57 protein-coding genes and 3 pseudogenes (2 of these 60 cut by a window edge) are annotated in these 56,828 nt (G+C 70.3%); 39 read left to right on the top strand and 21 right to left on the bottom strand.

Annotated elements, in window-relative coordinates:
• From LX88_RS25800 to LX88_RS25785, 4 genes are all read right to left on the bottom strand, one after another.
• Positions 1-896: the 5' portion of a DUF4350 domain-containing protein gene (locus LX88_RS25800; protein WP_258950388.1), read on the bottom strand. It extends 136 nt beyond the left edge of the window; 896 of the gene's 1,032 nt are visible here — the first part of the coding sequence; its start codon is at positions 894-896; its stop codon lies beyond the left edge, outside the window.
• Positions 893-1,492: a DUF4129 domain-containing protein gene (locus tag LX88_RS25795; RefSeq protein ID WP_258950387.1), complete on the bottom strand. Its 600-nt coding sequence runs from the start codon at positions 1,490-1,492 to the stop codon at positions 893-895. The genes LX88_RS25800 and LX88_RS25795 overlap by 4 nt, the downstream gene beginning before the upstream one ends.
• The gene (locus LX88_RS25790; protein WP_258950386.1) at positions 1,479-2,471 is read right to left on the bottom strand and encodes a DUF7847 domain-containing protein; all 993 of its coding nucleotides are present in this window, start codon (positions 2,469-2,471) and stop codon (positions 1,479-1,481) included. The genes LX88_RS25795 and LX88_RS25790 overlap by 14 nt, the downstream gene beginning before the upstream one ends.
• 70 nt (positions 2,472-2,541) lie before the next feature.
• Positions 2,542-3,120, bottom strand: a complete 579-nt coding sequence (locus tag LX88_RS25785; RefSeq protein ID WP_258950385.1) for a uridine kinase family protein — start codon at positions 3,118-3,120, stop codon at positions 2,542-2,544.
• A 37-nt stretch (positions 3,121-3,157) separates the two neighbouring features.
• Between LX88_RS25785 and LX88_RS25780 the strand changes: the two genes are divergently transcribed.
• Together LX88_RS25780 and LX88_RS25775 are read left to right on the top strand one after the other, a co-directional pair.
• Entirely contained in the window at positions 3,158-4,507 is a 1,350-nt protein-coding gene (locus LX88_RS25780; protein WP_258950384.1) for a replication-associated recombination protein A, read from the top strand.
• Positions 4,508-4,535: 28 nt separating this feature from the next.
• Positions 4,536-5,171: a maleylpyruvate isomerase N-terminal domain-containing protein gene (locus LX88_RS25775; RefSeq protein ID WP_258950383.1), complete on the top strand. Its 636-nt coding sequence runs from the start codon at positions 4,536-4,538 to the stop codon at positions 5,169-5,171.
• A gap of 14 nt (positions 5,172-5,185) precedes the next feature.
• On the opposite strand, the gene LX88_RS25770 is transcribed toward LX88_RS25775, so the two are convergent.
• Complete coding sequence (locus LX88_RS25770; protein ID WP_258950382.1) at positions 5,186-5,764, bottom strand: GNAT family N-acetyltransferase; 579 nt, start codon at positions 5,762-5,764, stop codon at positions 5,186-5,188.
• A 385-nt stretch (positions 5,765-6,149) separates the two neighbouring features.
• On the opposite strand from LX88_RS25770, the gene LX88_RS25765 reads away from it, so the two are divergent.
• Genes LX88_RS25765 through LX88_RS25740 form a run of 6 tightly spaced genes read left to right on the top strand, consistent with a single transcriptional unit; the run spans position 6,150 to position 12,051 of the window.
• Positions 6,150-6,542: a DUF948 domain-containing protein gene (locus tag LX88_RS25765; protein ID WP_258950381.1), complete on the top strand. Its 393-nt coding sequence runs from the start codon at positions 6,150-6,152 to the stop codon at positions 6,540-6,542.
• Positions 6,539-6,808, top strand: a complete 270-nt coding sequence (locus LX88_RS25760) for a hypothetical protein (protein WP_030481782.1) — start codon at positions 6,539-6,541, stop codon at positions 6,806-6,808. Before LX88_RS25765 ends, LX88_RS25760 begins: the two co-directional genes overlap by 4 nt.
• 57 nt (positions 6,809-6,865) lie before the next feature.
• Positions 6,866-9,535 (top strand): alanine--tRNA ligase, encoded by a 2,670-nt coding sequence (gene alaS, locus LX88_RS25755; RefSeq protein ID WP_258950380.1) that lies wholly within the window; start codon positions 6,866-6,868, stop codon positions 9,533-9,535.
• Positions 9,522-10,010 carry a Holliday junction resolvase RuvX gene (gene ruvX / locus LX88_RS25750; RefSeq protein ID WP_258950379.1) on the top strand — a complete coding sequence of 163 codons (489 nt, stop codon included), beginning with the start codon at positions 9,522-9,524 and terminating at the stop codon, positions 10,008-10,010. The genes alaS and ruvX overlap by 14 nt, the downstream gene beginning before the upstream one ends.
• Positions 10,007-11,230, top strand: coding sequence for an endolytic transglycosylase MltG (gene mltG, locus LX88_RS25745; protein WP_258950378.1), 1,224 nt, complete (start codon positions 10,007-10,009; stop codon positions 11,228-11,230). Before ruvX ends, mltG begins: the two co-directional genes overlap by 4 nt.
• Positions 11,230-12,051, top strand: coding sequence for a shikimate dehydrogenase (locus LX88_RS25740; RefSeq protein ID WP_258950377.1), 822 nt, complete (start codon positions 11,230-11,232; stop codon positions 12,049-12,051). Before mltG ends, LX88_RS25740 begins: the two co-directional genes overlap by 1 nt.
• 245 nt (positions 12,052-12,296) lie before the next feature.
• Here the strand turns inward: LX88_RS25740 and LX88_RS25735 are convergent, their stop codons facing one another.
• The 3 genes from LX88_RS25735 to LX88_RS25725 are packed head-to-tail and all read right to left on the bottom strand — an operon-like array spanning position 12,297 to position 14,706.
• Positions 12,297-12,692, bottom strand: coding sequence for a hypothetical protein (locus LX88_RS25735; protein WP_258950376.1), 396 nt, complete (start codon positions 12,690-12,692; stop codon positions 12,297-12,299).
• Positions 12,689-14,035, bottom strand: a complete 1,347-nt coding sequence (locus LX88_RS25730) for an ATP-binding protein (RefSeq protein WP_258950375.1) — start codon at positions 14,033-14,035, stop codon at positions 12,689-12,691. Before LX88_RS25730 ends, LX88_RS25735 begins: the two co-directional genes overlap by 4 nt.
• Positions 14,032-14,706, bottom strand: coding sequence for a response regulator (locus LX88_RS25725; RefSeq protein WP_258950374.1), 675 nt, complete (start codon positions 14,704-14,706; stop codon positions 14,032-14,034). The genes LX88_RS25730 and LX88_RS25725 overlap by 4 nt, the downstream gene beginning before the upstream one ends.
• Positions 14,707-14,763: 57 nt before the next feature.
• Between LX88_RS25725 and LX88_RS25720 the strand changes: the two are divergent.
• Positions 14,764-15,300: pseudogene (locus tag LX88_RS25720) on the top strand (phosphatase PAP2 family protein); the annotation flags it as partial.
• A 198-nt stretch (positions 15,301-15,498) separates the two neighbouring features.
• On the opposite strand, the gene LX88_RS25715 reads toward LX88_RS25720, so the two are convergent.
• The 3 genes from LX88_RS25715 to LX88_RS25705 are packed head-to-tail and all read right to left on the bottom strand — an operon-like array spanning position 15,499 to position 17,833.
• Positions 15,499-15,765 (bottom strand): HPr family phosphocarrier protein, encoded by a 267-nt coding sequence (locus LX88_RS25715; protein ID WP_258950553.1) that lies wholly within the window; start codon positions 15,763-15,765, stop codon positions 15,499-15,501.
• A gap of 29 nt (positions 15,766-15,794) precedes the next feature.
• Entirely contained in the window at positions 15,795-17,081 is a 1,287-nt protein-coding gene (locus LX88_RS25710; protein ID WP_258950373.1) for a PTS transporter subunit EIIC, read from the bottom strand.
• Positions 17,078-17,833, bottom strand: coding sequence for a GntR family transcriptional regulator (locus tag LX88_RS25705; RefSeq protein ID WP_258950372.1), 756 nt, complete (start codon positions 17,831-17,833; stop codon positions 17,078-17,080). Before LX88_RS25705 ends, LX88_RS25710 begins: the two co-directional genes overlap by 4 nt.
• Before the next feature lie 111 nt (positions 17,834-17,944).
• Between LX88_RS25705 and LX88_RS25700 the strand changes: the two genes are divergently transcribed.
• The 7 genes from LX88_RS25700 to aroQ all read left to right on the top strand — a co-directional run bounded on the left by LX88_RS25700 (position 17,945) and on the right by aroQ (position 22,442).
• Positions 17,945-18,181 (top strand): PTS sugar transporter subunit IIB, encoded by a 237-nt coding sequence (locus LX88_RS25700; protein ID WP_090005969.1) that lies wholly within the window; start codon positions 17,945-17,947, stop codon positions 18,179-18,181.
• Positions 18,178-18,633, top strand: a complete 456-nt coding sequence (locus LX88_RS25695) for a PTS sugar transporter subunit IIA (RefSeq protein WP_258950371.1) — start codon at positions 18,178-18,180, stop codon at positions 18,631-18,633. Before LX88_RS25700 ends, LX88_RS25695 begins: the two co-directional genes overlap by 4 nt.
• A gap of 106 nt (positions 18,634-18,739) precedes the next feature.
• Positions 18,740-19,192 (top strand): prepilin peptidase, encoded by a 453-nt coding sequence (locus LX88_RS25690; RefSeq protein ID WP_258950370.1) that lies wholly within the window; start codon positions 18,740-18,742, stop codon positions 19,190-19,192.
• A gap of 13 nt (positions 19,193-19,205) precedes the next feature.
• A complete protein-coding gene (aroC, locus tag LX88_RS25685) occupies positions 19,206-20,405 on the top strand; it encodes a chorismate synthase (protein ID WP_258950369.1) in 1,200 nt (399 codons plus the stop codon).
• Positions 20,402-20,908: a shikimate kinase gene (locus LX88_RS25680; protein WP_258950368.1), complete on the top strand. Its 507-nt coding sequence runs from the start codon at positions 20,402-20,404 to the stop codon at positions 20,906-20,908. The genes aroC and LX88_RS25680 overlap by 4 nt, the downstream gene beginning before the upstream one ends.
• Positions 20,905-22,014, top strand: coding sequence for a 3-dehydroquinate synthase (gene aroB, locus LX88_RS25675; protein ID WP_258950367.1), 1,110 nt, complete (start codon positions 20,905-20,907; stop codon positions 22,012-22,014). Before LX88_RS25680 ends, aroB begins: the two co-directional genes overlap by 4 nt.
• Complete coding sequence (gene aroQ / locus LX88_RS25670) at positions 22,011-22,442, top strand: type II 3-dehydroquinate dehydratase (RefSeq protein ID WP_258950366.1); 432 nt, start codon at positions 22,011-22,013, stop codon at positions 22,440-22,442. The genes aroB and aroQ overlap by 4 nt, the downstream gene beginning before the upstream one ends.
• Here the strand turns inward: aroQ and LX88_RS25665 are convergent.
• Complete coding sequence (locus LX88_RS25665; protein WP_258950365.1) at positions 22,429-23,178, bottom strand: Long-chain-fatty-acid--CoA ligase; 750 nt, start codon at positions 23,176-23,178, stop codon at positions 22,429-22,431. The two genes, aroQ and LX88_RS25665, sit on opposite strands and share 14 nt — an antisense overlap.
• A gap of 98 nt (positions 23,179-23,276) precedes the next feature.
• Between LX88_RS25665 and LX88_RS25660 the strand changes: the two genes are divergently transcribed.
• Entirely contained in the window at positions 23,277-23,642 is a 366-nt protein-coding gene (locus LX88_RS25660) for a VOC family protein (protein ID WP_258950364.1), read from the top strand.
• A gap of 19 nt (positions 23,643-23,661) precedes the next feature.
• Positions 23,662-24,258 (top strand): hypothetical protein, encoded by a 597-nt coding sequence (locus LX88_RS25655; RefSeq protein WP_258950363.1) that lies wholly within the window; start codon positions 23,662-23,664, stop codon positions 24,256-24,258.
• On the opposite strand, the gene LX88_RS25650 is transcribed toward LX88_RS25655, so the two are convergent.
• Positions 24,242-24,652: a B-4DMT family transporter gene (locus LX88_RS25650; RefSeq protein WP_258950362.1), complete on the bottom strand. Its 411-nt coding sequence runs from the start codon at positions 24,650-24,652 to the stop codon at positions 24,242-24,244. The two genes, LX88_RS25655 and LX88_RS25650, sit on opposite strands and share 17 nt — an antisense overlap.
• A gap of 35 nt (positions 24,653-24,687) precedes the next feature.
• Between LX88_RS25650 and LX88_RS25645 the strand changes: the two genes are divergently transcribed.
• Genes LX88_RS25645 through nusB form a run of 3 tightly spaced genes read left to right on the top strand, consistent with a single transcriptional unit; the run spans position 24,688 to position 26,784 of the window.
• Positions 24,688-25,764, top strand: coding sequence for a M24 family metallopeptidase (locus LX88_RS25645; RefSeq protein WP_258950361.1), 1,077 nt, complete (start codon positions 24,688-24,690; stop codon positions 25,762-25,764).
• Positions 25,765-25,795: 31 nt separating this feature from the next.
• Positions 25,796-26,365: an elongation factor P gene (gene efp, locus LX88_RS25640; protein ID WP_258950360.1), complete on the top strand. Its 570-nt coding sequence runs from the start codon at positions 25,796-25,798 to the stop codon at positions 26,363-26,365.
• Positions 26,365-26,784, top strand: coding sequence for a transcription antitermination factor NusB (nusB, locus tag LX88_RS25635; protein ID WP_258950359.1), 420 nt, complete (start codon positions 26,365-26,367; stop codon positions 26,782-26,784). Before efp ends, nusB begins: the two co-directional genes overlap by 1 nt.
• A gap of 52 nt (positions 26,785-26,836) precedes the next feature.
• On the opposite strand, the gene LX88_RS25630 is transcribed toward nusB, so the two are convergent.
• Together LX88_RS25630 and LX88_RS25625 are read right to left on the bottom strand one after the other, a co-directional pair.
• Positions 26,837-27,466 carry an HD domain-containing protein gene (locus LX88_RS25630; RefSeq protein WP_258950358.1) on the bottom strand — a complete coding sequence of 210 codons (630 nt, stop codon included), beginning with the start codon at positions 27,464-27,466 and terminating at the stop codon, positions 26,837-26,839.
• Between the two features lie 12 nt (positions 27,467-27,478).
• Positions 27,479-28,180 carry an SDR family oxidoreductase gene (locus LX88_RS25625; RefSeq protein WP_258950357.1) on the bottom strand — a complete coding sequence of 234 codons (702 nt, stop codon included), beginning with the start codon at positions 28,178-28,180 and terminating at the stop codon, positions 27,479-27,481.
• 88 nt (positions 28,181-28,268) lie between these two features.
• On the opposite strand from LX88_RS25625, the gene LX88_RS25620 reads away from it, so the two are divergent.
• Positions 28,269-29,102, top strand: a complete 834-nt coding sequence (locus LX88_RS25620) for a sigma-70 family RNA polymerase sigma factor (protein ID WP_258950356.1) — start codon at positions 28,269-28,271, stop codon at positions 29,100-29,102.
• Here the strand turns inward: LX88_RS25620 and LX88_RS25615 are convergent.
• Together LX88_RS25615 and bldD are read right to left on the bottom strand one after the other, a co-directional pair.
• Positions 29,002-30,216, bottom strand: coding sequence for an MFS transporter (locus LX88_RS25615; protein ID WP_258950355.1), 1,215 nt, complete (start codon positions 30,214-30,216; stop codon positions 29,002-29,004). The two genes, LX88_RS25620 and LX88_RS25615, sit on opposite strands and share 101 nt — an antisense overlap.
• 102 nt (positions 30,217-30,318) lie before the next feature.
• Positions 30,319-30,807, bottom strand: coding sequence for a transcriptional regulator BldD (gene bldD / locus LX88_RS25610; protein WP_030471611.1), 489 nt, complete (start codon positions 30,805-30,807; stop codon positions 30,319-30,321).
• Between the two features lie 257 nt (positions 30,808-31,064).
• On the opposite strand from bldD, the gene pyrR reads away from it, so the two are divergent.
• From pyrR to metK, 12 genes are all read left to right on the top strand, one after another.
• Positions 31,065-31,637: a bifunctional pyr operon transcriptional regulator/uracil phosphoribosyltransferase PyrR gene (gene pyrR, locus LX88_RS25605; RefSeq protein ID WP_089912344.1), complete on the top strand. Its 573-nt coding sequence runs from the start codon at positions 31,065-31,067 to the stop codon at positions 31,635-31,637.
• Complete coding sequence (locus LX88_RS25600) at positions 31,634-32,566, top strand: aspartate carbamoyltransferase catalytic subunit (RefSeq protein WP_258950354.1); 933 nt, start codon at positions 31,634-31,636, stop codon at positions 32,564-32,566. The genes pyrR and LX88_RS25600 overlap by 4 nt, the downstream gene beginning before the upstream one ends.
• Complete coding sequence (locus tag LX88_RS25595) at positions 32,563-33,843, top strand: dihydroorotase (RefSeq protein ID WP_258950353.1); 1,281 nt, start codon at positions 32,563-32,565, stop codon at positions 33,841-33,843. The genes LX88_RS25600 and LX88_RS25595 overlap by 4 nt, the downstream gene beginning before the upstream one ends.
• Positions 33,840-34,328, top strand: a complete 489-nt coding sequence (locus tag LX88_RS25590) for a PH-like domain-containing protein (protein WP_258950352.1) — start codon at positions 33,840-33,842, stop codon at positions 34,326-34,328. Before LX88_RS25595 ends, LX88_RS25590 begins: the two co-directional genes overlap by 4 nt.
• The gene (gene carA / locus LX88_RS25585) at positions 34,325-35,437 is read left to right on the top strand and encodes a glutamine-hydrolyzing carbamoyl-phosphate synthase small subunit (RefSeq protein WP_258950351.1); all 1,113 of its coding nucleotides are present in this window, start codon (positions 34,325-34,327) and stop codon (positions 35,435-35,437) included. Before LX88_RS25590 ends, carA begins: the two co-directional genes overlap by 4 nt.
• Positions 35,437-38,739, top strand: coding sequence for a carbamoyl-phosphate synthase large subunit (gene carB, locus LX88_RS25580; protein WP_258950350.1), 3,303 nt, complete (start codon positions 35,437-35,439; stop codon positions 38,737-38,739). Before carA ends, carB begins: the two co-directional genes overlap by 1 nt.
• A complete protein-coding gene (pyrF, locus tag LX88_RS25575) occupies positions 38,736-39,548 on the top strand; it encodes an orotidine-5'-phosphate decarboxylase (protein WP_258950349.1) in 813 nt (270 codons plus the stop codon). The genes carB and pyrF overlap by 4 nt, the downstream gene beginning before the upstream one ends.
• Before the next feature lie 292 nt (positions 39,549-39,840).
• Positions 39,841-40,158 (top strand): integration host factor, actinobacterial type, encoded by a 318-nt coding sequence (gene mihF, locus LX88_RS25570; protein ID WP_030481817.1) that lies wholly within the window; start codon positions 39,841-39,843, stop codon positions 40,156-40,158.
• Positions 40,155-40,751 carry a guanylate kinase gene (gmk, locus tag LX88_RS25565; protein WP_258950348.1) on the top strand — a complete coding sequence of 199 codons (597 nt, stop codon included), beginning with the start codon at positions 40,155-40,157 and terminating at the stop codon, positions 40,749-40,751. The genes mihF and gmk overlap by 4 nt, the downstream gene beginning before the upstream one ends.
• Before the next feature lie 3 nt (positions 40,752-40,754).
• Positions 40,755-41,039, top strand: a complete 285-nt coding sequence (gene rpoZ / locus LX88_RS25560) for a DNA-directed RNA polymerase subunit omega (RefSeq protein ID WP_051771754.1) — start codon at positions 40,755-40,757, stop codon at positions 41,037-41,039.
• 307 nt (positions 41,040-41,346) lie between these two features.
• Complete coding sequence (coaBC, locus tag LX88_RS25555) at positions 41,347-42,600, top strand: bifunctional phosphopantothenoylcysteine decarboxylase/phosphopantothenate--cysteine ligase CoaBC (protein WP_258950347.1); 1,254 nt, start codon at positions 41,347-41,349, stop codon at positions 42,598-42,600.
• 39 nt (positions 42,601-42,639) lie between these two features.
• Entirely contained in the window at positions 42,640-43,842 is a 1,203-nt protein-coding gene (gene metK / locus LX88_RS25550) for a methionine adenosyltransferase (RefSeq protein WP_170176491.1), read from the top strand.
• Positions 43,843-43,896: 54 nt separating this feature from the next.
• Here the strand turns inward: metK and LX88_RS25545 are convergent, their stop codons facing one another.
• Positions 43,897-44,409, bottom strand: a complete 513-nt coding sequence (locus tag LX88_RS25545; protein WP_258950346.1) for an RICIN domain-containing protein — start codon at positions 44,407-44,409, stop codon at positions 43,897-43,899.
• A gap of 96 nt (positions 44,410-44,505) precedes the next feature.
• Here LX88_RS25545 and LX88_RS43865 point away from each other — a divergent pair.
• The 3 genes and pseudogenes from LX88_RS43865 to LX88_RS25530 form a co-directional block, all read left to right on the top strand.
• A pseudogene (locus LX88_RS43865) lies at positions 44,506-44,709 on the top strand (AfsR/SARP family transcriptional regulator); the annotation flags it as partial.
• Positions 44,710-44,878: 169 nt separating this feature from the next.
• Positions 44,879-47,605 carry an ATP-binding protein gene (locus LX88_RS25535; RefSeq protein WP_258950345.1) on the top strand — a complete coding sequence of 909 codons (2,727 nt, stop codon included), beginning with the start codon at positions 44,879-44,881 and terminating at the stop codon, positions 47,603-47,605.
• A 3-nt stretch (positions 47,606-47,608) separates the two neighbouring features.
• Entirely contained in the window at positions 47,609-50,518 is a 2,910-nt protein-coding gene (locus tag LX88_RS25530) for an AfsR/SARP family transcriptional regulator (RefSeq protein WP_258950344.1), read from the top strand.
• Here LX88_RS25530 and LX88_RS25525 read toward each other — a convergent pair.
• From LX88_RS25525 to LX88_RS25515, 3 genes are all read right to left on the bottom strand, one after another.
• Positions 50,505-50,990 (bottom strand): calcium-binding protein, encoded by a 486-nt coding sequence (locus LX88_RS25525; protein ID WP_258950343.1) that lies wholly within the window; start codon positions 50,988-50,990, stop codon positions 50,505-50,507. The genes LX88_RS25530 and LX88_RS25525 overlap by 14 nt on opposite strands.
• Before the next feature lie 63 nt (positions 50,991-51,053).
• Positions 51,054-53,579 (bottom strand): AfsR/SARP family transcriptional regulator, encoded by a 2,526-nt coding sequence (locus LX88_RS25520; protein ID WP_258950342.1) that lies wholly within the window; start codon positions 53,577-53,579, stop codon positions 51,054-51,056.
• A 48-nt stretch (positions 53,580-53,627) separates the two neighbouring features.
• Positions 53,628-54,371, bottom strand: coding sequence for a calcium-binding protein (locus LX88_RS25515; RefSeq protein WP_258950341.1), 744 nt, complete (start codon positions 54,369-54,371; stop codon positions 53,628-53,630).
• 135 nt (positions 54,372-54,506) lie between these two features.
• Here LX88_RS25515 and LX88_RS25510 point away from each other — a divergent pair.
• Together LX88_RS25510 and LX88_RS25500 are read left to right on the top strand one after the other, a co-directional pair.
• Positions 54,507-55,846: pseudogene (locus LX88_RS25510) on the top strand (S8 family peptidase).
• Between the two features lie 92 nt (positions 55,847-55,938).
• Positions 55,939-56,828 carry the beginning of a phosphocholine-specific phospholipase C gene (locus LX88_RS25500; RefSeq protein ID WP_258950338.1) on the top strand. 1,057 nt of this gene lie beyond the right edge of the window, so the window shows 890 of its 1,947 coding nt (coding positions 1-890); its start codon is at positions 55,939-55,941; the stop codon falls past the right edge of the window.

Here is a 56,828-nt window from a genome sequence, read left to right as displayed (position 1 = left end):
TCCTCGGACGGATCGTCGCCCGGCGGCACCCCCAGCAGCGGTGCCAGCCGGTCACGCGTCGCCTGCCGCAGCACGGAGGCGGCGTGCGACGCGGCGTGCGACCGGCGGTACAGCCGCGCCCTGCCCTCCACGGTCTCGGCGGCGCGCACCACGACCGGGAGCGGTTCGGGCACCACGCGGCCGAGCCTGCGCGCCCGCCACACCGCGAGCAGCACGACCGCGACACCGAGCTGCAGGGCGCCGTACTTCCAGCCGTCCGGGACCAGGTCGGTCAGCGACTTCTGCTGCGACCTGTCCGCCGCCGACGGCACGTACCAGACCAGCCGTTCGTGCTGGCCCAGCAACGACAACGCGAGTGCCGCGTTGCCCTCCTCGTCGATGTCGCGGTTGGTGAAGATCCCGCCGTAGCCGATCGTCGTGACGGTGCCGGTGCGGACCAGCGTCGAGTCGTAGCAACTCTGCTCACCCTCGTAGGTGAACCCGCCCGTGGTCGCCGCGCCGGCTCCGTCCGCCAGCGGGCAGCCGGGCTGGCGGGTCCCGACCTCGAGCCGGCGCAGCCCGGGAGAGGGCGCGAGGAGCACGGTCGAGGAGGCCCGGCCGCTCAGGTCCGCGAGCCGCCGCGGGTCGATCAGGTTCGGCTGCGTCACGAACAGCGTCGCACCGTCCACAGCGGACGCGTTGTCGGTGAGCTCGACGCGCACGCCGTTCTGCTCCAGCAGCCGGGCGACCGCGTGGCTGCCCTCCGGCCGGAACGACCGGGGGTCGAGCGCGCCGCCCTCACCGCTGCCGCGCAGCAGCGTGATCACGACCGCGGCGAAGAGAATGATCACGCCGATCAGCAGGGGACCGCGCGCGGCGGTCCAGATGCGGCCGGCGTCGGGGGAGACCGCCGTCATCCGCGCACCTTGCCGTCCACGGAGACCAGCTGCTGGTACCCCTCCACCGTCGCGGGCCTGCCGCCGTACCAGACGTCGTCGAACTGGATCGCCGCGCCGCGCAGGTCGCCGGCGAGCACCGGAAGTGCCTGGCCCGCCTCGAAAGCGACCTCGTCCACGGTGCGTCCGGCCCGTGCCTCGAGCACGCCGCGTTGTTCCAGCTCGCGCACCACCGCGCGGAAGCGTTCGCGCACGGCCTCGGCCAGGTCACCGGCCGCCGCGGCCTTCTCGGCGGCGGCCCGGTGCTCGGCCGCGGTCATGGCGGTCGAGCCGAACACGGTGCCGTCCGACCGCAGCGCACGGCCCGTGGGCCCGACACGCAGCCTGAAGATGATCACGATCAGCACCAGCACGGCCACGACGACCGTGACCGCGGTGATGCCGCTCATGCCGCCCGCCCCGGCGAACAGCTCGCCGAGGCGGGTCAGCACCCAGTCGATCGCGCGTTCCAGCGGGTTCGGGTCGTCGGAGACGTACGCCGGGTCGCCGAGCTCCCGGACGGCCGCCTCCCTCGCCTCGTCGCGGCCGAGATCTACCGGTACGTCAGAGACCGCCATGCCCCGCGGCCCGCTGGAGTTCGATGTCCATGCCCTCGGACCGCATCCGGCGGTCGACGTAGAGCAGCACGGTCACCGCGGAGCTGAACGGCAGCGTGATCGTCGAGGCGATGATCGCGCCGATGGTCGACAGGACCAGCGAGCCGACGCTCAGGGACGCCGTGGGGTCGGCCGAGAAGCCGGTCGTCGCCGCGCCCAGCAGGCCGAACGGGAGGCTGATGATCCAGCTGATCACCCAGCCGATCACGACGGTGAGCAGCAGGATGCCGAACGTCCGCCACCACGCGCCGTCCACGAGCTTCTTCGAGCGGCCGAACGCGGCGGTGACGCCGCAGCGCTCGAGCACGAGCGCGGGCGTGACCAGCGCGAACAGCACCCACAGCCAGACGCCGGGCACGACGCACAGGAGCAGGCCGACGGTGATCACGAGACCGGACAGCAGCGTCGCGCCGAGCAGCGGGAGCAGCCGGGGCTTGAACTCCTCCCACGCCTGCGCGAACGTGACCGGCTTGCCCAGCACGGCGTGACCCACGATGACGGTGATGAAGCCCGACAGGAACACGGTGCCGAGCAGCAGCAGGAAGACGCTGAGCGCCGTGCCGGTGAGGAAACCGCCGACGGCCCTGGTGAACTGGTCGACCGCCTGTTCCTGCGTCACGCTGTTCGGGTCGAGCGCCACGACGGCGGTGAGGTCGTCGAGGAACGGCAGCTGCACCAGCAGGCCGACGATCTGCGTGACCGCGGCGACCACGGCGGCCGCGCCGATGATCAGCTTCGGGTAGCGCCGCATCGTCGTGATGGCGCCGTCGACGATCTCGCCGACGGCCAGCGGGCGCAGCGGGATCACACCGGGCTTGATCGTCGGCTGGCCACCGGGCGGCGGCGGTGCGTTGTAGCCGTACTGCGGCTGCTGGCCAGGCTGCTGCGGCTGCTGGTTCTGTGGCTGGTCGGGTGACGACCAGCCGGGCGTTTCGGACATCTCGGCTACCCCCGGTCGTGGTGTGAGCGGAATCCTGCCAGACCAGGGCCGCCGCCACCCGGCAACCCGATCACGAAACGAGCTCGGTCCGCGCCTTGGCCGGGGTCGTGCGCCGCATGCCCGCGCTGACGCACCTCCTCACCACCTGAGGCTGCTCCCGCATGAGCCGCAGCCCGCGCCTGACCAGCGTCGGCACCGGTTTGCGGGCCTCGGCCACGTCCCGGGCGAACCGGCGCACGAACGTGACGGGAGGGCTCGGCGCGAGCACGATCGCGTCCCGGAGCACCCCCGCCTCCCGTGCGCCCTGGACCAGCAGGTCCGCGAACAGGCCTTCCGCGATGAACGCGGGCGCGCCGCCGAGCTCGATCGTCTGGGTGCCGACCGCGCGGTCCTCGCTGATCGAGTAGACCGGCGCCTCGACCCTGCCGGTCTCCGACAGCTCGATGATCGCCTGAAGCGCCTTGTCCGCGTTCCACGAGCCGATGTCGTCCCAGTCGGCCCTGCCGTGCTCGTCGCGGGGCAGCAGCGGGTCGTCGCCGTCGCGGTAGAAGTCGTCCAGGCGCAGGACAGGCCAGCCGAGGTGGGCGGCGAGTGTCGACTTGCCTGAGCCGGAGGGGCCGGCGAGCAGCACGGCACGAGGGATGGGCACGGAACGCGATCCTCGCATATGTCCTAGGCTCGAACGCATGAGCGAAGGTCTGTTCGACGAGGGCCTCTTCGGCGCGACCGACGAGGAGAAGGCCCAGCGCATCGCGGCCAACGCCCCGCTGGCCGTGCGGATGCGTCCGGCCACGCTGGACGAGGTCGTCGGCCAGGACCACCTGCTCGGGCCGGGCGCCCCGCTGCGCCGCCTGGTCGAGGGCGCCACGCCGGCGTCCGTGATGCTGTACGGCCCTCCCGGCACCGGCAAGACGACCCTCGCGACCCTGGTGTCGAAGGCGACCGGCCGCCGGTTCGTGGCTCTGAGCGCGCTGTCGGCCGGGGTCAAGGAAGTGCGGGCGGTCATCGACGAGGCCCGCCGCCGCCTGGTCCGCTCCGGCGAGTCGACCGTCCTGTTCATCGACGAGGTCCACCGGTTCTCCAAGACCCAGCAGGACGCCCTGCTGGGTGCGGTCGAGGACCGGATCGTGCTGCTGGTCGCGGCCACCACGGAGAACCCGTTCTTCTCGGTCGTGTCACCGCTGCTGTCGCGTTCACTCGTGCTGCAGCTCAGGTCGCTGACCGACGACGGTGTGCGCGCGGTGATCCAGCGGGCGGTGTCCGACCAGCGCGGCCTGGGCGGGTCCGTGGTGCTGGAGCCCGAGGCGGAGGACCACCTGATCCGCCTGGCCGGAGGTGACGCCCGCCGCTCGCTCACGGCGCTGGAGGCTGCCGCGGACTCGGCGCTGGCGTCGAACGAAGGCGTGATCACGCTGACGTTGCTGGAGTCCACGGTGGACAAGGCGGCGGTGCGCTACGACCGCGACGGTGATCAGCACTACGACGTGACGTCGGCCTTCATCAAGTCGATCCGGGGCTCGGACGTCGACGCGGCCCTGCACTACCTCGCGCGGATGATCGAGGCGGGGGAGGACCCGCGGTTCATCGCGCGGCGGCTGGTGATCCACGCCAGCGAGGACGTCGGCATGGCCGACCCGACGGCGTTGCAGACGTGCGTGGCGGCGGCTCAGGCCGTGCAGCTCATCGGTCTGCCCGAGTGCGCCCTGAACCTCGCGCAGGCCACGATCCACCTCGCCACCGCGCCGAAGTCGAACGCCGTGACCACCGCGATCTACGCCGCCATCGAGGACGTGCGCAAGGGAGCCATCGGTTCCGTGCCGGCACATCTGCGCGACGGGCACTACGCGGGCGCGGCGAAGCTGGGCAACGCGCAGGGCTACCGGTACCCGCACGACGTGCCCGAGGGCGTGCTGACGCAGCAGTACGCGCCGGACGACCTGGTGGGACGTGACTACTACGAGCCGACCGGGCGCGGCGGCGAACGAGCCCTGGCGGAACGGCTGCCGCGGCTGCGCAGGGTGATCAGGGGCGAGTGACCCGCCCCGGCGCGGTAGCTTCGGCGAAGTGACGATCAGAGAAGACTTCCTGACCACCGCCCGCATCGCCCTGGACCTCCTGCGCCACCCGCAGGTCGCGCAGCACTGGGACCAGCCGAGCGCGCTGCCGGAGTTCGGCGTCAGCGGCCTCGCCGGACACGTGGCCTACCAGGCGCTGCCACTGCCGTCGATGATCGGGACCCCACCCGGCGACGAGCCCGTCGTCCCGCTCATGGAGCACTACGCGCGGGCCAGGTGGACCGACCTCGACGTCGACTCGGAGTTCCACACCCGCATCCGCGCGGGCGGCGAGAAGCTCGCGGCGGAGGGGCACGGCGCCCTCTGCGACCGGTTCGAGCAGACCCTCGACGAACTCGCGAAGTCGTTGCCCGGTCAGGAGGACCGTGGCGTCCGCATGCCGCACTGGGGCCCGTGGGCGGTGCCGCTGGACGAGTACCTCGTCAGCAGGCTGATGGAGTTCGTCGTGCACTCCGACGACCTCGCGGTGAGCGTCGGGCTGGACACCCCCGAGTTCCCGCGCCACGTCAACGAGACGGTCATCGACCTGCTGACCCGGATGGCGCTCAACAAGCACCGCGCCATCGACGTGGTGCGTGCTTTGAGCCGCAAAGAGCGTGCGCCGCAGGACATCACCGCGTTCTAACGTTTGACTGCGTTCTAACGCTTGCAGATCATCAGCAGTGCGAGCTTGCCGGGCAGCATGATCTCGTCCGCGGCCACGAACCCGCCGGCCTCGAACGACCTGATGGCCCGCGTGTTGCGCACGTCCGGTTCGAGCACGATCCGCGTGCAGTGCGGGTCGGCCTCGAACAGCGCGTCGGTGAGCCTGGGGAGCAGTGACCGCACGAGCCCGCGGTCGGTCATCGCCAGCTCACCGACGGCGAGGTTCAGCCCGATGTCGTGCGGCCGCGCCCGGTAGCAGCCGGCGACGGCGTGCCTGGCCGCGCGGTAGACCTCGGCGTAGATCACCGGCCGGCCGTGCCAGCTGATCAGCACCGGCCGGACGTCGTCCCCCGCCAGCAGCTCCACCAGCCGGCGCTCCCACTGCGGCACCGTCCACGCCTGCCGCCGGAACGCCGCCACGTGCGGTGCCTGGTTCCAGCGGTGCACGAGGTGCAGGTCGTAGCCGTCCGAACGCGCGACGCGGGCGTCCCACGGCATCGGCAGGTCCGGGACGGGCGGGGCGTCCGCCATGAGCTGCAGCCGATAGGAGTCCAGGTGCGACACCGGCTTCACGAGGCCTCCTGCGCGGATCCACTTAGGGTTGCCTAACTTCTATCGGCAAGGCCGCCGCTGTCAAGCCCTGGGTGACGGGTATTTCACAGGCTGTGACGGCGCGCGTCAATGAGGTCTCGTGCGTTCTCCTCGCCGGGCTGGCGGGATGTCAGGTCTGTGGAGCCTGTGCAGGACGGCGGGTGGTACACCGTCCCTTGCTGGTAACCCAGGCGGCACACGACCGCCGAAACCGGCCGACACGCGGGCCACGGACAACTTCCGCGAGCAGATCGACGGCGCCACAGGCCGTTGAAGATCAACAAATGGTGCCGCCCAGTCGAGTGTCGGGCCCACCCGGTAATCTCACCCGCAACCAAGCCCGAACGCCTGTTCACCAGGAGGATCCGTGTCGCCAGGGTGGCTCGCCGCCGGTGCTTTCGTGCTGCTCGTGCTCATCGTGGGGGTCGTGGCGATCAAGGCCGCGCGCTTCTTCGACGAGGCCACGATCGCGATGCGCAAAGCGCACGAGAACACGGACCCGTTGTTCGTTGAAGCCAACACGACGCTCACGCACGTGAACACGCAGCTCGAACGCGTCGACGGCATCACGGCCAACGCGCGCGCCGTCACGGGCAACGTCTCGGCGCTCACCAGCCTGTTCACCGCCACTCTCGGCGGTCCGCTGGTCAAGGCCGCCGCGCTGTCCTACGGCGTGAGCAAGGCCGTCAAGGCGCGCCGCAAGGCCGCCGAACAGCCGAACAAGCACTCCAAGCGTCGTTCCAGGCGAGGTGCGAAGTGAGCCGCCTCTTCTGGTTCGGACTGGGTGCCGCGGCAGGCCTGTTCGCCGCGAAGAAGGCCTCCGAGGTCGCAAAGCAGGCGACTCCCGCCGGTGTCGGCGCTAACGTGGGTGAAGGCCTGCGCGAACTCGCCGGCGCCATCGGTTCCTTCGGGGCCGAGGTGCGCGCGGGGATGGCCGAACGGGAACAGGAGTTGCAGGACACCGTGGAACGTCAGACGGGATTCACGCCGGGGCGCCGAGCGCCCAGGGCGAACGGGAAGCACTAGCGCCGTTCGCCCCGTGACCATGCCCTGACAATCCCCAGCAACACTTAGGAACTTCCCGTGCAGACCCACGAGATCATCAAGCGTTTCCGCGAGCACTTCGAGAAGGCCGGGCACAAGTACATCCCCAGCGCCTCGCTGCTGCTCGACGACCCGAACCTGCTGTTCGTCAACGCCGGCATGGTGCCGTTCAAGCCTTACTTCCTCGGCGAGGCCCCGCCGCCCGCCCCGCGGATGACGAGCATCCAGAAGTGCGTGCGCACGCCCGACATCGACGAGGTCGGCAAGACCACCCGCCACCTCACGTTCTTCCAGATGGCCGGCAACTTCTCGCTCGGCGACTACTTCAAGGAAGACGCCATCCGGCTCGCCTGGGAGCTGATCACCAACTCCCAGGAGAACGGTGGCTACGGCTTCGACCCCGAGCGCATCTGGGTGACGGTCTACCTGGACGACGACGAGGCCATCGAGCTGTGGCAGAAGGTCGCCGGCATGCCGCTGGAGCGCATCCAGCGCCGCGGCGTCGAGGACAACTTCTGGTCGATGGGCGTTCCCGGCCCGTGCGGCCCGTGCTCGGAGATCTACTACGACCGCGGCCCCGAGTACGGCAAGGAGGGCGGCCCGGTAGTCGACGAGGACAGGTACCTGGAGATCTGGAACCTCGTCTTCATGCAGAACGTCCGCGGCGAGGGCGGTGCCAAGAAGGACTACCCGGTCCTCGGTGAGCTGCCGTCGAAGAACATCGACACCGGCATGGGCGTCGAGCGCGTCGCCTACCTGCTGCAGGGCGTCGACAACGTCTACGAGACCGACCTGGTCCGCGCCGTCATCAGCAAGGCCGAGGAGCTCTCCGGCCGCAAGTACGGCACCAACGAGGTCGACGACGTCCGCTTCCGCGTCATCGCCGACCACGCCCGCAGCGGTGTGCTCCTGGTCGGCGACGGCGTCACGCCCGGCAACGAGGCCCGCGGCTACGTGCTGCGCCGCCTGCTGCGCCGCATCGTGCGCAGCTCCCGCCTGCTGGGCGTGAACGAGCCGGTGCTGCAGCAGTTCGCCGAGGTCGTCCGCGACTCGATGGGCGAGGCCTACCCCGAGCTGGTCAGCGGGTTCGCCCGCATCCAGCAGGTGCTCAAGGCCGAGGAGGACACGTTCCTGCGCACCCTCGACGCCGGTTCGCGCATCTTCGAGGGCGCCGCCGCCGAGGTGAAGTCCGACGGCCGCGCCACGCTGCCCGGTGACAAGGCCTTCCAGCTGCACGACACGTACGGCTTTCCGATCGACCTCACGCTGGAGATGGCCTCCGAGGCCGGCCTGTCCGTGGACGAGGACGGCTTCCGCAAGCTGATGGCCGAGCAGCGCGCCCGTGCCAAGGCCGACGCCGCCGGCAAGAAGACCGGCCACGGCGACCAGTCGGTGTACCGCGAGCTGCTGGAGCAGGGCCCGACCGAGTTCACCGGCTACACCGAGCTCGCCTCCGAGGCCACGCTGCGAGGCATCGTGCACAACGGCGCTCGGGTGAAGTCGGCTCGCGAGGGCGACATCGTCGAGGTCGTCCTGGACCGCACGCCGCTCTACGCCGAGTCCGGTGGCCAGGAGTCCGACGCCGGCACCATCGTCACGGCCAACGCCGAGCTCGAGGTGCTCGACGTGCAGAAGGTCGCCCGCAAGCTGTGGGTGCACCAGGTGCGCGTCCGCTCCGGCGAGGTCTCCGAGGGCGAGCACGTCGAGGCCCGCGTCGACCCGGAGTGGCGCGTCGGTGCCCGCCAGGGCCACTCGGGCACGCACGTCGTGCACGCCGCGCTGCGGCACGTGCTCGGCCCGTCGGCCCTGCAGAGCGGTTCGTACAACAAGCCCGGCTACCTGCGGCTCGACTTCGCCTGGACCGGTGGCCTGTCCGCCGAGGCCAAGAGCGAGATCGAAGAGGTCTCGAACCTCGCCGTGCGCAAGGACCTGCCGGTCAGCATCGTCTACACCGACATGGCCGGTGCCCAGGAGATGGGTGCCGTCGCCCTGTTCGGCGAGACCTACGACGAGACCGTGCGCGTCATCGAGATCGGTGGCGAGTGGTCGCGCGAGCTGTGCGGTGGCACCCACGTCGAGCACTCGTCGCAGATCGGCCCGATCACCCTGCTGGGTGAGTCGTCGGTCGGTTCCGGCGTGCGCCGTCTCGAGGCCTACGTCGGCATCGAGGCCATGCGGTTCCTGGCCAAGGAACGCGCCATCGTGCAGAACCTCTCCGACATGCTCAAGGTCTCCTCCGACGGCCTGCCCGAGCGGATCGAGTCGCTGGTCGAGCGCCTGAAGACCGCCGAGAAGGAGCTGGAGAAGGTCCGCGCCGCCGAGCTGCTGGGCAACGCCGGCGCCCTCGCCGGCAAGGCCCTCGACATCCGCGGCCTGTCGCTGGTGGCCCTGGGCCTCGAGGGCGTGCCGGGCAACGACCTGCGCACGCTCGGTGGCGAGGTCCGCAACCGCCTGGGCAGCAGGCCCGGTGTGGTGGCCCTGTTCTCGGTCGACGGCGACAAGGTCAGCTTCGTGGTGGCCACCACGGCCGCCGCCCGCGACCTGGGCCTGGCCGCCGGCAAGCTCGTCCCGGTGTTCGGCCCGGCCATCGCCGCCCGCGGTGGCGGCAAGCCGGACCTGGCCCAGGGCGGCGGCACGAACCCGGCCGGCGTCACCGACGCCATCACGGCCCTGACCAACGAACTGGACAAGGTGCTTGAACAGCGCTGATGTTCCCGGTGTCGACGACCCGGGCCTCGGACGGAGGCTCGGCGTCGACGTCGGGTCGGTTCGCGTGGGGGTCTCCCTCAGCGATCCGGCACCGTTCCTGGCGACTCCGCTGGTCACCCTGCGACGCGACCAGAAGAACGGCTCGGACCTCACGGAACTCGTACGTCTCGTGGCCGAACATGACGTCGTAGAGGTCGTGGTCGGCTTGCCGAAGACGTTGGCGGGCAGGCACGGCCCCGCGGCAGAGGCGGCGACCGCGTACGCTGCGGCCTTGGCCGGGCGCATCGCACCGGTGCCGGTGCGGCTCACCGACGAACGCCTGACGACGGTCGTGGTGAGCAGGGTGCTGGCGCAGCGCGGTGTGAAGGGCAAGAAGCAGCGAGCCGTGGTCGACCAGGCTGCCGCTGTCGAGATCCTGCAATCTTGGCTGGACGCACGGGCACATTCGGTGCCCGCCCGAAAGGACGAGGCGTGAGCGGCGACGATCTCGGGTTGTTCACCGACCCCGAAGCGGATGAGCGAAGGCCGCTCAAGAGGCGCGATCGCGAGCGTGACAACGCCCGCGTCAAGGCGAAGAAGCGCAAGAAGACGGTCCTGTGGCTGGTCGTCGCGCTGATCCTCGCCGTGGGCATGGGCGGTGCCTACTACGGCTACAAGGAGCTGCGAGGCATCGGCTCGTTCGAGGACTACGCGGGCAGCGGCGAGGCCGACGCCATCGTCGAGGTCCAGGACGGCGACGTGGTCAGCAAGATCGCGTCGACCCTGTACGACAACGGCGTCATCGCCTCCGCGCGAGCCTTCACCGAGGCCAGCAAGACCGATGCCCGCGTGACGTCGATCCAGCCGGGCTTCTACCTGATGAAGACGAAGATGTCGGGCCAGAACGCGGTGGCCAAGATGATCGACCCGAAGACGCGGGTCCCGGCCGTCCAGATCGTCGGTGGCCTGAAGCTCACCGACATCCAGGCCAACGGCAAGACCGTCCCGGGCATCTACTCCCAGCTCGCCGCCGCGAGCTGCACGGACAAGGACGGCGCGAAGGTCTGCCTGACCGCCGACGAGATCAAGGCCGCCGCCGAGCAGACCGACCCGGTCGCCCTCGGTGTGCCGGACTGGGCGCTGGCGGACGTGAAGCGCGCCGAGCCCGCGTTCCGCCTCGAAGGCCTGATCATGCGCGGCGTCTACCAGGTCAAGCCCGGTGTCACCGCGGTCGAGCTGATCCGCAGCGTCATCGTGGCCTCGGCCCAGAAGCTGCAGGGCGCGGGCATTCCCGGCGGCACCATGAACACCGGCTTCCGTCCCTACGAGGTGCTCGTCATCGCCTCGTTGATCGAGAAGGAAGCCATCGAGAAGGACTTCGGCCAGGTCTCGCAGGTCATCTACAACCGGATCGCGCAACCGATGCCCCTGCAGTTCGACTCGACCATCAACTACCGCAACAACCAGCCGCACATCCGCACGTCCGACGAGGACCGCGACGCGAACCAGCCCTACAACACCTACAAGGTCCAGGGCCTGACGCCGACGCCGATCGGCTCGCCGTCGCAGCAGGCCATCGCCGCGGCGATCAAGCCCGCGGGCGGCGACATGATGTACTTCGTGAAGTGCCAGGCGGACGGCACGTCGTGCTTCTCGAAGACGTACGACGAGCACAAGGAGAAGGACCAGAAGGCTCAGCGGGAGGGCGTCTACTAGTGGTGCGCAAGGCGGCGGTGATCGGCTCGCCGATCGAGCACTCGCTTTCCCCGGTGCTGCACAACGCCGCGTACGCCGAGCTGGGCCTCGACTGGGAGTACACCCGGCTGGAGTGCTCCGAGGCCGGCGTCCCCGCTCTGGTCTCGTCACTGGGCCCGGAGTGGGCGGGTCTCTCCTGCACGATGCCGACCAAACGCGCCGCGCTGGCGTTCGCCTCGGTCGTGACCCCGCGCGCGACGGCGGTGGGCGCGGCGAACACGCTGGTGCGCCACGGTTCCGAGTGGCATGCCGACTGCACCGATGTGGACGGTGTCGTGGGAGCGTTGCGGGAGAAGGGTTTCTCCAGCGGCTCGCACGGCGTCGTCCTCGGTGCGGGCGGCACGGCCACAGCCGCGCTCGCCGGTTTCGCCGAGCTCGGCATCTCGTCGGTTTCCCTCGTGGTGCGCGATCCCGCACGCGCGGGAGAGGCCGTGGAGACGGCGTCGCGCGTCGGTGTTTCAGTCGAGGTGCTGCAGCTGTCCTCTGTGGATCTCGCCGTGCTGGCCGGTGCCGCGGACGTGGTCGTGTCGACGGTGCCCGCCGAGGCCACCGTCGAGCTGGCCGGCTCGCTGGCGCGGGCGCCGTACGTGCTGGACGTGATCTACCACCCGTGGCCCACACCGGTCGCGAAGGCCGTGGAGGCCTCCGGGAGCCGCCTGGTCACCGGGCTGGACATGCTGCTGCACCAGGCTTTCGGGCAGTTCGAGCAGTTCACCGGCAAGCCCGCGCCACAGGAGGCCATGCGCGCCGCGCTGGCCGCGGAACTCGCCTCGCGGTCGTAACTTTCGGCTTGATCTTGGACCGTCCGGTACCGGTGCGCGCCGGTCGTGTGGTTCCCTACGCCTGACTCGTTTGGCTGCGGACGATGTGCCACTCGGCCGGAGTCATCGCATGCCGGTGTTCCTCACCTTGGGAGGGCCGGTGGGTGGGGACGCACGGGTGTGTCTGCCGGGGGGCTCCGCTTGGGCGCGTGGGCCGACCGGTTCCGGCACCACGGCCGCCGGTGCGTCCCGCCCCTACCGAAGCGCTAGGGGCAGTACTGGTCGGGAACCGGTGCCACGCCGGCCACCTTCGCCCGGCTCGCCAGGGCCGTGCAGTGCACCTGGAAGACCGCCCACTTCGTCGTCGGTGGCGCGACGTCCTCCGGCATCACGATCACGTCCAGCACCGGGACCGCCTTGGACGACGTCGCGGGCAGTTCGGTCACCAGGCCCAGCTTCTTCTCCTCGTCGTTCGGGCCGGCCAGCAGCAGGTTCATCGCGGTCGTGATGTCGACGGCGCCGGTGTAGTCGCGGGTGCGGCGCACCAGGCCGTCGCGTTCGGCCGTGACGAGGTAGATGGTGAGCGTGTGCGACGAGACCGTCGGCGCCTCGGCCCCGGTGAGGATCGGGGTCGGGCGGATGCCGCAGGCCGTGAGGGTCACGAGGGCAAGCGCAAGGTGAAGACCGCGCCGCCCGAGGGCGCGTTGGCCGCCTCGATGGTGCCGCCGTGCAGGCGTGCGTTCTCCCATGCGATCGCCAATCCCAGTCCGCTGCCCTCGGAACGGGAGCGGGCCGTGTCTGCCTTGTAGAAGCGGTCGAAGATGTGGGGGAGGGCGTCCTCGGGGATGCCGGGGCCGTGGTCGGCCACCTCGATGACGCCCGGCCGCACCGTCACGCGCACCGGGACGCCGCCGTGCTTCAGCGCGTTGCCCACGAGGTTGGCGACGATGACGTCCAGGCGGCGGCGGTCGACCCGTGCCACCACGCCCTCGGGCAGCGACGCCTCGACGGACGTGGCCCAGCCGCGGGCGGCCAGGGTGTCGCGGACCGCGGTGCCGATGTCCCAGTCGTCCAGTTCGAGGAGGTTGCGGCCCTCGTCGAAGCGGGAGATCTCCATCAGGTCGTTGACCAGGCGGGTCAGCTTGCGGGTCTCGGCGGAGACCAGGCGGGCCGCGACGGCCGTGTCGGGAGGCAACGTGTCCGCGTCCTCGTCCAGCACGGCGGTCACGGCGTTCATCGCCGTCAACGGCGTGCGCAGTTCGTGCGACACGTCGGCGACGAAGCGGCGGGAGGTGGCCTGGGAGGCTTCCAGTTGTTCGGCGGCCTGGTTGAACGTGCGGGCCAGGTCGGCGAGTTCGTCGGAGCCGCGCACCTCGACGCGGGTGTCCAGGCGGCCGGCTCCGAGCTCGCGGGCGGCGGCGCCGAGGCGGCGGACGGGACGCAGGACCCCGCGCGCGGTGAACAGCGCGACGCCCAGGGCCAGGGGGAGCACGAGGCTGACCCCCACCCAGGCGGCCGTCGAGAAGCTGTCGATGGCGGTCTGCGGGCCCCTCAGGTACAGCAGCGCCCACACCTCCACACCCGTGGGCGCGCCGTCCGTGCGGAGCAGCGGGATGCCCACGACGACGTACGGCTCGGCCAGGTCCGTGCGGCGCTGCCAGAGCGTCGTCCCGCTCGTCTTGAGCATCTCGCGCATCTCGGCGGGGATGAACGACGGATCGGGGCCGCTGGAGGAGCGCAGGCCCCCGTAGACCACGACCGCCGAGCCGCGCAGGTACGAGCCGAAGCCGTCCAGGTCCTCCTGCGCCGGCGGCACGGTGAGCCGGTGCGCGTAGTCGCGGACGTCCTGCACGAGCGGGTTCATGAAGCCGTCCTGCGCGTCCTCCAGCAGCAACGTGCGGGCGGTCGCGTAGGAGGCACCCGCGGCTCCCACCGCGCCGAGCACCGTCAGCAGCAGGAACGCGGCCATCAGCCTGGGGCGCAGGCCGCGCAGCAACGACCTCATCGGGGGCCGAAGCGGTAACCGAAGCCGCGCACCGTGTGGACGTATCCGGGGTCGGAGGGCACGTCCTCGATCTTCGCGCGCAACCGCTGCACGCACGCGTCGACCAGCCGCGAGTCGCCGAGGTAGTCGTGCTCCCAGACGGCCTCGAGGATCTGCTGGCGGGTCAGCACGCGGCCGGGGGTGCGGGACAGTTCGAGCAGCAGCTTCAGCTCGGTCGGGGTCAGCGCGACCTTCACGTCGTCCTTGAGCACCTGCAGTCCTGCCCGATCGATCACCAGCGAGCCGTGCCGTTCGATCGACGACGGCTCGGCGACGGTCCGCCGCAGCACGGCGCGGATGCGCGCCTCCAGCACCCGCGGTTCCACGGGCTTGACCACGTAGTCGTCCGCGCCCGCCTCCAGGCCCGCGACCACGTCGAAGTCGTCGCCGCGCGCCGTGAGCATGATGATCGGCACCTCGGCGTGCGTGCGCATCCGCCGGCACGTCTCGAAGCCGTCGATGCCCGGCAGCATGATGTCGAGGACCACGATGTCGGGACGGGACTCGCGCAGCTTCTCGACGCCTTCCTCACCCGTTTCCGCTGCTCGGACGTCGTGTCCCTGGCGGCGCAACGCCAGCCCGAGTCCTTCACGCACCGAAGGGTCGTCCTCGACCAGCAACACCATCGCCACGAGATCCATTATCTGCGGGAGACGGCACCGGCGCCCGATCTGTAGCGGAACCATGACATGGCGTGGACGTTCCCGTGGACCGGCTCGCGGAGTGTCGGACCCATGGCCGGAAGCTTGCTGGGATTCCTCTTCACGTACTTCGCGCTGGTGTGGACGTCGTTCGGGCAGAAGGCGGAGAACGCCGCGTTGCCCGAACTGTCACTGCAACGCTCGTGGGCGTCCAACGTGGACACGGCGATCATCCTCGCCGCCGTCCTCGTGATCCTCTTCGCCCGCAAGAAGTCGCTCACGCCGTTGTTGCTGCTCGGCGGTTCGGTGCTGGGAGCGCAGGTCCTGAAGCTCTACGTGCTGGTGCGGCCGCCGCTCGACGACGACGCCGTGCTGGTGCACAACAGCTTCCCGAGTGGACACACGACGGCCGCGGTGGCGTCGGTGATCGCGGTGGCGATGGCGGTGCCCCAGCGGTTCGCGCTGGTCGTGGCGGTGCCGGGGGCGATCGGCGCGGGGGCGGTCGCGGCGGAGACGGTGTCGCTCGGCTGGCACCGGTTCAGCGACACGCTCGGCGCGGCGCTGCTGGTCTCGACGCTCGCGTTCCTGTTGCTGCGCAAGTGGACCGCGGGACTGGTCGTGCCGCCCGCATTGGCCGCCGGCGGTGTCTGGATGATCGTGAGCCACCCGCAGGCCACGCCGCCGACCTTGGCCGGCGTCGTGACCGCGGGTGTGGTGCTGCACTTCGGGTGGGTCGTGAGTGGTCTAGGCCGTCGGGGCGATCGAGACCACTCACGACCGGGATCACTCGTCGTGATCGGTGGCGATCAGCTCGGCGATGGCGTCCAGAGCGGCGTCCGCTCCGTCCCCCTCGGCGCTGAGCACCACCTCGTCACCGTGCATGGCGCCCAGGGTCATCAGACCCAGAACACTCGCCGCGTCAACGGCTTCGCCGCCGTCCTTGGCGATGCTGACCGCCACCGGCTGGTCGGCGGCGGCCTTCGCCAGCAGTGCGGCAGGCCGGGCGTGCAGTCCGACCTTGCTGGCCACGGTGACCCGTCGCTCGGCCATGATGGTTCCTCCCGGTAGAGCTGGTTCGCTTACTGCTGTTCGTCGGTGGTGCGCTTCTGCTTCTCGCGCACCGCCGTGTCGCCACTGCCGCCGACGATGCTCTCGTCGGCCTCAGGGGACTCGTCGTCCTCGCGGCCCGGCGTCTTCAGGTTCCACTTGTTGATGACGAAGCGGAACAGGAAGTAGTAGATCGCACCGTAGATCAGGCCCAGAATGATCAGCATCCACGGCTTCTGGGAGATGTTCCAGTTCAGGATGAAGTCGATCGCACCTGCCGAGAACGAGAAGCCCGAGTGGACGTCGAGCGCGTTCGAGATCGCGAGCGACGTACCGGTCAGGAACGCGTGGATCAGGTACAGCGGCCACGCCACGAACATGAACGCGAACTCCAGCGGCTCCGTCACACCGGTGATGAACGCGGTGAGAGCGGCGGAGCCCATGATGCCGCCGATGAGCTTGCGCTGGTTCGGCCGTGCGGTGTGCACGATCGCGAGGGCGGCGGCCGGGAGGGCGAACATCAGGATCGGGAAGAAGCCGGTCTGGAACGTGCCGGCCGTCGGGTCGCCCGCGAGGAAGCGCGGGATATCACCGGTCTTCTCGTTGTACTCGCCGAACTGGAACCACACGACGTTGTTGACGATGTGGTGCAGACCCAGCGGGATCAGCAGGCGGTTGACGACACCGTAGATGAACGCACCGATGATCGTGCTGCCGGTGACCCACTCGCCGATGGCGGTCAGGCCCGCGTCGAACCACGGGTAGACCAGGCCGAGCAGGACGCCGACGATCGTCATGACACCGGCGACGATGATCGGGACGAACCGGCGGCCGCCGAAGAACGCCAGGTACGGCGGCAGCTTGATGCGGTGGTACTTCTGCCACAGCAGGGCCGTCAGGAGGCCGACGACGATACCGCCGAGGACCCCGTAGTTGATGACCTCGGGCTTGGCGGCCGGGTCGGTCGGCTGGTCGAGGACCAGCGGCGACATCGCCTTGAAGACGCTCGTCAGCACGACATAGCCGACGACGCCGGCGAGCGCCGTGGAGCCGTCACCGCGCCGTGCGAAACCGACGGCGATGCCGACGGCGAACAGCAGAGCGAGGTTGCTGAACAGCGCGTCGCCCGCCGCACCGATCACCGAGGCGACGGCGTTCCAACCCAGACCGTCCTTGCCCAGCATGTCGGGCTGGCCGAAACGGAGCAGCAGGCCTGCCGCGGGCAGCACGGCGATCGGCAGCATGAGGCTGCGACCGAAGCGCTGCAACGTGGCAAGGCCCTTGATCTCACGACCACCGGTTGCGGCGTCCGTGCTCATCGGGTTCCTCCCTTGGCGGAGTTCGGTCCGGTACCCGGGACGGTCCGGTCCAGTTGCATGGTCACCTGGTAGAGATCGCCCCGGTACCAGGAAGTGACGTCTTCACAGGGCCGCCCGTCGGAGCTGGCGACCCTCCTGAACACGAGGAGCGGGCTGCCCTTGCGGACGTCGAGCGCCTTCGCGGTCTCCGCGTCGGCGGTCTCGGCCCACACGGTCTGCCGCGCGTGGTCGAGCTGAATTCCGTACCGGGTCGCGATGATCTCGTAGATCGATCCGGTCAGGTCGCATCGGTCGAGCTCGGGAAGCAGGTGCGGGCTGTACCAGCCGGCTTCGAGCGCCAGCGGTGCCCCGTCGGCCTTGCGCAGCCGCACGACGCGGTACGCGTACTCGTCGGACTCGAGGCCCAGCGAGGCCTTCGAGCCGGGTGCCGCCTGGCCGCAGCTGATCACCTCGGTGCTGGGTTCGACCCCGCGCGCCTTCATGTCCGAGGTGAACGAGGCCAGGAAGAGCTGCAGGTCGTAGCGCCGTTTGGCGGTGAACGTCCCACGTCCCTTGGCCCGCGTGAGCAGGCCTTCGGCGACCAGCTGGCCGACTGCGGCCCGCACGGTGATGCGAGAGACTCCGTACCGCTCGGCGAGATCGCGCTCGGACGGAATCGGTGAGCCGGGAGCGAGCTCCTGTTCTGCCAGGCGCCGCAGGATCTCACGCAGCTGCGCGTGCTTCGGCTTGGGGCCGTCCACGATCTCGTTCACTCGCTCACCTCCTCGCTAGTGGTACTTTCCGGTCTAGACCAGTTGGTGCGGGAGGATGCTCCGCGCACCGAGCGGGTGTCAACCGCTGTTACGGGAACGAGAGGTACGAACGTGGCTGACGAGAAGGCTCAGAAGATCCTCGAGGCGCTGGGTGGCCGGGACAACATCATCGAGATCGAGCCCTGCATCACCCGCCTGCGGTGCGAGCTCGAAGACGGTTCCGTCGTGGACGAGAAGGCGCTGAAGGCGTTGGGAGCGCACGGAGTCATGCGTTCCGGCAACGTCGTCCAGGTCGTCGTGGGACCCGAGGCGGACACCATCGCGTCGGACATCGAGGACCTGCTGTGAGCCTGCGCGTCGGCAGCCCCGTGGCGGGCCGGGTGGTCGCGCTCTCCGCGGTTCCCGACCAGGTCTTCGCCGAGGCGATGGTCGGGCCCGGCGTGGCCGTCGAACCGATTCGATCGAAGGCCGATGTGGTGTCACCGCTCGACGGCACCGTCGTGACGTTGCACCCGCACGCGTTCGTGGTCGCCAACGCTGACGGGGCGGCCATCCTGGTCCACCTCGGCATCGACACCGTGAAGCGCAAGGGCGAGGGCTTCGAGCTCCACGTCGTCAAGGGCGAGCAGGTCCAGGCCGGCCAGAAGATCGTGACGTGGGACCCGGCCGAGGTCGAGGCGGCCGGGTTCGCGCCGATCTGCCCGGTGGTCGCGCTCGACGCGTCCGCCGAGGTGCTCGGCGACCTGGCTCTCGACGCGGACGTGGTGGCGGGCGACGCCCTGTTCGACTGGTCTCGCTGAACCGTTCTCCCGCCCTGACCGGGGCGGTGTGAGGGCTGCGCGTGGACGGACCGTTCACGACAGGCCCGAACTTGTACCTGGTCACCCCTGGCAGGACCGTGGTGTCATGACCACGGTCCTGCTCTCGTTCTCACTGGGTTCGCTGTGGACGGTCGCCGCCGTCCTGGACGCTCCGCCCTCGTCGTACCTGCTGGCCTGGTTCGGCATCGTGCTCGCGATGATCGACCTGCGGCACCACCGGTTGCCGGACGCGCTGACCCTCCCGCTGGGTGCCGCGCTGGTGCTCCTGCAGTTCCACGGGCTGGGAGCGGCGGCCCTGTCGTCGCTCGTCTTCGGTGGCGCGCATCTCGCCGTCCGGCGGCTGCGGCCCGCGCTGATGGGCGGCGGCGACGTGAAGCTCGCCTTCGGGCTCGGCGCGGCGCTCCCGCTGCCGGTGCTCCTACCTGCGGCGATCCTGTCCAGCGTGGTCACCCTGGCCGTCGCCGCGTTCCGGCGCAGGCGCGCGGTGCCGCACGGACCGGGCCTGCTGGCCGCCACCTGGGCGTTGACGACGCTGTGAAAGGATTGTGAACGTGCTGCGCTGGATCACCGCTGGAGAGTCACACGGCCCCGCCCTCGTCGCCGTCCTGGAGGGCATGCCCGCCGGGGTGGAGGTGACCACCGACGACCTGGTCGCCCAGCTCGGGCGCCGCAGGCTCGGGTTCGGTCGCTCGCCGCGCATGGGCTTCGAGCAGGACGAGGTCGAGATCCTCGGCGGCGTCCGCCACGGCAAGACCCAGGGCGGCCCGGTCGCGGTCACGATCGGCAACTCCGAGTGGCCCAAGTGGCAGACGGTCATGTCGCCGGACCCGGTCGACCCGAGCCTGCTCAAGCCGACCGGCCGCAACGAGGCCCTCACCCGCCCGCGTCCCGGCCACGCCGACCTGCCGGGCATGCAGAAGTTCGGCTTCGACGAGGCCCGCCCGGTGCTGGAGCGCGCCTCCGCCCGGGAGACCGCGGCCCGCACGGCGCTGGGCACCGTCGCCCGGCAGTTCCTGCAGCAGCTGCTCGGCGTGCAGGTCGTGAGTCACGTGGTGTCCATCGGCCAGGCCGAGACGCCCGCGGACGCCGCGCTGCCCACGCCCGACGACCTGGCCGCGATCGACGAGTCGCCGGTGCGGTGCTTCGACCAGCGCGGCACCGACGCGATGGTCGCCGAGGTCGAGGCCGTCAAGGAGGCCGGCGACACGGTCGGCGGCGTCATCGAGGTCCTCGTCTACGGGCTCCCGCCGGGCCTGGGCTCGCACGTGCACTGGGACCGCCGCCTCGACGCGCGTCTCGCCGCCGCCCTCATGGGCGTGCAGGCGATGAAGGGCGTGGAGATCGGCGACGGCTTCACCTCGGCGAAGCGCTGGGGTTCGCAGGCGCACGACGAGATCGACCGCGGCAGCGGCCCGGTCGGCGTGACGCGCCGCTCGAACCGCGCCGGCGGTCTCGAAGGCGGCATCACCAACGGCGAGATCCTGCGCGCCCGCGTGGCGATGAAGCCCATCTCGACCGTGCCGCGCGCATTGTCCACTGTGGATGTCCGCACCGGTGAGCCCGCGGTCGCGATCCACCAGCGCTCGGACGTCTGCGCCGTGCCGCGCGCCGGCGTGGTGCTGGAGTCCGTGGTGGCGCTGGTGCTGGCCGAGGCCGCGCTGGAGAAGTTCGGCGGCGACTCGCTCGACGAGACGCGCCGCAACGCCCACGCGTACCTCAAGGCGCTGGAAGCCCGCTGGGAGGGCATGTGAGCCCCCAGTACGTGGTGGTCGGTCCTCCCGGAGCCGGGAAGACCACCGTCAGCGAACTGCTGGCCGCACGGCTCGCAGTGCCGTTCCGCGACGTCGACGCGGACATCGTCGAGCTCGCCGGCAAGCCGATCTCGGACATCTTCACCACCGACGGCGAGCCCGCTTTCCGCGCCATGGAAGAGGAAGCGGTCGCCAAGGCGCTCGTCGAGCACGAGGGCGTGCTGGCCCTGGGCGGGGGAGCGGTGCTGTCCGCGACGACCCGCGAGCGCCTGCGCGAGCACACCGTCGTGTTCCTGAACGTGGGCATGGCGGAGGGCGTGCGCCGCACGGGGCTGTCGTCCTCGCGGCCGCTGCTGTCCGGCATCAACCCGCGTGCCACGTTCAAGGCGCTGCTGGACGCGCGCCTGCCGCTGTACCGCGAGGTCGCGACGATCGAGGTCCTGACGGACTCGCTCGATCCGGAGCAGGTGACCGACGCGGTGATCAAGGGAGCTGAAGCATGACCGAGCCCGTGCGCATCCGGGTCGCCGCGGAGAAGCCCTACGACGTGGTGGTCGGCCGCGGCCTGCTCGGCGACATCGTCGAGTTCCTCAAGGGCACCGCCAAGATCGCGATCGTGCACCAGCCGACCCTGGCGGAGACCGCCAAGGTGCTGGTCGACGAGCTCAAGGCCGTGGGCGCCGACGCGCACCGCGTCGAGGTCCCCGACGCCGAGGACGGCAAGGACCTCGCGGTCGCCGGCTTCTGCTGGGACGTGCTGGGCAAGATCGGCCTGTCGCGCACCGACGTCGTCGTCGGCCTCGGCGGCGGCGCGGTCACGGACCTCGCGGGCTTCGTCGCGTCCACGTGGATGCGCGGCGTGCGGCTGGTCAACATCCCGACGACGCTGCTCGGCATGGTCGACGCGGCGGTCGGCGGCAAGACCGGCATCAACACCGACGCGGGCAAGAACCTCGTCGGCACGTTCTACGAGCCGGACGCGATCTTCGTCGACCTCGCGACGCTGGAAACGCTGCCGCGCAACGAACTCGTCGCCGGCATGGCCGAGATCGTGAAGGGCGGCTTCATCTCCGACCCGGTCATCCTCGACCTGATCGAGGCCGACCCGGCCCAGGCCCTCGACCCGACCGGCGAGGTGCTGGCCGAGCTGGTCCGCCGCAAGATCCAGATCAAGGCCGACGTCGTGACCTCGGACCTGCGCGAGTCGTCGTTGCGCGAGATCCTGAACTACGGCCACACCCTCGGCCACGCCATCGAACGCCGCGAGCGCTACCGCTGGCGCCACGGCGCCGCGATCAGCGTGGGCCTGGTCTTCGCCGCCGAACTGGCCCGCCTCGCCGGCCGCCTGGACGACGAGACGGCCGACCGCCACAAGCGCGTCCTGCAACTGCTCGGCCTGCCGACGACGTACGACCCGGACGCCCTCCCGCAGCTCATGGAGGGCATGAAGGTCGACAAGAAGAACAAGGCGGGCGTCCTGCGCTTCGTGGTCCTCGACGGCCTCGCCAAGCCCGGCCGCCTCGAAGGCCCGGACCCGGCCCTGATCGCCGCCGCGTACTCGGCCGTCGCCGCCGAGCCGACCACCGGCTCCGGAAAGGTGCTGCTGTGAAGGTCCTCGTCCTGAACGGCCCGAACCTCGACCGCCTCGGCACCCGCGAGCCGCTCATCTACGGCAGCACCACCCACGCCGACCTCGTGGAGATGTGCGTGGCCGAGGGCAAGGAACTCGGCTTCGACGTAGAGGTCCGCCAGACCGCCTACGAGGGCGAGATGGTCAAGTGGCTGCACGAAGCCGCCGACGCCTCCATCCCGGTCGTCCTCAACGGCGCCGCCTGGACGCACTACTCGATCGCGGTCCGCGACGCCTGCTCGCAGCTGACCGGCCCCCTGGTCGAGGTGCACATCTCGAACATCCACCAGCGCGAGGAGTTCCGGCACCACAGCGTCATCTCGGCGGTCGCGAGCGGCGTGATCGTCGGCCTGGGCGTCGAGGGCTACCTGCTCGCCCTGCGCTGGCTGTCGCTCAAGCAGAGGTAGCGCGCACCGGGTGGCGCATCCAGAGGTTCGTCTCCTCGTAGACCCCCTGGTCGAGCTCCCGGTCGATCGCGACCAGGTCCAGCCCGCCCGCAACGACGTACCGGCCGCTCTGCGGGAACGCCATCCCGGTCCACCGCTCCCACTCCGCGACGGTCCCGGTCACGACCATCGACCGGGGCGCCGGCCGCAGGATCGTGGCACCGAGCCGCTGGTGGGTGCGGACCCACGGGTCGAGGTGCAGGCCGTCCGCGCGGGTCCACCGCTGGAAGTCCTCCATGGACGTCAACGGGTAGGTCGCCTTGAGCGTCGGCCGCACCGGCACGATCACCCGCGCGATCCCGTCGGCCGCGGCCCGTTCGCGCAACCCGGTGAGCACCTCGCCCGCCAGGCCGCTGCCGGTGCGGCCGGTCCGCACGGTCGCCGCCACGACGCACAACGTGTCGGGCACGACGCCGCTCTCGTGCTCGGTGACCGCCGCGACCAGCGCGCCGTCGTAGCCGCCGTCGGGCAGCGTCGCCGTGTCACCGTCCCACCGCAGCGCGACCGCCGTCGCCCGCGCGAGCACCAGGTCGTCCTCGATGAGCAGCACGTCATAGCGCGGGAAGTACTCCGCCACGGCGTCGCGGTGGACGCGAGGCACCTCGCCGCGCAGCACGAACGCGGGCCAGCCGTCCCGCAGCGAGGCCTGGGCGGGGCCCTGGAGGTCGGGCCGCTCGGCGTTCGAGACGATCTTCATGAGCCGATCCTCGCTGATCCGACGAGCTTCGTGTGTGTGCCTTTCCGATCTACCGCTGGTCGATTCCTTGACACGTAAGGGAACCGTTGCTCCACCACGTGGAATTGTGGGTCCCGGACCTCGCCCGCGCCGAGGCCACGTTCGGGTGGATCCTCACCGAGCTCGGCTGGACCGAGCACCAGCGCTGGACCGCCGGCGTCAGCTGGAAGCTCGGCGGGACCTACGTCGTGGCCGAGCAGTCCCCGGCCATGACGGGTCCACACGATCGGATGAAAGCGGGTCTGAACCACCTCGCCCTGCACGCGGGGACCCGCGAGGACGTCGACCGGCTGACCGGGGAATCCGAGGCGAACGGGTGGAAGCTCATGTTCGCGGACAGGCATCCTCACGCGGGAGGACCGGACCACTACGCGGCGTTCCTGGAGAACGAGGACGGCTTCGAAATCGAGCTGGTCGGCGTCTGAACGTGTGAAGATGCCGAACGTGCCGAGACTGCTGATCGCCGCGTTCGCCCTGCTCCTGGCCGGATGCGCGGCCGCGCCGGAGCCCGCGCCCGTCAGCAGCGAGACGGCGGTGAGCGCGGAGCGGCTGTCCGATCGGGACCTGCAGGCGAAGTGGTGGACGTGGGCGGCGTCGAGCCCGGAGAACCGCAACCCCGTCGTCGACGACACCGGCCAGTGGTGCGCCGAGAACCAGCCGGAGGACGTGTGGTTCTTCGCGGGGACGTTCGGCGGGCCCGTCGACAGGCGGTGCCAGGTGCCCGCGGGGCGTCCGCTCGCCGGTCCGGCGGTCAGCACGGTCACGAACTGCGAGTCGTTCATGGCCGTCGGCAAGGGGTCGGTGACGCTCGACGGCCAGCTGGTGGAGCTGCGGCGGATCGCGCCGGTCGGGATCACCTTCGAGGCCGCGCCGGACAACGCGATGGGTGCCCGCGAGGGGCGTGTGCAGGCTCAGGCCTGCGGGTTGTGGGCGTGGATCCCGCCGTTGAAGCCGGGTGAGCACGAGCTGGTGATCGCGGGGGAGCTCGGCGACTTCAGCACCTCGGCGCGCTACCTGCTCACGGTCAGCTCCGCGGACTAGCCGGGTCCTCCTTCGCGAGGAAGCCGCCCAGCAGCATCCCGAGCCCGGCGGGCGCGAGCACGAGCAACGCCGTGAACGCGGCCCCGCCCGTCAGCGCCACCCACAGCGCCTCCTGCCCGGTCTGGTCGACCAGCAACGCCGACCCGATCACGCCCAGCGCACCCGCGAACGGGCCCGCGATCAGCGACGCGATGAACCACTGCATGCCGCGCCCGTCCAGGTCGCGCAGCGTGTCGACCGCGCCCCAGAGGACCGCGGCGACGATCAGGAGACCGAGAGCGATCGGCCGGATCGAGGAGGCCTCCGGGCTGCGCACGCCCACGGCCGCCACGCCGGTCTGCACGGCCCCATGCAGGAGCCCCATCCACAACGCACGGACGAACCAAGGACGCATGCGGACAGCTTAGGACTGGCCGTACGCTGCGAGACATGTCGTCGTACGCCGCACGCCGAACCGCATTGCGCCAAGCGCTCCAGTCCGAGAACCTGGACGCGCTCCTCGTGACGAACCTGCTGAACGTCCGGTACCTGACCGGGTTCACCGGGTCGAACGCCGCCGTCCTGGTCGACGCGAGCGGTGACGACACCTCGGTGTTCTGCACCGACGGCCGTTATCTCACCCAGTCGGCGAAGCAGGTGCCGGACCTGGAACGGCTGATCGACCGGCCGTGCGACACCGCGCTCGCGAGCAGGGCGAAGGGCAGGCTCGGGTTCGAGAGCCACCACGTCACGGTCGACGGCCTGGACGAGCTGACGGCGGCCGCCGGGAAGGCGGAGCTGCACAAGGCCGGTGGCCTGGTCGAGAAGCTGCGGCTGGTCAAGGACGAGGTCGAGATCGAGGCGCTGCGGATGGCGTGCGCGGCGGCGGACCGCGCGCTCGCGGCGTTGATCGGGCACGGTGGCCTGCGAGCGGGCCGCACCGAACGCGAGGTCGCGCGCGAGCTGGAGAGCCGCATGCTCGACCACGGCGCCGAGGGCCCGTCGTTCTCCTCGATCGTGGCGTTCGGCGCGAACTCGGCCGTGCCCCACCACTCGCCGACGGACGCGACGCTGCACACCGGCGACTTCATCAAGCTCGACTTCGGCGCCCTGGTCGACGGCTACCACTCCGACATGACCCGCACGCTCGTGCTCGGCAGGCCCGCGGACTGGCAGCGCGACCTGTACGACCTGGTCGCGCGCTCGCAGGCGGCGGGTCGTCACGCGCTCGAGCCGGGCGTGAAGGTGAGCGACGTCGACCACGCGTCGCGCGAGGTGATCGAGAAGGCCGGGCACGGGAAGGAGTTCCTGCACGGCCTCGGTCACGGGGTCGGGCTGGAGATCCACGAGGCACCGGCGTTGTCGAAGGCGGGTGCCGGTACACTTTCGGCCGGTATGGCGGTCACCGTCGAGCCCGGCGTCTACTTGTCGGGGCGGGGCGGGGTCCGCATCGAGGACACCCTCGTGGTCCGCGAAAGCGGGCCGGAGCTCCTCACCCTGACCACGAAGGAACTCGTGGTCGTCTGACACCCCCGTCCTACACAGGAGAAATCCCACCGTGGCCACCACGAACGACCTGAAGAACGGCCTGGTGCTGAACCTCGACGGCCAGCTCTGGACCGTCACCGCGTTCCAGCACGTCAAGCCCGGCAAGGGTGGCGCCTTCGTGCGCACGACCCTCAAGCACGTGCTGACCGGGAAGGTCGTCGACAAGACCTTCAACGCGGGCACCAAGGTCGAGACCGCCACCGTGGACAAGCGCGGCATGACCTACCTGTACAAGGAAGGCACCGACTTCATCTTCATGGACGGTGACACCTACGACCAGATCCCGGTTCCGTCCGAGACCGTCGGTGACGCCGCGAACTACCTGCTGGAGAACCAGGAAGCGATGGTCGCCACGCACGAGGGCGTCCCGCTGTTCATCGAGCTCCCGACGTCGGTCGAACTCGTCATCGAGCACACCGACCCCGGCCTGCAGGGCGACCGCTCCACCGGTGGCACCAAGCCCGCCCGCCTCGAGACCGGCGCCGAGATCCAGGTCCCGCTGTTCGTCACGACCGGCGAGAAGATCAAGGTCGACACCCGCGACGGCCGCTACCTCGGCCGCATCAGCGACAAGTCCTGATGGGTGCTCGGAGCAAGGCCCGCAAGCGCGCGGTCGACTTCCTCTACGAAGCCGACCTGCTGGGCAGCGACGCAGTGACGCTGCTGGCTTCGCGCGTCGGGTCCCCTGACGTCCCGCCGGTGAACGACTACACCGTCACGCTGGTCGAGGGCGTCACCGCGAACCGCTCGCGCATCGACGACCTCATCTCGGAGCACGCCGAAGGCTGGACCCTGCAGCGCATGCCGGCGGTCGACCGCGCGATCCTGCGCCTCGGCCTGTACGAGCTGCTGTGGGCGACCGACGTGCCGGACGCGGTGGCCATCGACGAGGCCGTGGAGCTCGCCAAGGGCCTGTCCACGGACGACTCGCCGCGGTTCGTGAACGGTGTGCTCGGCCGGATCGCGGTCATCGCGGACCAGCTGCGCGCCGTCCTGTAGCAGTTCTGCTTCCGAAGGGTCACGTCAACGGCGACGTGGCCCTTCGGTCTTCTCAGGTCCGGGCCCAGCCGCGCCGCTCGCCCTCGTCGATCAGGTGCAGCGCCGCCTGCCACAGCGTCGTCGAGCCCTCGCCGATCACGGCCTTGCGATCCCGCACGTCCTGCGCCTTCACACCCGGCGTCCGCCAGGTCCCGCCCTTCGCCATCCAGTTGAGCAGCAACGGTTGCAGGCGGTCCATGGCCTTCGCGAACCGCGCCTCCGGCGTCTCACGCGCCTCGAACTCGTCCCACAACGCCCGCAGCGCGCGGCCCGCGTCGGCGGGCAGGATGCCGAACAGGCGGTCGGCGGCGGCCTCCTCACGTTCCTGCTGGTCTTCGCCCAGCGCGGTGTCGTAGATCGGCGTGTCACCCGCGTAGATCTCCACGAGGTCGTGCACCACCACGAGCTTCATCGTGTGGCCGACGTCGATCGGTTCGTCGGCGTACTCGGCGAGCGTCATGACCATCAGCGCGAGGTGCCACGAGTGCTCCGCGTCGTTCTCGCGCCTGTCCGCCGCCGCGAGAGGGGACGCGCGCAGCACGGTCTTGAGCCGGTCGACCTCGATGAGGAACGTGAGGTGCTCGCGCAGCCGGGAGTCCACACCGGACGGCAGCGGGTTCTGATCAGCGAGAAGTCCTGTCACGTTGCCAGGACACTACCGACCGGCCAGAAACTCCTCCCACGTGCGGGTGCCGCGGTCGCCGTCCAGCGCCAGGTTCCGCCCTCCCCGGTACGCCTTCCCGGCCTGGCCGGGCAGCCGCACCGGCACCGTGAGCCGACGTTTGCCCGCGACGGTCAGGTAGCCGCGCACGAGTTCCCTCAGCTCGAAGTCCGCAGGTCCGGCCAGGTCCGGCACGCGGCCGGAGGGCTCGCGCAGCGCCAGTCCGGCGATCCGCGAGGCCACGTCGCGAGCGTCCACCGGCTGCAGCCGCATCCCCGGCACCGGCACGACCGGGAGCTTCGCGAGGCCCCGCACCATCGTCAGCGTCAGGTCGTGGAACTGGGCCGCGCGCAGGATCGTGAACGGGATGCCCGACGCCTCGACCGCCTGCTCGCACACGTGCTTCGTGCGCGACCACGCCAGCGGCACGGCGTCGGCGCCGATCACCGAGATGTACACGAGGTGCCGGACGCCCCGGCAGGCCGCGAGCAGGTTGCGGGTCGCGGCGTCGTCGCCCTTCTGCCCGCCGGCGAGGTGCGCCACGACGTCCGCCTCGACCGGCGGGACGTCGCCGAGCAGGTCGCAGGCGATGTCGCCGTGCCTGCTCAGCACCACCACGTCCGCTCGGGCTTCGCGCAACAGCGGAACCACGTGCCTGCCGAGTGTGCCGGTGCCGCCGGTCACGAGGATCTTCACGATTACCCTCCCGAATGAGTCGTCGCCTTCTCGACCCGGTGGCGCCGGGGAACGTGACAGGGTGTGCGCCAGGCCACAGGGGGAAGCTTTGATCGCGCAGTTCGAGCAGGAGCGCATGCGCTTGCGCGCCATCGCCCACCGCATGCTCGGGTCGTTCGCCGAGGCCGACGACGCGCTGCAGGACGCCTGGCTGCGCGTCGAACGCGCGGACACCGCGGAGATCGAGAACCCGGCCGCGTGGCTCACGACCGTCGTCGGGCGGGTGTGCCTGAACATGCTGCGCGACCGCCGGGAGCACGCGTTCGAGATGCCCGACCCCGTGATCGAGACGGGGGAGGAGCCCGAGCACCAGGCCGTCGCGAAGGACCAGGTCGGACTCGCGATGCTGATCGTGCTCGACTCGCTCAAGCCCGACGAGCGGCTGGCGTTCGTGCTGCACGACATGTTCGCCGTGCCGTTCGACGACATCGCGCCGCTGATCGACAAGACCCCGGCGACGGCCCGGCAGCTGGCGTCCCGTGCCCGCAAGCGCGTGCAGGACCGGCCTCAGCCGAACGTCGACCTGCCGAAACAGCGCGAAGTGGTGCAGGCGTTCCTCAAGGCGTCCCGCGAAGGCGATTTGGAAGGCCTGGTCGCCGTGCTGCACCCGGACGTCGTGCTGCGCGCGGGCGCCCTGGAGGTCATCGGCGGACGTGCCGTCGCCGGCCGGGCCAGCCTGTTCCGCAAGTACGCGACGACGGCGGCCATCGAGCTCGCGGTCATCGGCGGGGAGGCCGGCTTCATCACGCGGGTGGACGGCGTGCCGTTCTCGGTCATGGTCTTCACCGTGCGCGACGGGCAGGTCGCCGCGATCCACGCGATCTCGGACCGGGAGCACGTCCGTCGGCTCGTGGCACCAGTGCCCACATCGCCACCGCGCTGAGCACCGCCGCGACGGCCGCCGTCGCGAACGCCGGCACGGGGGACCTGTCGAGCAGGAAGCCTCCGGCAGCCGAACCGATCGGCATGCCCAGCACGTTGAGGCTGATCGACACCGCCAGCACCCGCCCGAGCCTGTCCGGATCCGTACGACGCTGACGCAGCGTCAGCAGACCCACGTTGACCAGCCCGGACACCAGTCCGACCACGACCAGCCCCACGGCCAGCCCGATCATGCCGACACTCGCGACCAGCACCGCGACCGCCGTGGCCGCGGTGCCGACGATCATCGCCATGCGTTCACGGCCCTCGCGCAGGACGTGTCCCGCGATCAGGGCGCCGACGAGCCCCGCGAGTCCGGCCGCACCCCACAAAACACCTGCCCACGCCTCGCCGGCCACCGTCGGCACCGCCACCACCAGCACACCCCAGGCAAACTGGTAGAGGCCGTAGGACACGACCAGTGCCCGAAGCATCGGGTGCGTCAGGACGTAGCGCACGCCGTCAAAGGTGGAACGCAGCAGCGGTGGACGCACTGCTTGTGAGGGACGGTCTGACGGCAGCAGGAGCATGAGGGGGCAGGCCACGAGGTAGAGAGCGACGACGACGAGCATGGCCGTCTGCCCACCGGCCAGCACGAACACCGTGCCCGCGAGCACCGGCCCCAGCACCTCGACCAGGTTGAACAGGCCGGAGTCCAGCGCGTTCGCTCGTTCGGCGGCATGGCGGGGCACCAGCCTCGGCAGCAGCACGCGCACCCCGGCGATGTTCAGCGGGCTGGTCAGCGAGTACAGCGCCGCCAGCACCAGGACCAGCGCGACGGAGGCCGGCGCGAACGCCAGCGCGGCCACCAGCACCGCGCTCGCCACGAGGTCGGCCACGATCGACCGCACCACCCCGGCGCGGTCGAGGAGGGCGCCCGCCAGCGGGCTGATGATCAAGCCGGGCGCGACCGCGGCGAAAACGACGACACCAGCGAGGGCCGCCGACCCGAACACGTCGAGCACGTGGAAGACCAGAACGAGCGTGAACATCTGCTCGGCGAGCCGGGAGCACAGCGCGGCGCCGAGCAGGGGCGCGACCCGTGGCGTGAGCAGGACTTGGCGGTAGGTCGTCACGCTGGGTACCTCACCCGAAAGCAGCAGTGGCTCCCCCGACGTCCTCAGGGCGACTGGCAGGACGTCAGGGGAGCCACTGCTCCGAAAGTGTGGAAGTGGAGCTCAGTCTTCCTTGGCGGGACGGGCCTCGGGAGGCAGCACACCCCAGTCGATCAGCTGCTCGGTGAGCTCGCCCGGCGTCATGTCGTAGATGATCGCGAGCGAACGCAGGTCCTCGGTGCGGATGGAGAGGACCTTGCCGTTGTAGTCACCGCGCTGCGACTGGATGGTCGCGGCGTAGCGAGCCAGCGGGCCGACCTTCTCGACCGGCAGCTGCTGCAGCCGTTCGAGGTTTATCACGATCTTGGTGGCCGGCTCGGCACCGGAGGGCACCCGGCCCTCGGGCAGCAGCTCGGCGACGGGAACCCCGTAGAAGTCGGCCAGCTCGGCCAGCTTCTGCACGGTCACCGCGCGGTCACCGCGCTCGTAGGAGCCGACGACCACGGCCTTCCAGCGACCGCCGGACTTCTGCTCGACGCCGTGCAGGGACAGACCCTGCTGCTGGCGGATAGCGCGGAGCTTGGCCCCCAGCGCCTTGGCGTAGTCGCCCATGTGGCGGTTCTCCGTTCATTCGCCCCGTCAGCAGTACGTGCGTGCTGCGGGGAGGCTTAGATCGATACGCAGAGTAATGATTACTCGCCGTGGTCGGCAGGTCAAGCTGATCTCGTGGGGAGACGCGCGCCACGCCTGGCCTACCACTCGGATGGTTGACCGTCCGTAGGTGATACCGTGCAGGTCAGCCTAGTTGTCACTAGGTGTCCGACGTCCTTTAAGGACCCGTCCAGTGAGGCGGGGAAGGAGGTCCAGCCGTGGCGTCACGTCAACGTGGCGCGACGGATCCGGCCGGGGATCGCGAGATTCTTTCGGCCGGTGACGTCGCGCGCACCGTCGCCCGAATGGCCCATCAGATCATCGAGAAGACCGCTCTCGATGCACCCAGCGCACCCGACGTCGTCTTGATGGGTATTCCCAGCCGTGGAGCCCCCCTCGCACGACGTCTAGCCGCTAAGATCGCCGAATTTTCCGGCCGGACGGTGCACGAGGGCACGCTCGACATCACCCTCTACCGCGACGACCTGCGCCGAGGCCCCACCCGGCCGCTGGAAGCGACGAAGCTGCCCGAGGGCGGCATCGACGACAAGCTGGTCGTGCTCGTGGACGACGTGTTGTTCTCCGGCCGCACCATCCGCTCCGCCCTCGACGCCCTGCGCGACCACGGCCGGCCCCGCGCCGTCCAGCTCGCCGTGCTGGTCGACCGCGGTCACCGCGAGCTGCCGATCCGCGCGGACTACGTGGGCAAGAACCTGCCGACGTCCAAGACCGAGGACGTCGTCGTGATGCTCGAGGAGTTCGACGGTCGCGACGGAGTGGTGCTGAAGTGAAGCACCTGCTCTCCACCGACGGCCTCGACCGCGACCAGGCGATCGCGATCCTCGACACCGCGGACCGGCTGAAGCAGGCGCTGCTCGGCCGCGAGGTCCGCAAGCTGCCGACGCTGCGCGGCCGCACGGTGATCACGATGTTCTACGAGAACAGCACCCGCACCCGTGTCAGCTTCGAGATCGCCGGCAAGTGGATGTCCGCCGACGTGATCAACGTCAGCAGCTCCGGTTCCAGCGTCAGCAAGGGCGAGTCGCTGCGCGACACCGCGCTGACCCTGCAGGCCGCGGGCGCCGACTGCGTGATCGTGCGGCACCCGGCATCCGGTGCGGCACACCGGCTCGCGGGCTGGCTCAAGCACACCAGCACGTCCGTGGTGAACGCCGGCGACGGCATGCACGAGCACCCCACGCAGGCGTTGCTCGACGCCGCCACGCTGCGCGACCGCCTCGGCAGCCTCGAGGGCCGCCGCGTCGCGATCGTCGGCGACGTCCTGCACAGCCGGGTCGCCCGGTCGAACGTGCACCTGCTGACCACGCTCGGTGCCGAGGTCACGCTGGTCGCCCCGCCGACCCTGCTGCCCACCGGCGTCGAGAAGTGGCCGGTCACGGTCTCGCACGAGATCGACTCCGAGCTCGCCTCGCAGGACGCCGTGATGTTGCTGCGCGTGCAGGCCGAGCGGATGACCGGCGGGTTCTTCCCGAGCTCGCGCGAGTACTCGATCGCGTACGGCCTCAACGAGCGCCGCCTGAAGCTGCTGCCAGAGCACGCCGTCGTGCTGCACCCCGGCCCGATGCTGCGCGGCATGGAGATCGCCTCCGTCGTCGCCGACAGCCCGCAGGCCGCCATCACCGAGCAGGTCCGCAACGGTGTCCACGTGCGCATGGCCGTGCTGTACCACCTGCTTGCCCACGAGGAGGAAACCGCGTGAAACCCTTGCTTCTCAAGGGAGTACGGCCCTACGGCGAGGGGGCACCGCAGGACATCCTCATCCGTGACGGTGTGATCGCCGAAGGCACGGACGAGAACGCAGAAATCATCGAAGGCAACGGCGCGGTTCTGCTGCCCGGTTTCGTCGACCTGCACACCCACCTGCGTGAGCCGGGCCGCGAGGACACCGAGACCATCGAGACCGGCTCCAAGGCAGCCGCGCTCGGTGGATACACCGCCGTCTTCGCCATGGCCAACACCGACCCGGTCGCCGACAACGCGGTCATCGTCGAGCACGTCGCCCGCCGCGGTCAGGAGGTCGGCCTCGTCGACGTCCACCCGGTCGGCGCCGTCACCGTCGGCCTCAAGGGCGAGAAGCTCGCCGAGCTCGGCACGATGGCGAAGTCCAAGGCGAACGTCCGCGTCTTCTCCGACGACGGTCACTGCGTGCACGACCCGCTGATCATGCGCCGCGCGCTGGAGTACTCGAAGTCACTGGGCGCCGTCATCGCCCAGCACGCCGAGGAACCGCGCCTCACGGTCGGCGCCCAGGCGCACGAGGGCGAGAACGCGTCCAGGCTCGGCCTGCAGGGCTGGCCGGCGGCGGCCGAGGAGTCCATCGTCGCCCGTGACTGCATCCTCGCGAAGCAGGTCGGCGCGAGGCTGCACGTCTGCCACGTCAGCACCACCGGCACGGCGGACGTCCTGAAGTGGGCCAAGGCGCGCGGCACCGAGGTCAGCGCCGAGGTCACCCCGCACCACCTCATCCTGACCGACGACCGGCTCAGCACCTACGACCCGGTCAACAAGGTCAACCCGCCGCTGCGCACGCAGGCCGACGTCGGCGCGCTGCGGCAGGCCCTGGCGGACGGCACGATCGACTGCGTCGCCACGGACCATGCTCCGCACGCGGTGCAGGACAAGGACTGCGAGTGGTCGGCGGCCCGTCCGGGCATGCTCGGCCTGCAGACCGCGCTGGGCGTCGTCGTCGAGACGATGGTGAAGACCGGCCTGCTCGACTGGCGCGGCGTCGCACGGGTGATGAGCGAGAAGCCCGCCGAGATCGCCGGCCTGACCGACCAGGGCCGTCCGATCGCCGTCGGCGAGCCCGCGAACCTCGTGCTGGTCGACCCGGACGCGTCGTGGACGGTGCACGGCGCGCAGTTCGCGAGCATCGCGGGCAACACCCCGTTCGAGGGCATGGAACTGCCCGCGGCGGTGACGGCCACCATCTTGCGTGGCCGGGTGACCGCGGTGGCGGGGAGGATTGCGGAATGACCCGGATCCTCCTGTCCCTGGCGGTCTTCGTCTTCTTCGCCCTGTGCGTCTACGGCATGTGGCACGGCTGGAAGCGGCGCCAGCGCAAGCAGGCCGGCCTGCCGGCGTTCCCCTCGACGCCGGCCGCGCTGGGCGCGCCGAAGCTCGCGACCACGGGCGTCTACCTCGGCACGACGAACGCGGGCAACTGGCAGGACCGCATCCAGGTCGGTGACATCGGCCACCGCGCCGAGGCCACGCTGAGCCTGGTGCCGGAAGGCATCGCGATCGAACGCGTCGGCGCGTCGGCGTTGTTCATCCCCGCCGAGTCCATCCGGGACGCCCGCACGGACCGAGGCCTCGCCGGGAAGGTCATGTTCAGCGAAGAGGGCTTGTTGGTGGTCCAGTGGGAAAACGATGGCCACCTGTTCGACACTGGTTTTCGCGGTGACGACAAAGACGTTTACGAAGAATGGGTTGCAGCACTCGTGGGAGGCAAGGCGTGACGAACGCGGCATTGGTGCTGGAAGACGGACGTGTCTTCCGCGGTGAGGCGTACGGAGCGACCGGCGTCTCGCTCGGCGAGGTCGTGTTCTCCACGGCCATGACCGGGTACCAGGAAACCCTGACCGACCCCTCCTACCACCGCCAGATCGTGGTGCAGACCGCACCGCAGATCGGCAACACCGGCTGGAACGACGAGGACGACGAGTCCTCGAAGATCTGGGTCGCCGGGTACGTGGTCCGCGACCCCGCGCGCACGCCGTCGAACTGGCGGTCCCGGCGCGGCCTCGACGAGGAACTGGCCGACCAGGGCGTCGTCGGCATCGCGGGCCTCGACACCCGCACCCTGACCCGCCACATCCGCGAGCAGGGCGCCATGCGCGCCGGCGTGTTCTCCGGATCCGACCTCACCGACGACGCGTCGATGGTCGAGCAGGTCAAGGCCTCCGCGCAGATGGTCGGCGCGAACCTCGCGGTCGACGTCACCACGGACAAGCCGTACGTCGTCGACGCCATCGGCGAGAAGAAGTTCACCGTCGCGGCGCTCGACCTGGGCATCAAGTCGAACACCCCGCGGATGATGGCGGCACGCGGCATCGAGGTGCACGTGCTGCCGCTGACGAGCTCCTTCGAGGACATCCTCAAGGTCAGCCCGGACGGCCTGTTCCTGAGCAACGGCCCGGGCGACCCGGCCACGCAGGACCACGCCATCGCGCTGACGAAGGAGGCGCTGGGCCGCAAGCTGCCGCTGTTCGGCATCTGCTTCGGCAACCAGATCCTGGGCCGCGCGGTCGGCCGCGGGACGTACAAGATGCGCTACGGCCACCGCGGCATCAACATCCCGGTCATCGACGTGACCACGGGCAAGGTCGCCATCACCTCGCAGAACCACGGGTTCGCGCTGGAAGGCACGCCGGGCGAGGAGTTCTCCTCCGAGTTCGGCCGCGCCGTGCTGTCGCACTACTGCCCGAACGACGGCACCGTCGAGGGCGTCCGGCTGCTCGACGCGCCGGCGTTCTCCGTGCAGTACCACCCCGAGGCCGCGGCCGGTCCCCACGACGCCGCGCCCCTGTTCGACGAGTTCGTGACGCTGATGAATGAGGCCCGCTGATGCCGAAGAGGACTGATCTCAAGCACATCCTGGTGATCGGCTCCGGTCCGATCGTCATCGGTCAGGCGTGCGAGTTCGACTACTCCGGTACCCAGGCCTGCCGCGTGCTGCGCGAAGAGGGCATCCGGGTCAGCCTGGTCAACTCGAACCCGGCCACGATCATGACGGACCCGGAGTTCGCCGACGCCACCTACATCGAGCCGATCACGGCCGAGTTCGTGGAGAAGGTCATCGCGCAGGAGCGCCCGGACGCGATCCTGGCGACGCTGGGCGGCCAGACCGCTCTGAACACGGCCATCGCGCTGCACGAGCGTGGCGTGCTGGAGAAGTACAACGTCGAGCTGATCGGCGCGGACATCGACGCGATCCAGCGCGGCGAGGACCGGCAGATCTTCAAGGACCTGGTGCGGGGCATCGGTTCCGAGGTCCCGCGCTCCGCCGTCTGCAAGTCGATGGACGAGGTGCGCAAGACCGTCGCCGACCTCGGCCTGCCGGTCGTGATCCGGCCCTCGTTCACCATGGGCGGCCTGGGTTCCGGCATGGCGTACACGGCGGAGGAGCTGGAGCGCCTCGCGGCGATCGGCCTGGAGGAGTCCCCGGTCACCGAGGTGCTCATCGAGGAGAGCGTGCTCGGGTGGAAGGAGTACGAGCTCGAGCTGATGCGCGACCGCAACGACAACGTCGTCGTCATCTGCTCGATCGAGAACATCGACCCGATGGGCGTGCACACCGGTGACTCGGTGACGGTCGCGCCCGCGATGACGCTGACCGACCGCGAGTACCAGCACATGCGCGACGTCGGCATCCAGGTCATCCGCGAGGTCGGCGTCGACACCGGCGGCTGCAACATCCAGTTCGCGATCCACCCGGACACCGGCCGCATGGTCGTCATCGAGATGAACCCGCGCGTCTCGCGGTCCTCCGCACTGGCGTCCAAGGCGACGGGCTTCCCGATCGCCAAGATCGCCGCGAAGCTCGCGATCGGCTACACGCTCGACGAGATCACCAACGACATCACGGGGGAGACCCCGGCGTCGTTCGAGCCGTCGCTCGACTACGTGGTCGTGAAGGCGCCGCGGTTCGCCTTCGAGAAGTTCCCCGGCGCGGACCCCACGCTGACGACCACGATGAAGTCGGTCGGCGAGGCCATGTCGATCGGCCGGAACTTCGTGGAGGCGCTGGGCAAGGCGCTGCGTTCGCTGGAAACGAAATCGGTCGGTTTCTGGACCCAGCCGGACCCGGAGGGCTCTACTCTGGAGTCCACCCTGAAGCAGTTGGAGCGCGGCCACGACGGGCGCCTCTACACGGTCGAGCGTGCTCTTCGACTCGGTGCGTCCATTGAGGACGTGTACAACGCGTCGAAGATCGACCCGTGGTTCATCGAGCAGATCGCCTGGCTCGGCACGCTGCGGCAAGAGTTGCTGGACGCTCCCGTCCTCGACGAACCGTTGCTGCGCAAGGCGAAGCGCGCTGGGCTCTCCGACCGGCAGATCGCCGCGCTGCGGTCCGAGCTGGCCGGCGAGGACGGCGTGCGCACGTTGCGGCACCGCCTGGGCGTGCGTCCGGTCTACAAGACGGTCGACACGTGCGCGGCGGAGTTCAAGTCCGAGACGCCGTACCACTACTCCGCGTACGAGCTGGACCCGAACGCCGAGACCGAGGTCGCGGAACAGCGGGAGAAGCCCAAGGTGCTGATCCTGGGCTCCGGGCCCAACCGCATCGGCCAGGGCATCGAGTTCGACTACTCGTGCGTGCACGCGGCCATGGCGTTGCGGGCGGCCGGGTACGAGACCGTGATGGTCAACTGCAACCCGGAGACGGTGTCGACGGACTACGACACCTCGGACCGCCTGTACTTCGAGCCGCTGACGTTCGAGGACGTGCTGGAGGTCGTGCACTCCGAGCAACGCTCCGGCACCGTCGCGGGCGTGATCGTCCAGCTCGGCGGCCAGACGCCGCTGGGTCTGGCGCAGCGCCTGGCCGACGCGGGTGTGCCGATCGTGGGCACGACGCCCGAGGCGATCCACCTCGCCGAGGACCGCGGCCAGTTCGGCAAGGTGCTCAACCAGGCCGGTCTGCCCGCGCCGAAGTTCGGCACGGCCACGTCGTTCGACGAGGCCAAGGAGATCGCGGACGAGATCGGTTACCCGGTCCTCGTGCGACCGTCCTACGTGCTCGGTGGGCGCGGCATGGAGATCGTGTACGACGAGGAGTCGCTGTCGGGCTACATCGCCCGCGCGACCGAGGTGACGCCCGAGCACCCGGTGCTGGTCGACCGGTTCCTCGACGACGCCATCGAGATCGACGTCGACGCGCTGTGCGACGGCGACGAGGTGTTCATCGGCGGCGTGATGGAGCACATCGAGGAAGCCGGCATCCACTCCGGCGACTCGTCGTGCGCGCTGCCGCCCATCACCCTGGGCGCCTCGGACATCGAGAACGTCCGCCGCTCCACCGAGGCCATCGCGCGCGGCATCGGCGTGAAGGGGCTCCTGAACGTCCAGTACGCGCTCAAGGACGACGTCCTGTACGTCCTGGAGGCAAACCCGCGTGCGTCGCGCACGGTGCCGTTCGTGTCCAAAGCGACCGCTGTCTCGATGGCCAAGGCGGCGTCGCGGGTCATGCTCGGCGCCACGATCGCGGAACTGCGCGTGGAGGGCCTCCTGCCGGCCACCGGTGACGGTGCCCGGCTGCCCGAGCACGCGCCCGTCGCGGTGAAGGAGGCGGTCATGCAGTTCCACCGCTTCCGCACCCCCGAGGGCCACGGCGTCGACTCGTTGCTGGGCCCGGAGATGAAGTCCACCGGCGAGGTCATGGGCATCGACTCGTCGTTCGGCAAGGCGTTCGCGAAGTCGCAGACGGCCTCGTACGGCTCGCTCCCCACGTCCGGCAAGGTGTTCGTGTCGTTCGCGAACCGCGACAAGCGCGCGATGATCTTCCCGGTGAAGCGCCTCGCGGACCTCGGGTTCCAGGTCCTCGCGACCACGGGCACCGCGGAGGTGCTGAAGCGCAACGGGATCCCGTGCACCGAGGTGCGCAAGCACTTCGAGGGCGAGGGCAACGTCGTCGACATGATCATGGCCGGCGAGATCGACATGATCTTCAACACGCCCTACGGCAACAGCGGTCCGCGCATCGACGGCTACGAGATCCGCACCGCCGCCGTGGCGAAGGACATTCCGTGCGTCACCACGATCCAGGGCGCTGCCGCGGCCGTGCACGGCATCGAGGCGCTCATCCAGGGTGACATCGGGGTCCAGCCGCTGCAGGCCCTCCAGGCCACCCTGCGGGGTGACGCGTGACCTTCGGCGAGAAACTCGCGAAAGCCGTTGCGGCGCACGGACCTCTGTGCGTCGGGATCGACCCGCACCCGAGCCTGCTGGACGCCTGGGGCCTCTCCAGGACCGCCGAGGGCCTCGAACGGTTCGCGCTGACGGCCGTGGAGGCGTTCGGCGGCAAGGTGTCCGTGGTGAAGCCGCAGGCGGCGTTCTTCGAGGCCTACGGGTCGCGGGGCGTCGCCGTGCTGGAGAGGGTGATCGCGGAGCTGCGCGACTCGGGCACGCTGGTGCTCGTGGACGCCAAGCGCGGCGACATCGGCTCGACCATGGCCGCCTACGCCCAGGCGTACCTGGGCGACGGCTCGCCGCTGGCCGGTGACGCGGTCACGCTCTCACCGTTCCTCGGCTTCGGGTCGCTGCAGCCCGCCCTCGACACGGCGCGGGCGACCGGCAGGGGCGTGTTCGTGCTCGCCCTCACGTCGAACCCGGAGGGTGCGCAGGTCCAGCGGGTCGTTGCTCCGGACGGGCGAACCGTGGCGCAGACGATCATCGATTTCGCCGCGGCTCGGAATTCAGGCATTTCCCCGTGCGGCGATGTCGGTCTCGTCGTGGGCGCCACGATCGGGGAAACGGATGTAGACCTCAGCCGGTTCAACGGACCGATCCTGGCCCCCGGTTTCGGCGCTCAGGGTGGGTCCGTGGCTGATCTAAAACGGCTCTTCGGACCCGACATGCGCAACGTCTTTCCGACTTCTTCACGAGATGTTCTCAAGCACGGTCCCGACGTGTCTTCGCTGGTCAGCGCGGTGCAGAGGGTCCAGCAGAGCCTCTGAGGAGGGGCGCGCCACGTCATTTGAGGTGTGGCGCGCTCACCAGGGCAAACATGTGTTGGTAGGGTCACGCCACCGGCTGCCCCGCTGGTCACCGGCCTCATAGCACACCTCGGGTGGGCGACGAGTTGCCGGAGGGCAGTGATCAGGCCGCCGGAGGGTGTTTGGTACTACTACCACCCGCCGCAATCATGGCCGCTGAAGATTTCTTGACTGGGTCACGTTGTACTCAGGCAATTGCGGTCTGTACGGTCGCGGCACCGATCCGAAAAGAATCCACACCACGGAGGAAATCGTGGCTCTTCCCCAGCTTACCGAGGAGCAGCGGGCCGCAGCGCTGGAGAAGGCTGCTGCCGCACGTCGCGTTCGGGCTGAGCTCAAGGAGCGCCTCAAGCGTGGCGGCACGACCCTGACGGACGTGCTGAAGTCCGCCGAGAGCGATGAGATCCTTGGCAAGATGAAGGTGTCCGCGCTCCTCGAGGCCCTCCCGGGCGTCGGCAAGGTGCGCGCGCAGCAGATCATGGAGCGCCTCGAGATTGCTCCCAGCCGTCGCCTGCGCGGTCTCGGTGACCGCCAGCGCAAGGCCCTGCTCTCCGAGTTCAGCGGAGAGTGATTGGCACCGAGGCGGGAACGGGCTCTGCCCGTTCCCGCCTCACCGTCTTGTCCGGGCCGTCCGGCGTTGGCAAGTCCAGCGTTCTGGCGGAGCTGCGCAGGCAGCAGCCCGATGTCTACTTTTCCGTCTCGGCGACCACCAGGAAGCCGAGGCCGGGCGAAGTCGACGGAGTGCACTACCACTTCGTCGACCACGAGAAGTTCCAGCAGATGGTCGAGGCGGGCGAGTTCCTCGAACACGCCGAGTTCGCCGGAAACCACTACGGAACCCCTCGCAGGCCCGTCGAAGAAGCTTTGGCCGCGGGCCGCCCCGCGCTCCTGGAGATCGAACTCCAGGGCGCGAGGCAGGTTCGCGTGGCCATGCCGGACGCACAGCTGGTCATGCTGGCGCCCCCGTCCTGGGAGCACCTGGTCGACCGGTTGACCGGCAGAGGCACCGAACACCCGGACGTCGTCGAACGCCGGCTGGCCATCGCCCGCGAGGAGCTGGCGGCCGAAAAGGAGTTCGACGAGGTCGTCGTGAACGCCGACGTGCAGTCGGCCGCTGCCGACTTGCTATCCTTGATGGTCGGACCACGAATTTCAGGAGATTGACGAGTGATCACCCACACCGAGCTCGGTCACCTGACCGGTTCTCCGGAGGGCATCACCAACCCGCCGATCGACGACCTGCTTGAGCAGGTGAGCTCGAAGTACGCGTTGGTGATCTACGCAGCGAAGCGTGCCCGCCAGATCAACGACTACTACGCGCAGCTCGGCGAGGGCCTGCTCGAGTACGTCGGCCCGCTCGTCGAGCCGGGCCCGCGTGAGAAGCCCCTCTCGATCGCGCTCAGGGAGATCCACGCCGGTCTCCTCGAGCACACCGAGGGCAGCGAAGCGTAGAAGGGTCGAAGGCTCTGGGAGAGGTCTGTCTGCGGAAAGCGCAGACCGGATCGCCTTCGAGTGTCTTGTGGGGGCCGAGCCCCCACACCCCAGCCGGAGGGCTTCGCCCCCGGACCCCCAAGGCCAGAGGCTTCGCCCCTAGGCCCCAAGGTTGAGGGCTTTGCCCTCGACCTCAAGGCCGGGGACTTGGCTCCTAGTCCCAAAGCGGGGGCTTCGTTCCCCGGACCCAGCGGGTCTTCTTTCTTGGACTCGGCGGGAGTGGTTCTCGCGAGGGTGGCCTCGCGGTCGGCCCTTGACAGGAGAGCTGTTGACTTCCGCCGCATCTGACGTTGATGCCCCCGTCACACCCCGGATCGTTCTCGGGGTTGGTGGGGGCATCGCCGCGTACAAGGCCTGTGAGGTGCTGCGGAGGCTCACCGAGTCCGGGCACTCCGTGCGGGTCGTTCCCACCGAGGGTGCGCTGAAGTTCGTGGGCGCGGCGACGTTCGAGGCGCTGTCCGGCCAGGTCGTGTCCGCCGACCCGTTCGACGACGTGCATGAGGTGCCGCACGTCAAGCTCGGGCAGAACGCCGACCTCGTCGTGGTCGCCCCGGCGACGGCGAACCTGATCGCGAAGGCCGCGCACGGCCTCGCCGACGACCTCCTGACGAACACCCTGCTGACCGCGCGCTGCCCGGTCCTGCTGGTGCCCGCGATGCACACCGAGATGTGGGAGCACCCGGCCACCCAGCACAACGTGGCGTTGCTGCGCTCGCGCGGTGTCGTCGTCGCCGAACCGGCTTCCGGCCGGCTGACGGGCAAGGACACGGGCAAGGGCCGCCTGCCCGACCCCGCCGAGATCGTCGAACTCGCCCGGCTGCTGCTGGTGCGGCCCGACGCCCTGCGGCGGACACTCGAAGGTGTGCACGTCGCGATCTCCGCCGGTGGCACGCGGGAACCACTCGACCCGGTGCGGTTCATCGGCAACCGCTCGTCCGGCAAGCAGGGGTATGCGCTCGCCCGCGTCGCGGCGCAACGCGGTGCCCGAGTGACTTTGGTCGCGGGCAACACCGCGGACCTGGCCACCCCGGCGGGTGTCGACCTCGTCCGCGTCGGCTCCGCGGTGGAACTGCGCGACGTCATGCACAAGGTGTCGGCGGACGCGGACGTGGTCGTGATGGCCGCCGCGGTGGCCGACTTCCGGCCGTCGTCGCTCACCGGCCACAAGATCAAGAAGACCGACGGCGACCCCGACCCGATCACGCTGACGAAGAACCCCGACATCCTCGTGGAGCTCGTTTCCGCACGTAGGACGGGCCAGCTGATCGTCGGGTTCGCGGCGGAGACCGGCGACGAGACGACGTCGGTGCTCGACTACGGGCGGGCGAAGCTGCGGCGCAAGGGCTGCGACCTCCTGGTGCTGAACGCGGTCGGCGACGGCAAGGCGTTCGAGCAGGACGACAACGCGGGCTGGCTGCTGTCCCCGGACGGCGCCGAGACCCCTATACCCCACGGGCCCAAGACGCAAGTGGCGTCCGCGGTGTGGGACGCGGTTAGCGCTGGCTTGACTACCTCTCAGTAGAATTTTCCTTCGGCCCAACCCCGCACCTAAGGAGTGTCCGTGAGCCAGCACAGCAGCAGGCTGTTCACCAGTGAGTCGGTGACCGAGGGACACCCGGACAAGATCTGCGACGCGATCAGCGACTCGATCCTGGACGCGTTGCTGGCCAAGGACCCGCGCTCCCGCGTCGCCGTGGAGACGATGGTCACCACGGGCCAGGTCCACGTCGCGGGTGAGGTCACCACCGAGGCGTACGCGGACATCCCCACGATCGTCCGCGAGAAGATCCTGGAGATCGGCTACGACTCCTCCGCGAAGGGCTTCGACGGCCACTCGTGCGGCGTGAACGTCGCCATCGGCGCGCAGTCCCCGGACATCGCGCAGGGCGTCGACACCGCCTTCGAGAACCGCGTCGAAGGCGCCGACGACGAGATCGACAAGCAGGGTGCGGGTGACCAGGGCCTGATGTTCGGCTACGCGTGCACCGACACGCCCGAGCTCATGCCGCTGCCGATCGCGCTGGCCCACCGCCTGTCCCGCCGCCTGACCGCGGTCCGCAAGGACGGCACCGTCCCGTACCTGCGCCCGGACGGCAAGACGCAGGTCACCATCGAGTACGCGGGCGACCAGCCCGTGCGCCTCGACACCGTCGTCATCTCCACCCAGCACGCGGACGGCATCGACCTCGAGAAGCTCCTCGGCGTCGACCTGCGCGAGCACGTGGTGGCCCCCGAGATCGCCGAGCTCACCCTCGACACCACGGACGTCCGCCTGCTGACGAACCCGACCGGCCGCTTCGTCATCGGCGGCCCGATGGGCGACGCGGGCCTCACCGGCCGCAAGATCATCGTCGACACCTACGGCGGCATGGCCCGCCACGGCGGCGGCGCCTTCTCCGGCAAGGACCCGTCGAAGGTCGACCGCTCCGCCGCCTACGCCATGCGCTGGGTGGCGAAGAACACCGTCGCCGCCGGCCTCGCCACCCGCGTCGAGGTCCAGGTCGCCTACGCCATCGGCAAGGCGGCCCCCGTGGGCCTGTTCGTCGAGACCTTCGGCACCGAGACCGTCGACCCGCAGAAGATCCAGCAGGCCATCACCGAGGTCTTCGACCTCAGGCCCGCCGCGATCATCCGCGACCTCGACCTGCTCCGCCCGATCTACGCCCCGACCGCCGCGTACGGCCACTTCGGCCGCACCGACGTCGACCTCCCCTGGGAGTCGACGGACCGCGCCGAGGCCCTGCGCAACGCCGCCGGCGCCTGATCGCCGTTCGCCGGAACGGCCCGCTTCCCTCCGGGGAGGCGGGCCGTTCCGCTGTCAGAAGCCGATGACGAAGCGCTGCGCGGGAGTGTTGTTGCAGTCCCAGGTCTGCATGACCAGCCCGGCGGTGGTCTCGGCACCCGGAACGTCGAGGCACAGGTTGTGGTCGCCGCCCGCCATCGACTCGATCTCGGCGATGCTCGGCGGATTCGGGACGGTCTTCCACACGTGGTTGCTGACCCGCGGCAGGCACGCCACCTGGGCGACCTCCGACCCGCGTCTGACCGGGCCGTTCATGTAGAAGCAGCGGCCGCTGGCCTCGTTGATGATCTGGTGGTTGCTGCCGGAGATCTTGTCGAAGTGCCAGTTCTGGACGGCGCTGCCGGGAACACAGGGCATCTGCACGATCCGTGCGTCGGACGTGCTGCCGCCCTCGGGCTGCAGGCACAGGCCGCTCCAGGTGTTCTTGATGGGTTTGAAGACCCCGGCGGCGTTCGCGACCCCACCGCTCGCGGTGAGCGCCAGCCCGAGCGCCGCCAGCACGACGAGCGTCTTTCTGCGAATGTTCATGGCCGAACCATGGCCGCCGGGCCTGGCGCGGCACGGAAATCTGACGGAAACGGCGTTCCCGGCTGACATCACCGGGTCGCCGGACGACTACCTGGTGTGCAGGTGCGGATTCTGGGACCGGTCGACGTGACGGTGGACGGCGTGCCGAGGGAGGTGCGAGGCCTTCGCCGCAAGGCGGTGCTCGCCGTTCTCGCGCTGCGCGCAGGCGAGATCGTGAGCACCGATCGGCTGGGCGAGGTGGTCTGGGGCGACCACGCGCCCCGGACGGCCGCGAACACGCTTCAGCACCACGTGTCCTATCTGCGTGGCGTGCTCGGCGACCGTGCGGCGATCGTGGTGCGTGCGCCGGGGTATGTGCTCGACGCCGACACGGATCTCCTTGCGGTCCAGCGGTTGTTGGAACAGGGCAAGTGCGAGGCCGACCCGGCCGCTCGCGCGGCGCACCTGCGGGAGGCGCTCGCGTACTGGCGTGACAGGCCACTGGTGGACGTGGCAGGGGCACGCGTGGCTGGACGAGCAGACCGAGCGCATCGCCGCGCTCAGGACCGCCGCGGCGGACGCGCTCACCGAGGTGCGGCTGGTGCTCGGCGAGCACGCGATGCTGGTGCCGGAGCTGGAGTGGCGCATCCGGGAGCAGCCGTTCGACGAGCACGCGCACGGACAGCTGATGCTCGCGCTGTACCGCTGCGGACGTCAGTCCGAGGCGCTCGCGGCCTATCAGCGCTTGAGGCACACGCTCGGCGAAGAACTGGGGATCGACCCGAACCCGGCCCTGCGGGAGCTGGAGGCCGCCGTTCTCCGCCAGGACACCGCACTCGACGTGCCGGGAGCCGGGCTCATGTCGCGGGCGGGCGTTCTGCTCGAGCGCGAGCACGAGCTCTCCGAACTGGCCGTCGCCGCTCGGGAGGCGGTCGCGGGGACGGGCTCGGTGGTGCTGCTGTCCGGCGAGCCCGGCGCCGGCAAGTCGGCACTGGCGGACGCGGTGCGGTGGACGGCGCCGCGACAGGCCCGGTTCCTCGTCGGGTGGTGCGACGACCTGGCCACGCCACGCACACTCGGCCCGTTCCGTGACGTCTTCGGTTCACGGCTGCGTGACGCGGGGGACCGGGACGAGGTGTTCGAGGTGCTGCGCGCCGAGCTGACGCAGCCGGCCGTTCTCGTCATCGAGGACGTGCACTGGGCGGACGAGGCCACCGTGGACGCACTGTCCTTCTTGGTCAGACGGGTGGCGTCGCTGCCCGTGCTGCTGGTGCTGACCTACCGTGCCGCCGGGCCGTTGCCGCAGCGCCTGCTCGGGCAGGTGGCCGCGGCGGCGCGGGTGCGGCGGTTCGAGTTGGCGCCGCTGTCGGCCGCGGCGGTCGAACGGCTGGTCACGTCGAGCGGGCTCGACGCGCGCGAGGTGCATGCCGTCACAGGGGGAAACCCGTTCTTCGTCACCGAGATCCTCGCGGCGGGACACCTCGGCCGCGTCCCGCCGACGGTCGCCGACGCGGTGCTCGCCCGGCTGCACCGGCTGGACGACGCCGGCCAGGAGGCCTTGGCGCAGCTCGCGGTCGTTCCGTCCGCTGTCGAGCAGTGGCTGCTCGAAGTGCTGCTGCCGCAAGAGGTCGCCGCCGTGGTGGCCGCGGAACGGCACGGGTTGCTCACCGTGGCACCGGACCGCACCGGGTTCCGGCACGAGCTCATCCGGCGCACCGTCGTGGACGCGTTGCCGGTGGCCAGGAGGGTCGAGCTGAACCGCCGCGTCCTCGCCGCGCTCGTGGCAGGCGGCGACGCGGACCTGGCTCGCGTCGTGCACCACGCGGCCGAGGCTGGTGACACCGGCGCGATCGTGCGCTACGGCCCCAGGGCCGCTGAGGCCGCGAGCAGGGCAGGCTCACACCGGGAGGCGGCGGCACACCTGCGCCTGGTGCTGCGGCAGCGAGAACTGCTCGACCCGGAGCGGCGAGCCGGCCTGCTCGGCCGCTACGCGATCGAGAACAGCGTCATCGGCGACATGGGCCCGGCCGTGGAGGCGCAGCGGGAGGCGGTCGCACTGCGGCGCGGCCTCGGTGATGCCCGCGCGCTCGGTGCCGACCTGGTGTGGTTGTCACGGATCTGCTGGCAGGCAGGCATGTCCGAGCTCGCCCACAGCACCGCGGACGAGGCCTCAGCACTGCTGGAGAGCGCGGGTGACGACAGGGTGCTCGCCCGTGCACTGACCCACCAGAGCGCTCTGTGGTCGATCGTCCACCGCACCGAGGAGAGTCTCGTGCTGGGTGAGCGCGCCGTCGCACTCGCCCGTGCCGCCGGCGATCAGGAAATCCTCTCCCACGCGTTGACGAGCGTCGGAACCGCGCAGGCCGACCTGCGCCTGGCGGAGGCGTGGAGCACGCTGGCGGAAGCCAGGCAGGTGACGCTGGCGTCCGGCTCGGTGAGTGATTTCTGCAGGTTCACCGTCAACGTCGTCGAGATCCTTCTCGGGGAGTTCCGCCTCGACGAGGCCAAGGGATGTGTCGCGACGGCGATCGAGATGGCGGACGACGCGGAGGAGCTCCGGTACCTGTACCGCATGTACACGATCCGGGCGACGGTCGAGGTGGAGGCCGGCGACTGGGACCAGGCGACGGCGGACGCGGAACTGGTTGCCGGAGTGCGGCCGCCCGCCAACCCTCCGACCCTGTGCCGCGCCCTCATCGCACTGGGCAGGCTGCGGGTGCGGCGCGGTCTGCCCGGCGCGGTGGAGGCACTCGCCGAGGCCTGGGAACTCGCGCAACTGACCGGGGAACTGCAGAACATCGGCCCGGCCGCCGTGGCTCGTGCCGAGGCGGCGTGGCTGCGCGGCGACGAGATCGTGCTCGCGGTCCTCGAACCCCTGCACGCGCAAGCGTGCCGGCTCGGCGTGCGGGCGCTGGCCGCGGAACTGGCCTACTGGCTGCGCGTCGCGGGCCGTCCGGTGCCGGCGGACGACTCCGGTCATCCCCATGCGTTGCTGGCGGCAGGCCGATGGCGCGAGGCCGCCAAGACGTGGCGGCAGGCCGGGTGCGACTACTGGTGTGCCGTCGCCCTCGTCGAGAGTGACGATCCCGGCGATCTGGCCGAGGCGCTCGCGATCTTCGAGGGTCTCGGTGCGCGACCCCTCGTGGCCCGTGTGCGCGAACGGCTCCGTTCACCGGGCGCGCCCCCGGTATCTCCGCGATGCCGGACGACTCCGTAGTGCGTGGGGGACAACACGATCCTGCCGCTGCACGGGGTGCCGCGGCCGCTTGACGTCGAGCTGCCGCGATTGCGGCTGGTCGACCGGTTGCGTGGCCGGTGGGCCCTGCCGGTCACGCTCGTCGTGGCGGGGCCGGGCTTCGGCAAGACGACCGCGCTCGCTCAGGCAGTGCGGGCGAACCTGCTGGAGCCGCGCGGGATCGACGCCTGGGTGAGCTGCGAGGCCGCCCACGAGGACGCGGACAGGCTCGCGAGGTCGATCCTCGACGCTCTCGCCGTCCGTGCCCGTCCAGGTGTGCTCGGCGTGCGGGACGTCGTGGACGCGTTGATCCGGCACGCACCGCTCGACGTGTGCCTTCTGCTCGACGACGTGCACGAAGTCCCGGAGGACTCGCCGGGCGCGGAGCTTCTCGGTTCGGTCGTCCGGGCGTTGCCGGGCACCGCGCATCTCGTGCTGTCGGGGCGGCGCGTGCCGAGCTGCCGGCTGGCCCGCAGGGAAGCGGCCGGCGAGGTGGCCGGCATCGATTCCGCCGAGCTGGCCTTCACCGAGGCCGAGACGGCCGCGCTGGCAGGACGGTTCGGGCGTGAGCCTCCCGAGGACCTGCGCGGGTGGCCCGCGTTGGTGCGGTTGTCCCTCACGGCCGGTCCCGCCGCGTCGTGGCGGTACGCGAGGGAGGAAGTGCTCAGCCGGCTGCCGGGGCCGGTGCGGCTGACGCTGGCGGCGTTGGTGACGCTCGGCAGCGCGACAGCCGGCGAACTCGCCGCGGTGGTCGGGAAGACCGTGCCGGTGGAAGGCCTCGTCCGGTGGGTTCCGCTGGTCGACCTGCTCGACGACGGGCGGTACCGGGCACACGACCTGTGGGCCGATCCGGTGGCGCGCATGGTGCCGATGGAGGCGCTGAGGACGCGAGCCGTGGAGGTGTTGTGCGCTCGTGGTGATCTGGCCAGGGCCGGGAGCGTGGCCTGCCGGGCGCAGGACTGGGGATTGCTCGCGCGGCTCGCCGTCGACCTCGTGCGGACGACGCTGTCCGTGCTGCCTCGCGTGACCGCCGACCGATGGCTGTCCGCCCTGCCCGCGGACAGGGCGGACGGTCCCGCGTTCCTGTTGCTGCGGGCCGCGGCGGCGCATGCCCGCGATTTCGCCGATCGGTCCATCGACGAGCTGGTCGACGACGCCTGGCAGAAGATGCTCGCCGCGGGAGACCAGGACGGGGCCGCGGTGGCGCTCGGCCAGGCGGTGATCACCGCGCACTCCAGGGGAGACCTGGTCCGCCTGGTCGTGGTCGCGCAGCGGGCAGGGACGCTCGACACCGCGGGATCACCCGTGCTGCGGCTGTTGCGGCACAGCGTCGCCGCGGTGCTCGCCGAGCTGGCCGGCGACCCGGAGGAGGCGCTCGTCCACCTCGCCCAGGCGCCCGTGAGCGAAGTGCCCCCGGCACTCGCCGTGTCCACCACGCGGTTCCACGTGCACTGCCTGTCGATGTGCGGTCGTGGCCGGGACGCGGCCGAGCTGGCCGAACAGGTGCTGGACGACGACCTCGCCCGCCGCCACGCCACGGTGGCGCGCTGGTTCGACGGTGAGGTCGGCGAGATCCAGACCGCCGGTGCCGGCGGCACGGCACGCGACGAGTTCGTGGCCCAGGCCTTCCGCACGGTCATCGCCGCGTCGTTCGGCGAGACCTCCACCGAACTGCCCTGCGGTGATCCCGCTGAGAAGGACAACCCGCGTGACGCGGTCCTGGCCTGCGCGGCGCAGGCGGCGGTGGCCGTCACACGGGGAGACGAGGAACTGGCCCGCGACGTCTACAAGCGGCACCTGACGAAGTGGCCCGTGGACGTCAAGGTCGCTGAACGCCACCTGCGCCGGTTCCTGACGCTGGGGTACGTGCTGAGCGACGAGCTGAGAGAGCGTTGGGACAACACAGACCTGGGCCCGTCGCACCAGAAGGCGCGTGCGGCGGGGCGTGTGTTCGTGCGAGCCAGACAAGGCGATCTCCAGCTGGACCTGCCGGAAGCACACGCGCTGTGCTTCCTCCCGTTGCCGTGGTCGGTCGAACTGGCCGTGCGCCTGGCCGTGACGGGCAGGACGAAGCTGGGCGCCTGGCTGGCCGATCATGCCGCCGTGCACCAGAAACTCCGCGAGCTCACCCGAGACCCGGACCTCGCCGCGGGTGCCGCCAAGCTGCTCACCACCGTGCCCACGCCGCCGGAGCACCCGATCGGCATCGAGGTCATCGGGCCGATGCGCGTGACGAGGAACGGCCTCGCCGCGGACGCACCCGAACTGCGCAGGGCCCGTGTCCGCCAGCTCCTCGGCCTTCTCGTGCTGCGCACCTCGATCTCCAGGGACCAGGCGATCGACCTGCTGTGGCCCGGACTCGACCCCTCGAGCGCCGCGCGCAACCTGCGCGTGACGATGACCCACCTCAGACGGCTGCTCGAACCCGGCCGCGCCGGAGGCGAGGCCAGCTACCACCTGCGCAGCGACAGCGAGACGATCCGTCTCGTCCGGAGCGACCGGCTGACGGTGGACCTGTGGTCGTTCCAGGAGCTGAACTCCACCGAGGCCGTGGCGCTGTGGCGAGGCGAACCTCTTCCGGACCTGATCGACCTGTGCGAGTCCGAGATCGCCCAGATCACCGCGCGACACGTGCACAACCTGTTGGCGCTGGGCGAACTCAGGCTCGTCACGGGAGATCCGGCCGAGGCCTGCGACCTCGCGGAACGGGCGTTGGCGCTGGAGCCGTTCGCACCGCGCGGGCACCGGCTCGCGCTCGCCGCGGCACTGCGCGCACGCAATCCACAAAGGACTTCGAAGACACGTGCGCGCGTGCTCGACTCGTTGCGGCAGCTCGGGGTGGGACCCGACGCCGCCACGGAGATCCTGCTGCGGCAAGCGGTCACACGCAGCTGACGGGGACCTCCGTGGACGGCGGGCAGAAGTCGAAGCCGAGCTGGCCGTCGCCGCGGTCGAAGTTCAGGTCCCCGGACAGCAGGTCCATCCCGTCGCCGCCGAGCATGTCGTCGTCACCGGCCTCGCCGTAGACGGTGTCGTGGCCGGCGCCGCCCTGGACGTCGTCGGGACCCCAGCCGGCGCAGACGAGGTCGTTGCCCTCGCCACCGAGGATCGTGTCGCCGGCACCGAGTCCGAGGATGATGTCGTTGTCGCCCAGGCCCAAGATGGTGTCCGGCCCGTTGCTGCCGACGATCACGTCCGGGCCGGGGCCGCCGACGATGAAGCCGGCGCCGACGATCGTGGGCACGGCGTTGTAGCAAGCCCCCGGTCCAGGTCTGTTCTGGAACTCCGGTGGGACGTCATCCGCCTGGGCGACACCGGCGGTGCACAGTCCGATGGCGAGCGCGGCGGCGGCGATGCGCAGTCTCATGGTCGTTTCCCCTCTTCGGTTTCTTGCCTGAAGAGAGAGTCGCGACCGTGCGTTGCCCGAACGCTAACCGGAGCGCGCCAGGTCCCGTTCGACGATCGGCACCGGCGCCCCGATCCTGCTGCGGATCGCCGCCGCCTCCCTCAGCAGTTCCCGCCGGCCCGTCGAGCGGGCGAGCGCCTCGAGAACGCTCGCCTCACGCCAGCGGTCGCCGAGTTCGCGGTGCAGCGTGAGACTGCGCTCCAGCAACGGCCGCGCGGCCCGCGGGTTGCCCGAGCCGTGTTCGACCACACCGAGCAGGTTGAGCGCCCAGGCGATGCCCTCCTTGAACTCCAGTTCCCCGAACGTGTCCAGCGCTTCGTCCAGCATTCCGCGTGCCTGCGCGGCATCACCCCGGTACCACGCGACGGCACCGAGGTAGGCGAGCGACGAGGTGGCACCGCGCCGGTCACCCAGCTCGCGCAGTGACTTCAGTGATGCCTGAAGATCGGCCTCGGCCACGACGAGATCACCGGCCAGCCAGGACGTGGCACCCGCGAGTTGCCGGGCGTAGGCGGCGTTCATCGGATTCGAGGCGCGCGCGGCCTCTTGGTAGTGGTGCAGCGCGGCTTCGTAGTGACCGCGTTCTCGCGCGACCGAGCCGAGCAACCGGTGCAGCCTCCCGGCCAAGGATGGATCGGTCTCCAATCCATCACGAGCGTAGCGCACCGCTTCGGCGTAATCGCACTCCAGCAACGCCAGCGCGGCCGCGGAAGCCAAAGCCTTGCCGCGCAACGGTCCTGAGCCCCGCAGCGCCACCGCCAGCCATCGGCGGCCCTCGCCGTAGTCGCCGGTGCGGTGCCAGTAGCGGGTCAACGCCACGACCAGGCGGAGGACCTTGTCCGCGTCGCCGGTCGACCTGAACCACTCCATGGTGCGTTGCAGGTTCGCGTGCTCCACGCGCAGCTCGTTGAGCAACGTGCCCGTGGGGTCGGCCTCGGCGCGTTCGGCCAGGCATAAGAAGAAGTCGGCCGCTTGAGCGTGCGCGGACGAGTGTTGTTCCATCGCGAACGCGTGCACGGTTTCCAGCATGGAGAACCGGGTCTCGCCGGCGACCCGGGAGACCCGCACGAGTGATTTGGCGACCAACCCGGTCAGCGCGTCGAGCGAACTTCCCAGCGCCTCGACCAGATCCGCCGGGAATCCGCCCGCGCACACCGCGAGATCGGCGAACAGCGTGCGTTCCGGCGGTGTCAGCAGGTCGTGGCTCCACGCGATCGCCGCGCGCAACGGCCCCAGCAGCCCGAACCGGTCGCGCAGCCGCCGCACGACCTGGGCGGGGGTGAGCACGGACGTGCGGGCGGCTGCCAGTTCCAGCGCGAGCGGCAGGCCGTCGAGCGCCGCGCAGAGCTGGGCGATCGCCGATGCATCGGCGTCGGTGTACGTGTGCGCCGCACAGTCCAGGAACAGCCGCACGGCGTCGTACGCGGCCAGTTCGGCCAGCGAGCGCGACACGTCCGGGTCGGGAACGGCCAGAGGTGGCAACGGGTAGACCGTTTCACCAGGCACAGCAAGGGGTTCACGGCTGGTGGCGAGCACACGGAGCTGAGGATGAGCTTCGGTGAACGCCGCACACTCAGCCCGTAGGTGTTCGCAGTTGTCCAGCAGCACCAACGTGTCGCCGAGCGTGCTCAGCTCGCGTGTGGTGATCGCGAACGCCGCCGCGACCGCGTCCTCGACGCACGACGCGGAAGTCAGGTCGGCCACCCTGGACGACGGCGTGACGTGCTGGGCGAGCCGCGACTTGCCGCAGCCCGCCGGTCCGGTGAGCGTCACGAGCCGGGACATCTCCAGCAGCCGCACGACGTCCTGGGTCTCGCGCTGCCGTCCGACGAGCCCCGCGCCGGCGTCCGGGGGCGGACAGGCCAGCGCCTCCGCCTCGACCGCGCGCAGGCCCGGTCCGGGATCGACGCCCAGCTCCTCGACGAGCACGGTGCGGGCTCGTCGGACCGTGCTCAACGCATCGGCGCGTCGGCCGTCACGTAGTTGTGCGTCGGCGAGCAACTCCCAGAAGTGTTCTCGCAACGGATGACTCACGACGAGCCGTTCGAGTTGCGCGGCGGCGGTTCCGCAGGCGCCTCGACCGATCTCCTGGCGCGCCAACGCCTCCTCTGCCGCGAGGCGCGCTTCGTGCAGCCGGGTGATCTCAGCGGACGCCCATTCGGAGACGGCACAGTCGGTCAGGGGATCGCCGCGCCATAACGTGAGTGCCGCACGGGGCGAGGGTGCGCGCTCGAACCGTGTGACATCGACGTGCGATGGATCGATCCGCAGCGCATAGCCCGCGCTGGTGGTGACCAGGACGTCCGGGAGGCCGATCGCGGCGAGGGCCGAACGGACGCGCGCGATGTGGCTGTGCAGCGTCCGCAACGCCGTCGGTGGGGGCTCGGTGCCCCACAGCGCGTCGATGAGACGCGCTGCGGGGAGCACCGAGGGTGCGCGCAACGCCAGCAGCGCCAGGAGGGAGCGCTGGCGCGTGCCGGCGAGGCGCAGCACGCCGCCCGGCCCGGTCACTTCGAGGGGTCCGAGCAGGCGGACGTCCAGTTGGTCCACGCATGAGCGGAGTTCTCACGCCCGCTCCTGATACGTCGGCCGGGCGAATCACTGAACGCACAGGTCGTAGAGGCCCGGTGTGCACGTGTCGGTGCCGCCGAGGCCGACCATCATGTTGGGCCAGGCGTTGCCGCTCAGCACGTCGTCGCCCTGGGTGCCGTGGACGTCCTGCACGTTCGTGAGCTCGTCGACCTCACCCGGCCTGCTCGCCGTGCCCGCCGCCAGGTCGATCGTCATGCCCTCGGCGTGGTCGCTGAAGTCCGCCCGGTCGCGCATGTCCTGCTTCGCGCCGTCGATCTTGTCGTCGCCGTAGCCGCCCTGCAGGAGGTTGCCGCCCGCGTCGGCCTTCGGCTCGTCCAGCACGTCGTCGCCGTCGCCGCCGAAGAGCTGGTCGGGACCCAGGCCGCCGCTCAGCGCGTCGTCGCCCTCGCCGCCCTGCAGGACGTCCGCGCCAGAGCCGCCGTGCAGGGAGTCGTCCCCGTTGCCGCCGTGCTGCTCGGTCGGCACGGCGCTGTCGTAGAGCACAATGTCGTCGCGGTCGCCCAGGTGGATGACGATCTTCTGGACCTGAGCGCAGTGCACGCGTGAGGCCGACAGGCGCGTGCACCCGGTGCCCGGCCGCATCGTGCCGGTATCGCTGACGGTGGTGCCGGAGACGTGGATCTGGCTGGCGCGCGCCGGCGCCCCGGTGATGACGAGCCTGCCGGCCTCGACCCGCGCGAAGGTCGCGGGATCCGGTGCGGCGGTGGTTCCCGATGCGGCCAGTGCGGCTGCCACGACGAGCATGAGCATGGTTCCCCCTCGGAGACGTTGTGCACGTGGGTACGCGCGGCCTGTTGTGAATCTGTTGTGGCGGCCGCATCCGTGCCACAACCGCGCCGGTCTCTCCTTCTCGCAGTCAGTTCGTTCGTGAAGGGGAGGACCACCATGAGAACCGGCATGGCAACCCTGTTGGGCGTCGTGATGGCGCTGACGGTTACGCCCGCGTTGACCTCGCTGTCCGCGGCGGCCCAGGAGGAACCGGAAGAACAGGAGATCATCGTCAAGTTCCGGGACGGTGCGTCGCGAGGGGACGCGCTGACCCAGTCGCGGACACGGGCCGTCGCCGACGCCACGGACGGCGCCGAGGTGCTCGCCTCCCGTGACGCGGCCGAGTCGATCCGCGTGTTGATGGCACGCGGCGACGTCGAGTACGCCGAGCCGAACATCGTGCTCGAGGCGACGGCCGTGCCGAACGACCCGCTGTGGCCGCAGCAGTGGCACTACTGGGAGGCCGTCGGCGGCATCCGGCTCTCACAGGCGTGGGACCTCGGGCCGTCCGGCTCCGGCCAGCGGGTCGCGGTGATCGACACCGGCCGCACCGCGCACCCCGACATGACGGCCAACTACGTCGGCGGCTACGACTTCATCAGCAACGCGGGCTACGCCAAGGACGGCGGCGGCCGGGACGCCAACCCGGCGGACCAAGGCGACTGGCGGCTGGCGAACCAGTGCGGTCCTGGCACGGCGGCGCGGGCTTCGAGCTGGCACGGGCTGCACGTCGCCGGCACAGTGGCGGCGTTGCGCAACAACCTGACCGGTGTCACGGGCGTCGCGCCGTCGGCCAGGGTCGTGCCCGTGCGCGTCCTCGGCACGTGTGGTGGCACGTTGGCGGACATCGCCGCGGGCATCGTGTGGGCGGCAGGTGGCGCTGTGCCGGGTGTTCCGGCGAACCCGAACCCGGCCAAGGTGCTGAACCTGTCGCTCGGCGGCCCGTCGGCGGTCTGCCCCGCGACGCTGCAGAGCGCGATCAACACCGCCCGCAACGTGCACCACGCGACCGTGGTGGTCGCCGCGGGAAACAGTGCCGTGAACGCCGCGGGAGCCACCCCGGCGAACTGTGTCGGTGTGATCACCACGGGCGCCACGGACCGTCAGGCGAACAGGGCCTCGTACGCGAACTTCGGGGCCACGATCGAGGTGTGCGCGCCCGGCGGTGAGACCTCGCCGTCGGCGGCGAACGGTGTGCTCTCGACGCTGAACAACGGTCCGACGGTGCCGGCGCATCGTTCTACGCTCGCTACCAGGGCACCAGCATGGCCACACCGCACGTGGCCGGTGTCGTGGCGTTGATGCAGCACGCCCGTGTGCAGCAGGGCAAGTTGTCGCTGACACCCGCACAGGTGTTGCTGCACCTGAAGGCGAAGGTGCTGCCGGCGGCCACCCAGTGCGGCAAGGGGTTGCTCGACGCCCAGGCGAGCGTCGCGGCCGCTATGGCCGCCGCGTGATGTGATCTGTGAACAAAGGTCCTGGTCATCCAGGGCCTTTGTTCATACAGGGGTTGGTTCCGCGCCATGTACCCGGACTACAAACTCGGTTCATGTCGCTCTCTCGTCGTGGGTTCATGGCTGCGGTCGCTGCTGCTGGTGCGGGCACGCTGCTGCCGTCGTCGGTGTACGCCGCATTGGCTCGTGAGCCTCGTGCGGGAGGGTTGCGCGCGATCAAGCACGTCGTGCTGTTGATGCAGGAGAACCGTTCGTTCGACCACTACTACGGGACGCTCCGTGGCGTGCGCGGGTTCTCCGACCGCAACGCGCTGAGGGGTGTGTTCAACCAGTCGGGCGTGCTGCCGTTTCCGGTGCGTGAGACGGCGTCAGGGCGGGACATCCAGTACATCGGTGACCTGGACCACAGCTGGAACGGCGGGCACTCGGCGTTGCGCGGCGGGTGGAACGACAACTGGGTGCCCGCGAAGACCGGGGCGACGATGGCGTTCTACACGCGCCAGGACATCCCGTTCCACTACGAGCTCGCGGACACCTTCACGCTGTGCGACGCCTACCACTGCTCGGTGCCGTCCTCGACCTCGCCGAACCGCAACTACTGGGTGTCCGGGTACACCGGTTTCGAGCCCTCCGGTGGCCGTGCGACCGGCAACGCGGCCTACAGCGAGGACACGCACACGGGGTACACGTGGAAGACGTACCCGGAACGCCTGGAGGCCGCCGGGAAGTCGTGGCGGGTGTACCAGGAGTGGGACAACTTCCAGGACAACAACCTGGAGTTCTACGCGCGGTTCAAGGAGATCGCGCGCAAGGTGCTGCCCGCCGGGTTCAAGTCGCTGGACAAGCTGTACGGGACCGGTGACCCCGCGCTGATCGGTGCGCTGGACCTCTCGAAGCTCTCCGCGGCGGAGAAGTCGCTGTACGACAGGGGACTTCACCGCGTGCGGCCCGGCGGGCTGGGGGAGAAGTTCCGCGCGGACGTCGC

This window comes from Lentzea californiensis (genome assembly GCF_024648825.1).
Classification (GTDB): domain Bacteria; phylum Actinomycetota; class Actinomycetes; order Mycobacteriales; family Pseudonocardiaceae; genus Lentzea; species Lentzea californiensis.
Note: the sequence above shows the minus strand (reverse complement) of the source record. Positions and strands in the feature narration are given on the sequence as shown.

Excerpts from the sequence above, each read along its gene's own strand:
- LX88_RS25795 (WP_258950387.1), bottom strand. The coding sequence starts at position 1,492 with ATGGCGGTCTCTGACGTACCGGTAGATCTCGGCCGCGACGAGGCGAGG.
- LX88_RS25790 (WP_258950386.1), bottom strand. The coding sequence starts at position 2,471 with ATGTCCGAAACGCCCGGCTGGTCGTCACCCGACCAGCCACAGAACCAG.
- LX88_RS25780 (WP_258950384.1), top strand. The coding sequence starts at position 3,158 with ATGAGCGAAGGTCTGTTCGACGAGGGCCTCTTCGGCGCGACCGACGAG.
- LX88_RS25730 (WP_258950375.1), bottom strand. The coding sequence starts at position 14,035 with ATGAGGTCGTTGCTGCGCGGCCTGCGCCCCAGGCTGATGGCCGCGTTC.
- LX88_RS25715 (WP_258950553.1), bottom strand. The coding sequence starts at position 15,765 with ATGGCCGAGCGACGGGTCACCGTGGCCAGCAAGGTCGGACTGCACGCC.
- LX88_RS25710 (WP_258950373.1), bottom strand. The coding sequence starts at position 17,081 with ATGAGCACGGACGCCGCAACCGGTGGTCGTGAGATCAAGGGCCTTGCC.
- LX88_RS25690 (WP_258950370.1), top strand. The coding sequence starts at position 18,740 with ATGACCACGGTCCTGCTCTCGTTCTCACTGGGTTCGCTGTGGACGGTC.
- aroB (WP_258950367.1), top strand. The coding sequence starts at position 20,905 with ATGACCGAGCCCGTGCGCATCCGGGTCGCCGCGGAGAAGCCCTACGAC.
- LX88_RS25665 (WP_258950365.1), bottom strand. The coding sequence starts at position 23,178 with ATGAAGATCGTCTCGAACGCCGAGCGGCCCGACCTCCAGGGCCCCGCC.
- LX88_RS25650 (WP_258950362.1), bottom strand. The coding sequence starts at position 24,652 with ATGCGTCCTTGGTTCGTCCGTGCGTTGTGGATGGGGCTCCTGCATGGG.
- LX88_RS25645 (WP_258950361.1), top strand. The coding sequence starts at position 24,688 with ATGTCGTCGTACGCCGCACGCCGAACCGCATTGCGCCAAGCGCTCCAG.
- nusB (WP_258950359.1), top strand. The coding sequence starts at position 26,365 with ATGGGTGCTCGGAGCAAGGCCCGCAAGCGCGCGGTCGACTTCCTCTAC.
- bldD (WP_030471611.1), bottom strand. The coding sequence starts at position 30,807 with ATGGGCGACTACGCCAAGGCGCTGGGGGCCAAGCTCCGCGCTATCCGC.
- LX88_RS25590 (WP_258950352.1), top strand. The coding sequence starts at position 33,840 with ATGACCCGGATCCTCCTGTCCCTGGCGGTCTTCGTCTTCTTCGCCCTG.
- carB (WP_258950350.1), top strand. The coding sequence starts at position 35,437 with ATGCCGAAGAGGACTGATCTCAAGCACATCCTGGTGATCGGCTCCGGT.
- LX88_RS25545 (WP_258950346.1), bottom strand. The coding sequence starts at position 44,409 with ATGAACATTCGCAGAAAGACGCTCGTCGTGCTGGCGGCGCTCGGGCTG.
- LX88_RS25525 (WP_258950343.1), bottom strand. The coding sequence starts at position 50,990 with ATGAGACTGCGCATCGCCGCCGCCGCGCTCGCCATCGGACTGTGCACC.
- LX88_RS25515 (WP_258950341.1), bottom strand. The coding sequence starts at position 54,371 with ATGCTCATGCTCGTCGTGGCAGCCGCACTGGCCGCATCGGGAACCACC.